This is a genomic window from Hominimerdicola alba 8 (assembly GCF_000178155.2).
Lineage (GTDB): Bacteria > Bacillota > Clostridia > Oscillospirales > Ruminococcaceae > Hominimerdicola > Hominimerdicola alba_C.
Window position 1 is genome coordinate 115,343 of record NZ_ADKM02000062.1, and the last position, 57,671, is coordinate 173,013.

At 49.0% G+C, this 57,671-nt stretch carries 51 protein-coding genes and 1 riboswitch (2 of these 52 running past the window's edge); of the genes, 27 read left to right on the forward strand and 24 right to left on the reverse strand.

Annotation, left to right across the window (positions count from 1 at the left end; genetic code table 11):
• The 3 genes from CUS_RS05900 to CUS_RS05910 all read left to right on the forward strand — a co-directional run.
• Nucleotides 1-76: the 3' portion of a hypothetical protein gene (locus tag CUS_RS05900; RefSeq protein ID WP_002848518.1), read on the forward strand. Its footprint begins 356 nt before the window's first position; only the last 76 of its 432 coding nucleotides appear in the window; the start codon falls outside the window, past its left edge; it ends in the stop codon at nucleotides 74-76.
• 491 nt (nucleotides 77-567) lie between these two features.
• The gene (ileS, locus tag CUS_RS05905) at nucleotides 568-3,693 is read left to right on the forward strand and encodes an isoleucine--tRNA ligase (protein WP_227945243.1); all 3,126 of its coding nucleotides are present in this window, start codon (nucleotides 568-570) and stop codon (nucleotides 3,691-3,693) included.
• A gap of 69 nt (nucleotides 3,694-3,762) precedes the next feature.
• Nucleotides 3,763-6,456 (forward strand): valine--tRNA ligase, encoded by a 2,694-nt coding sequence (locus CUS_RS05910; protein ID WP_002848373.1) that lies wholly within the window; start codon nucleotides 3,763-3,765, stop codon nucleotides 6,454-6,456.
• 182 nt (nucleotides 6,457-6,638) lie between these two features.
• On the opposite strand, the gene CUS_RS05915 is transcribed toward CUS_RS05910, so the two are convergent.
• The 5 genes from CUS_RS05915 to CUS_RS05935 form a co-directional block, all read right to left on the reverse strand.
• Nucleotides 6,639-7,193, reverse strand: coding sequence for a DUF6935 domain-containing protein (locus CUS_RS05915; protein WP_002848606.1), 555 nt, complete (start codon nucleotides 7,191-7,193; stop codon nucleotides 6,639-6,641).
• Between the two features lie 42 nt (nucleotides 7,194-7,235).
• Nucleotides 7,236-8,579 (reverse strand): M48 family metallopeptidase, encoded by a 1,344-nt coding sequence (locus tag CUS_RS05920; protein WP_002848406.1) that lies wholly within the window; start codon nucleotides 8,577-8,579, stop codon nucleotides 7,236-7,238.
• 227 nt (nucleotides 8,580-8,806) lie between these two features.
• Nucleotides 8,807-10,153, reverse strand: coding sequence for a citrate/2-methylcitrate synthase (locus CUS_RS05925; protein ID WP_002848657.1), 1,347 nt, complete (start codon nucleotides 10,151-10,153; stop codon nucleotides 8,807-8,809).
• A 371-nt stretch (nucleotides 10,154-10,524) separates the two neighbouring features.
• Nucleotides 10,525-11,940: a WG repeat-containing protein gene (locus CUS_RS05930; protein WP_002848242.1), complete on the reverse strand. Its 1,416-nt coding sequence runs from the start codon at nucleotides 11,938-11,940 to the stop codon at nucleotides 10,525-10,527.
• A 270-nt stretch (nucleotides 11,941-12,210) separates the two neighbouring features.
• Nucleotides 12,211-12,756, reverse strand: a complete 546-nt coding sequence (locus CUS_RS05935) for a helix-turn-helix domain-containing protein (RefSeq protein ID WP_002848528.1) — start codon at nucleotides 12,754-12,756, stop codon at nucleotides 12,211-12,213.
• A 283-nt stretch (nucleotides 12,757-13,039) separates the two neighbouring features.
• Between CUS_RS05935 and CUS_RS05940 the strand changes: the two genes are divergently transcribed.
• Nucleotides 13,040-13,426, forward strand: a complete 387-nt coding sequence (locus CUS_RS05940) for an Hpt domain-containing protein (RefSeq protein ID WP_002848593.1) — start codon at nucleotides 13,040-13,042, stop codon at nucleotides 13,424-13,426.
• A 103-nt stretch (nucleotides 13,427-13,529) separates the two neighbouring features.
• Here CUS_RS05940 and CUS_RS05945 read toward each other — a convergent pair whose 3' ends face one another.
• Nucleotides 13,530-14,294, reverse strand: a complete 765-nt coding sequence (locus CUS_RS05945) for a type III pantothenate kinase (RefSeq protein WP_002848602.1) — start codon at nucleotides 14,292-14,294, stop codon at nucleotides 13,530-13,532.
• Between the two features lie 15 nt (nucleotides 14,295-14,309).
• Nucleotides 14,310-15,632 carry a glycoside hydrolase family 3 N-terminal domain-containing protein gene (locus tag CUS_RS05950; RefSeq protein ID WP_002848328.1) on the reverse strand — a complete coding sequence of 441 codons (1,323 nt, stop codon included), beginning with the start codon at nucleotides 15,630-15,632 and terminating at the stop codon, nucleotides 14,310-14,312.
• A gap of 497 nt (nucleotides 15,633-16,129) precedes the next feature.
• On the opposite strand from CUS_RS05950, the gene CUS_RS05955 reads away from it, so the two are divergent.
• The 7 genes from CUS_RS05955 to CUS_RS05985 all read left to right on the forward strand — a co-directional run bounded on the left by CUS_RS05955 (nucleotide 16,130) and on the right by CUS_RS05985 (nucleotide 21,487).
• Nucleotides 16,130-16,531, forward strand: a complete 402-nt coding sequence (locus tag CUS_RS05955) for an alpha/beta hydrolase (RefSeq protein WP_415753083.1) — start codon at nucleotides 16,130-16,132, stop codon at nucleotides 16,529-16,531.
• Nucleotides 16,532-17,994: 1,463 nt separating this feature from the next.
• Nucleotides 17,995-18,225 carry a GntR family transcriptional regulator gene (locus CUS_RS05960; RefSeq protein WP_002848471.1) on the forward strand — a complete coding sequence of 77 codons (231 nt, stop codon included), beginning with the start codon at nucleotides 17,995-17,997 and terminating at the stop codon, nucleotides 18,223-18,225.
• A 46-nt stretch (nucleotides 18,226-18,271) separates the two neighbouring features.
• Nucleotides 18,272-18,646: a GntR family transcriptional regulator gene (locus CUS_RS05965; protein WP_002848182.1), complete on the forward strand. Its 375-nt coding sequence runs from the start codon at nucleotides 18,272-18,274 to the stop codon at nucleotides 18,644-18,646.
• A 4-nt stretch (nucleotides 18,647-18,650) separates the two neighbouring features.
• Entirely contained in the window at nucleotides 18,651-19,496 is an 846-nt protein-coding gene (locus CUS_RS05970; protein WP_002848172.1) for an ABC transporter ATP-binding protein, read from the forward strand.
• 21 nt (nucleotides 19,497-19,517) lie between these two features.
• Nucleotides 19,518-20,054 carry an ABC-2 transporter permease gene (locus tag CUS_RS05975; RefSeq protein WP_002848397.1) on the forward strand — a complete coding sequence of 179 codons (537 nt, stop codon included), beginning with the start codon at nucleotides 19,518-19,520 and terminating at the stop codon, nucleotides 20,052-20,054.
• 129 nt (nucleotides 20,055-20,183) lie between these two features.
• Nucleotides 20,184-20,813 carry an ABC-2 transporter permease gene (locus CUS_RS05980; RefSeq protein ID WP_002848371.1) on the forward strand — a complete coding sequence of 210 codons (630 nt, stop codon included), beginning with the start codon at nucleotides 20,184-20,186 and terminating at the stop codon, nucleotides 20,811-20,813.
• On the forward strand, nucleotides 20,813-21,487 hold the full coding sequence (locus CUS_RS05985) for an ABC-2 transporter permease (protein WP_002848583.1): 675 nt from the start codon (nucleotides 20,813-20,815) through the stop codon (nucleotides 21,485-21,487). The genes CUS_RS05980 and CUS_RS05985 overlap by 1 nt, the downstream gene beginning before the upstream one ends.
• A 402-nt stretch (nucleotides 21,488-21,889) precedes the next feature.
• Here CUS_RS05985 and CUS_RS05990 read toward each other — a convergent pair whose 3' ends face one another.
• Genes CUS_RS05990 through CUS_RS06000 form a run of 3 tightly spaced genes read right to left on the reverse strand, consistent with a single transcriptional unit; the run spans nucleotide 21,890 to nucleotide 23,347 of the window.
• Entirely contained in the window at nucleotides 21,890-22,543 is a 654-nt protein-coding gene (locus CUS_RS05990; protein ID WP_002848420.1) for a sigma-70 family RNA polymerase sigma factor, read from the reverse strand.
• Entirely contained in the window at nucleotides 22,540-22,962 is a 423-nt protein-coding gene (spoIIAB, locus tag CUS_RS05995; RefSeq protein ID WP_037276765.1) for an anti-sigma F factor, read from the reverse strand. Before spoIIAB ends, CUS_RS05990 begins: the two co-directional genes overlap by 4 nt.
• A 4-nt stretch (nucleotides 22,963-22,966) precedes the next feature.
• A complete protein-coding gene (locus CUS_RS06000; protein ID WP_037276723.1) occupies nucleotides 22,967-23,347 on the reverse strand; it encodes an STAS domain-containing protein in 381 nt (126 codons plus the stop codon).
• Nucleotides 23,348-23,586: 239 nt separating this feature from the next.
• Here CUS_RS06000 and murD point away from each other — a divergent pair, with 239 nt between their 5' ends.
• The 12 genes from murD to CUS_RS06060 all read left to right on the forward strand — a co-directional run bounded on the left by murD (nucleotide 23,587) and on the right by CUS_RS06060 (nucleotide 37,606).
• The gene (gene murD / locus CUS_RS06005; protein WP_002848642.1) at nucleotides 23,587-24,984 is read left to right on the forward strand and encodes a UDP-N-acetylmuramoyl-L-alanine--D-glutamate ligase; all 1,398 of its coding nucleotides are present in this window, start codon (nucleotides 23,587-23,589) and stop codon (nucleotides 24,982-24,984) included.
• Nucleotides 24,985-25,057: 73 nt separating this feature from the next.
• Nucleotides 25,058-25,846: a hypothetical protein gene (locus CUS_RS06010; RefSeq protein ID WP_002848174.1), complete on the forward strand. Its 789-nt coding sequence runs from the start codon at nucleotides 25,058-25,060 to the stop codon at nucleotides 25,844-25,846.
• A 49-nt stretch (nucleotides 25,847-25,895) separates the two neighbouring features.
• Complete coding sequence (locus CUS_RS06015) at nucleotides 25,896-26,342, forward strand: DUF3592 domain-containing protein (RefSeq protein ID WP_002848628.1); 447 nt, start codon at nucleotides 25,896-25,898, stop codon at nucleotides 26,340-26,342.
• Nucleotides 26,343-26,581: 239 nt separating this feature from the next.
• The gene (locus tag CUS_RS06020) at nucleotides 26,582-27,850 is read left to right on the forward strand and encodes an aminotransferase class I/II-fold pyridoxal phosphate-dependent enzyme (protein WP_002848363.1); all 1,269 of its coding nucleotides are present in this window, start codon (nucleotides 26,582-26,584) and stop codon (nucleotides 27,848-27,850) included.
• Nucleotides 27,851-28,231: 381 nt separating this feature from the next.
• A complete protein-coding gene (gene hprK, locus CUS_RS06025; protein WP_002848516.1) occupies nucleotides 28,232-29,191 on the forward strand; it encodes an HPr(Ser) kinase/phosphatase in 960 nt (319 codons plus the stop codon).
• A gap of 167 nt (nucleotides 29,192-29,358) precedes the next feature.
• A complete protein-coding gene (gene murB, locus CUS_RS06030) occupies nucleotides 29,359-30,288 on the forward strand; it encodes a UDP-N-acetylmuramate dehydrogenase (RefSeq protein ID WP_002848370.1) in 930 nt (309 codons plus the stop codon).
• Nucleotides 30,289-30,358: 70 nt separating this feature from the next.
• Nucleotides 30,359-31,219 (forward strand): RNase adapter RapZ, encoded by an 861-nt coding sequence (gene rapZ, locus CUS_RS06035; protein WP_002848537.1) that lies wholly within the window; start codon nucleotides 30,359-30,361, stop codon nucleotides 31,217-31,219.
• Nucleotides 31,220-31,237: 18 nt separating this feature from the next.
• On the forward strand, nucleotides 31,238-32,197 hold the full coding sequence (gene whiA / locus CUS_RS06040) for a DNA-binding protein WhiA (RefSeq protein WP_227945245.1): 960 nt from the start codon (nucleotides 31,238-31,240) through the stop codon (nucleotides 32,195-32,197).
• 108 nt (nucleotides 32,198-32,305) lie between these two features.
• A riboswitch (SAM riboswitch) is annotated at nucleotides 32,306-32,407 on the forward strand.
• Between the two features lie 103 nt (nucleotides 32,408-32,510).
• On the forward strand, nucleotides 32,511-33,683 hold the full coding sequence (metK, locus tag CUS_RS06045; RefSeq protein ID WP_002848617.1) for a methionine adenosyltransferase: 1,173 nt from the start codon (nucleotides 32,511-32,513) through the stop codon (nucleotides 33,681-33,683).
• 188 nt (nucleotides 33,684-33,871) lie between these two features.
• Complete coding sequence (locus CUS_RS06050) at nucleotides 33,872-34,945, forward strand: acyltransferase family protein (RefSeq protein ID WP_002848226.1); 1,074 nt, start codon at nucleotides 33,872-33,874, stop codon at nucleotides 34,943-34,945.
• Nucleotides 34,946-35,104: 159 nt separating this feature from the next.
• Entirely contained in the window at nucleotides 35,105-36,118 is a 1,014-nt protein-coding gene (locus CUS_RS06055; RefSeq protein ID WP_002848402.1) for a GGDEF domain-containing protein, read from the forward strand.
• A 588-nt stretch (nucleotides 36,119-36,706) separates the two neighbouring features.
• Nucleotides 36,707-37,606 (forward strand): CHAP domain-containing protein, encoded by a 900-nt coding sequence (locus tag CUS_RS06060; RefSeq protein WP_002848434.1) that lies wholly within the window; start codon nucleotides 36,707-36,709, stop codon nucleotides 37,604-37,606.
• A 381-nt stretch (nucleotides 37,607-37,987) separates the two neighbouring features.
• Here the strand turns inward: CUS_RS06060 and CUS_RS06065 are convergent, their stop codons facing one another.
• From CUS_RS06065 to CUS_RS06100, 8 genes are all read right to left on the reverse strand, one after another.
• Complete coding sequence (locus CUS_RS06065) at nucleotides 37,988-38,551, reverse strand: TIGR04002 family protein (RefSeq protein WP_002848282.1); 564 nt, start codon at nucleotides 38,549-38,551, stop codon at nucleotides 37,988-37,990.
• Nucleotides 38,552-38,806: 255 nt separating this feature from the next.
• Complete coding sequence (locus CUS_RS06070; RefSeq protein ID WP_002848195.1) at nucleotides 38,807-39,628, reverse strand: purine-nucleoside phosphorylase; 822 nt, start codon at nucleotides 39,626-39,628, stop codon at nucleotides 38,807-38,809.
• Entirely contained in the window at nucleotides 39,621-39,923 is a 303-nt protein-coding gene (locus tag CUS_RS06075; protein WP_002848294.1) for a GlsB/YeaQ/YmgE family stress response membrane protein, read from the reverse strand. Before CUS_RS06075 ends, CUS_RS06070 begins: the two co-directional genes overlap by 8 nt.
• A gap of 18 nt (nucleotides 39,924-39,941) precedes the next feature.
• A complete protein-coding gene (locus CUS_RS06080; RefSeq protein ID WP_002848615.1) occupies nucleotides 39,942-40,649 on the reverse strand; it encodes an acyl-[acyl-carrier-protein] thioesterase in 708 nt (235 codons plus the stop codon).
• Between the two features lie 55 nt (nucleotides 40,650-40,704).
• Entirely contained in the window at nucleotides 40,705-41,508 is an 804-nt protein-coding gene (locus tag CUS_RS06085) for a CpsD/CapB family tyrosine-protein kinase (protein ID WP_002848416.1), read from the reverse strand.
• Nucleotides 41,495-42,289 (reverse strand): YveK family protein, encoded by a 795-nt coding sequence (locus CUS_RS06090; protein ID WP_002848533.1) that lies wholly within the window; start codon nucleotides 42,287-42,289, stop codon nucleotides 41,495-41,497. Before CUS_RS06090 ends, CUS_RS06085 begins: the two co-directional genes overlap by 14 nt.
• Nucleotides 42,290-42,467: 178 nt before the next feature.
• On the reverse strand, nucleotides 42,468-43,217 hold the full coding sequence (locus CUS_RS06095) for an SH3 domain-containing protein (protein WP_002848354.1): 750 nt from the start codon (nucleotides 43,215-43,217) through the stop codon (nucleotides 42,468-42,470).
• A 168-nt stretch (nucleotides 43,218-43,385) separates the two neighbouring features.
• Entirely contained in the window at nucleotides 43,386-44,180 is a 795-nt protein-coding gene (locus tag CUS_RS06100) for an amidohydrolase family protein (protein WP_002848469.1), read from the reverse strand.
• 424 nt (nucleotides 44,181-44,604) lie between these two features.
• On the opposite strand from CUS_RS06100, the gene CUS_RS06105 reads away from it, so the two are divergent.
• The 4 genes from CUS_RS06105 (at nucleotide 44,605) to CUS_RS06120 (ending at nucleotide 48,010) form a co-directional block, all read left to right on the forward strand.
• On the forward strand, nucleotides 44,605-45,150 hold the full coding sequence (locus CUS_RS06105; RefSeq protein ID WP_002848499.1) for a DUF6106 family protein: 546 nt from the start codon (nucleotides 44,605-44,607) through the stop codon (nucleotides 45,148-45,150).
• Nucleotides 45,150-45,521, forward strand: a complete 372-nt coding sequence (gene acpS, locus CUS_RS06110) for a holo-ACP synthase (RefSeq protein ID WP_002848253.1) — start codon at nucleotides 45,150-45,152, stop codon at nucleotides 45,519-45,521. The genes CUS_RS06105 and acpS overlap by 1 nt, the downstream gene beginning before the upstream one ends.
• 351 nt (nucleotides 45,522-45,872) lie before the next feature.
• A complete protein-coding gene (locus tag CUS_RS06115; protein ID WP_002848585.1) occupies nucleotides 45,873-47,462 on the forward strand; it encodes a bifunctional ADP-dependent NAD(P)H-hydrate dehydratase/NAD(P)H-hydrate epimerase in 1,590 nt (529 codons plus the stop codon).
• A gap of 65 nt (nucleotides 47,463-47,527) precedes the next feature.
• A complete protein-coding gene (locus CUS_RS06120; RefSeq protein WP_002848502.1) occupies nucleotides 47,528-48,010 on the forward strand; it encodes a hypothetical protein in 483 nt (160 codons plus the stop codon).
• 117 nt (nucleotides 48,011-48,127) lie between these two features.
• Here the strand turns inward: CUS_RS06120 and CUS_RS06125 are convergent, their stop codons facing one another.
• The 6 genes from CUS_RS06125 to CUS_RS06150 all read right to left on the reverse strand — a co-directional run.
• Entirely contained in the window at nucleotides 48,128-49,147 is a 1,020-nt protein-coding gene (locus tag CUS_RS06125) for a hypothetical protein (protein WP_002848296.1), read from the reverse strand.
• 213 nt (nucleotides 49,148-49,360) lie between these two features.
• A complete protein-coding gene (locus tag CUS_RS19760; protein ID WP_002848359.1) occupies nucleotides 49,361-50,281 on the reverse strand; it encodes an NPXTG-anchored protein in 921 nt (306 codons plus the stop codon).
• A gap of 320 nt (nucleotides 50,282-50,601) precedes the next feature.
• Complete coding sequence (locus tag CUS_RS06135) at nucleotides 50,602-52,950, reverse strand: vWA domain-containing protein (protein WP_002848581.1); 2,349 nt, start codon at nucleotides 52,948-52,950, stop codon at nucleotides 50,602-50,604.
• Between the two features lie 334 nt (nucleotides 52,951-53,284).
• Nucleotides 53,285-54,001 (reverse strand): CPBP family intramembrane glutamic endopeptidase, encoded by a 717-nt coding sequence (locus CUS_RS18545; RefSeq protein ID WP_002848650.1) that lies wholly within the window; start codon nucleotides 53,999-54,001, stop codon nucleotides 53,285-53,287.
• 113 nt (nucleotides 54,002-54,114) lie between these two features.
• Nucleotides 54,115-55,638: an AAA family ATPase gene (locus tag CUS_RS06145; RefSeq protein WP_002848220.1), complete on the reverse strand. Its 1,524-nt coding sequence runs from the start codon at nucleotides 55,636-55,638 to the stop codon at nucleotides 54,115-54,117.
• Nucleotides 55,639-55,919: 281 nt separating this feature from the next.
• Nucleotides 55,920-57,671, reverse strand: partial view of a hypothetical protein gene (locus CUS_RS06150; protein WP_100084544.1) — the end only. 1,902 nt of this gene lie beyond the right edge of the window; 1,752 of the gene's 3,654 nt are visible here — the last part of the coding sequence; the start codon falls outside the window, past its right edge — the gene reads right to left on this strand; its stop codon occupies nucleotides 55,920-55,922.

The window sequence follows — 57,671 nt, forward strand, 5'->3', positions numbered from 1 at the left end:
CTGTGTGGCGGCGGGCATTTTTATGGATATACTCGCGTTATATCTGATAATAGATGCTGTAAAGAACGGGAAATAGGCGTGAGGTCTGCTTTTCACGATAATGTGAGAGGCAGACTTTTTTCATGCGGTGCGGGAATGATGCAGTCACCGCATAGCAAGAACGCGCTTAGACGGCGTCCGGCGGGCGCATCAGCGGAAGGCGGTGTTATTTACGGCGGGTATCTTCGCGATATATCTTGAAAGAACAGGAAATAGGCGCAAAGTCTGCTTTTCACGATAATGTGAGGGGCAGACCTTTTTTCATGCGGCGCGGGAATGATGCAGTCACCGCGCAGCGAGAACGCGCTTAGACGGCGTTCGGCGGGGAATATCAGCGGAAGGCGGTGTTGTTTACGGCGGGTATGGGCATACGGCGGGAAAGATGCCCCCGACCGATGCGGCGTATCAGCGCAAAAAGCCACAAATTTTAATAAATAATGCTTGACAATGATATTATACGGTGGTATAATTGATTTTGTATATTTTAGGCGCGGGTTAAATAGAACAGCCCCCGCTAAGAAAAGGTGTGTGAAAAATTTGAAGTACGAAGAACTGGCAGGAAAGCCGAACATTCCCGAAATACAGGAAGATGTCCTGAAATTCTGGAAAGATGAGAACGTATTTGAAAAATCAGTCAACAAGGAAGCCCCTGAGGTAGTTTTCTATGACGGACCTCCCTTCCCCACAGGCAAGCCCCATCACGGCACTATACTGGTATCCTTCATCAAGGATATGATCGCCCGCTACTGGACGATGAAGGGCTACAAAGTCCCCAGAGTATGGGGCTGGGACTGTCACGGTCTTCCCATCGAAAATCAGGTGGAGAAAGATCTCGGCATCGACGACAAGAACTATATCGAAAATACACTTGGCATAGACAAGTTCAACGACAAGTGCTTTGAGCTGGTGAGCGGCAACAACGAAGCATGGAAAGAGTACGTTGAGCAGATGGCGCGCTGGGTAGACTACGACGGCGCTTACAAGACCATGAACCCGACTTTCATGGAGAGCGTTATGTGGGCGTTCAAGCAGTGCTATGACAAGGGACTCATCTACCGCGATTACAGAGTTACCCCTTACTGCACCCACTGCGAAACTTCGCTGTCCATCTCCGATACAAGAGAGTCTGACTCTACAAGACCACGTCAGGACAGATGGATAATCGCTAAGTTCAAGACCGAAGAGGTCATCGACGGCAAGCCTGTGTTCTTCCTGGCATGGACGACCACTCCCTGGACACTGCCGTCTAACCTGTGTCTGGCTGTGGGCAAAGACCTTGACTACGCTTTCTGCGATGTGGGCGAGGAGATATTCATAGCTTGTACCGCAGTGCTGGGCAGATATGACAAGATATTCGGCAAAGAGCCTAAGATAGTAAAGACCGCTAAGGGCGAAGAACTGGTGGGCAGGACTTACGAGCCGCTGTTCCCATACTTTGCAGACCTGAAGGACAAGGCATTCAGAGTAGTTACTGCTGACTATGTAGGCGCTGACGAAGGTGTGGGCATCGTACACACCGCTCCCGCTTTCGGTGAGGACGACTACTGGACATGCAAGAACAACGGCATACCGCTGGTCAACCCCGTTGACGCTAAGGGCAGATTTACTGAGGAAGTCACCGACTTCTATGAGCCTGACGGCGAAAAGAACGTTATTGAGATGAACCCGACTGTTATACGCTTCCTGTACGAGCAGGGCAAGGCTGTGGCTGACGGTACTATCGAGCATAACTATCCCCACTGCTGGAGATGCAAGCGCCCGCTCATCTACAAGGCTATGGACGCTTGGTACTTCGACGTTACCAAGATCAAGGACAAGCTGATAGCCCAGAACGAACTGATAAACTGGGTGCCTGAAACTGTTAAGCACGGCAGATTCGGCAAGTGGCTGGAAAATGCCCGTGACTGGAACATCTCCAGAAACAGATACTGGTCTACTCCTATACCGATATGGGAGTGCGACAAGTGCGGCAAGAGAGTCGTGCTGGGTTCTATCGACGAGATAGAGGAAAAGAGCGGCGTAAGGCTTACGAACCTGCACAGACAGTACATGGACAAGATAAAGTTCAAATGCGACTGCCCCGACTGTGACGGCACTATGGTAAGAGTACCCGAAGTTCTCGACTGCTGGTTCGAGAGCGGCTCGGTGCCTTTTGCACAGAAGCACTATCCTTTCGAGAACAAGGAGTGGTTCGATTCACACTTCCCTTCCGATTTCATAGTTGAGTATACAGGTCAGATAAGATGCTGGTTCTACTACCTGCATGTACTGAGCGTGGCACTGTTCGACAAGCCATGTTTCTCAAACTGCGTGGTACACGGTACTATCCTTGCTAAGGACGGCAAGAAGCTGTCAAAATCTTCAAGGAACTACACCGACCCGATGCAGCTGATGAAGAAGTTCGGCACTGACGCATTCAGGCTGTATCTCTATCAGACAAACGCTATGCTGATAGGCGACTTGCAGTTTGATGACAACGGCATTTCCGATGCACTCCAGCAGATAATCTTCCCGCTGTGGAACGCATGCAACTTCTACATCAGCTACGCTAATATAGATGATTTCAAGCCTGAGAGCCTGACACCTCCGACTTCCGACAACCAGCTTGACCGCTGGATGCTGGCTAAGCTGTGGGAGGCTTCAAACGCTATCAGCAAGAATATGGACGCTTACTTCGTAAACAAGTATGTCGAGAACCTCATCGAGCTGGTAGACGGTCTGACCAACTGGTTCATCAGACGTTCGAGAAGACGTTTCTGGGAGAAGGGTCTGAGCGAGGACAAGAAGAACGCTTACGAAACACTGTACTATGTACTGGTGAACATGTGCAAGCTGTTCGCTCCTGCCGCGCCTATCATAGCTGAAAAGCTGTACAAGACACTGACAGGCGGCTACTCGGTACATCTGGAGAGCTGGGCTGATATACCCGACAGCTTCCGTGATGACAAACTGCTGGACGAAGTTAAGCTGGTCAGAAATGTCATCTATCTGGCAAGGTCTATCAGAAGCAAGAACAATGTCAAGAACCGTCAGCCGCTGAGCGAACTGTGCGTTGCGCTGAGCGAGAGCGAGGGCAATGCGGTAGTTGAGAGTTTCAAGGATATCATCGCGGAAGAACTGAATGTCAAGAGCGTGAAGATACTCGAAAGCGCAGAGAGCGTGGCTGAGATAAAGTATGCGCCTAACTTCAATGAGATAAGGAACAGATATCCCGACAGGATACCGGACATCATCAAGGCTGTCAAGAGCGGCAAGTTCGCACTTAAGGGCGACAAGGCAGTACTGAACATTGGCGGCACTGAGGAAGAGTTCGACGGCGAAGTTATACTGGTGACCTATCAGGCTAAGGCAGGTCAGCATGTGGCTTCCGACAAGGGCATAGTAGTTTCACTTGACCTGACCATCACAGACGAGCTGCGCGATGAAGGCTTCGCAAGAGATATCGTGAGAAGCATTCAGGACGCACGCCGCAAGCTGGGCTGTGCCATCACCGATAAGATAACCATGAAGCTGGAGGGCGATGTGCCTTCTGCATGGGTGGATTATATCTGCGGTGAAACTCTGTCAGACAGCGGTGATATCGCTGAGGCTGATACTTCCTACGAAGTTGAATACGAAGACGGCAGAAAGGTGACCGTTTCGCTGAAAAAGTAAAATAACGCTTTCACACCCCGTTTCCGCCAGGCGGAGGCGGGGAGTGATGTTTGAAAGGAAAGCTCATAAATGAAAGAATTACCAAAGACTTATGACCCCCGCGAAGTAGAAAAGCGTACCTACGAAGCGTGGGAGAAGAACGGGTGTTTTCGCGGGGTAGCCGACCCCAAGAAGAAGCCCTATTCGATAGCTATGCCGCCCCCGAACGTTACAGGTCAGCTGCACATGGGTCACGCTGTTGACAACACCATGCAGGATATACTGACACGTTTCAAGAGAATGCAGGGCTATGCCGCACTGTGGATACCCGGTACCGACCACGCCGCTATCGCAACAGAAGCAAAGATCGTTGAGGCTATGCGTCAGGAGGGGCTGACTAAGGCTGATCTGGGCAGAGAAAAGTTCATGGAGAGAGCATGGGCGTGGAAAGAAAAGTTCGGCGGCAGGATAGTTGAACAGCTGAGAACACTTGGTACTTCCTGCGACTGGGAGCGCGAGCATTTCACTATGGACGAGCAGTGCTCTAAGGCTGTGCTGGAAGTATTCGTAAAACTCTATGAAGAGGGTCTTATCTATCGCGGCAACAGAATGGTAAACTGGTGCCCGAAATGCCAGACTTCAATATCCGATGCGGAAGTTGAGTATGAGAACAAGGACGGCAATTTCTGGCATATCCTCTACAAGGTCAAGGAAACAGGCGAGTTTCTTGAGATAGCAACCACACGTCCAGAAACGATGCTGGGCGATACTGCCGTTGCTATCAATGCGGAAGACCCGAGATACAAGCATCTGCATGGCTGCCATGTCATACTCCCCCTGCTTGACAAGGAGATACCCATAGTATGCGATGAACACGCTGATATGGAAAAGGGTACAGGTGTCGTTAAGATAACCCCTGCCCACGACCCCAACGACTTTGAAGTTGGTCAGAGACATTCTCTGCCGAGCGTAAGATGCTTCACCTACGACGGTCACATGACGGGCGCTGAGGACAAGGCGGCTTATGAAGAACTGAAAGCCAGCGGTCTGATGACTGAGGGCGAGCCTGAAGTCCTTGACTGCGGCAAGTATGCGGGCATGACCACCGCTGAGGCGAGAAAAGTCATTGTTGCCGATCTGGAGGCGCTGGGTCTGCTGAAAGAGGTAGAGCCGCTGAAACACGATGTCGGCACATGCTACCGCTGTCACTCGACTATCGAGCCGATGATTTCAAAGCAGTGGTTCGTTAAGATGAAGCCGCTGGCTGAACCTGCTATACAGGCTGTTGAAGAGGGCAAGATAAAGTTCGTGCCCGAAAGATTCACCAAAACTTACCTCAACTGGATGAGGGGCACACGCGACTGGTGCATCTCCCGTCAGCTGTGGTGGGGTCACAGGATACCTGCGTGGTACTGCGATGACTGCGGCGAGATAAACGTTGCAAAATCTGCACCATGCAAGTGCAAGAAGTGCGGCAGCACAAACCTGACACAGGACGAAGACTCGCTGGATACATGGTTCTCATCGGCACTGTGGCCTTTCAGCATACTGGGCTGGCCTGACAAGCAGTCTGATGACTTCAACTACTTCTACCCCACAAGCACACTGGTAACGGGCTATGATATAATCGGTTTCTGGGTAAGCAGAATGATCTTCTCGGGTCTGGCTTACACGGGCAAGGCACCTTTTGACACTGTGCTGATACACGGTATCGTAAGAGATTCTCAGGGCAGAAAAATGTCGAAGTCGCTGGGCAACGGTATCGACCCGCTGGTAGTTATCGACCAGTACGGCGCTGATGCACTGAGATTTATGCTGGTACAGGGTTCTTCACCCGGAAACGACATGCGTTACAGCGAAGAAAAGATAGTTGCGATGAGAAACTTCACCAACAAGATATGGAACGCTTCACGCTTCCTGCTGATGAACATGACCATCGACAAGATAGAACTGCCTAAAGAACTGACTCTGGAAGACAAGTGGATACTCTCAAGCCTTAACAAGGTGGCTAAGGAAGTTACTTACAACCTCGAACACTTCGAGATGGGCGTTGCCGCACAGAAGGTCTACGACTTTATCTGGAACAGCTTCTGCGACTGGTATATCGAACTGGCAAAGAACCGTTTCAACGGCGATGACGCACAGGCTAAGAAGAATGTTGAGAACGTGCTGGCTTACGTGCTGACAGATATACTCAAACTTCTGCACCCGTTCATGCCTTTTATCACTGAGGAAATTTATCAGGCGCTCCCCCACGAGGAAGGCTTCCTGATGATGCAGAGCTGGGTAGACTACAAGCCCGAACTGGATTTCCCCGAAGATGAAGCAAGAATGGAGAAGATAATGGAAGCTGTACGCGCTGTACGCGAGTGCCGCTCGGGTCATAATGTGCCCAACTCCAGAAAGGCTCACATAACCATCGTGACTGCGAACACTGCTGATTACGCTGAGGCAGGCGACTTCCTGAAGAGGCTGGCAAGCGCATCGGAAGTTACACTGACCACTGACGAACCTGCTGATGCAAGCGGCATGGTCACTGTTGCCACTGCTGATGCGAAACTCCTTCTGCCGCTGAGAGAACTGGTGGATATAGAAGCTGAAAAGGCGCGTATCACTAAGGAACTCGAAAAGGCTAACAAGGAACTGGATTTCGTAAACAGCAAGCTGAACAACGAAAAGTTCATGTCAAAAGCCCCCGAAAAGGTGGTAAACGAGATACGCGAGAAGGAAGTCAAGGCAAAAGCGCTGGTAGCTAACCTGACCGAGATGCTCAATAATCTCTGAACATAACAGCGAACCCCCTGAGAATATATCTCAGGGGGTTTTTCTTTCATATAAAGTTGGTCGCCCGACCGCTTTGACTCGCGCATAGCTTTGTGTTCTTACTCAGCTTTATCTGGCGGCAAAGTTTCAGCTAAAACGGCTCGCTTTCGTTCATGCCAATAATTATGAATTATGAATTAAATTTAAGCCCACGGGTTGGAGGATTCGGGCTGACGTATGCCCGCAAGGAGAAATTGCTCCCACAGATACCACTTGCCGTCTTTGGCAAGACGAAGCGTCACTGCGCGGGGGCTGTCAGCACCGCCCGACTGCAAATACAGCTTGGCATAGCCCTGTTCCTGATATGAATAGGGGTTCTCGCTGACTTTTACAGTGTAAGGCTCGGCGGGCTTGTAGTCGTTATTGGGGGTCGCACCGACAAAGTAACTGCGCGGCACATAGTCTGCCGCCGAAAAACGGTCGCGCAAAAACTGCTGTTCGTAGGCTGAAAGCGGCTGAGGACCTTTCAGCAGGCCGAGCATCTGAATGCTCGCGTCCTTGTCCTGCGGATAGAAGCACAGCGCCAGCACTGTCAGCGCGGCAGTGTCAAAAGGGTTTGCAAGCGCCGCCTGCGGAAGTGCCGCAAACTCGGCAAAATTTTCGGGAAGCCGCGCGAAAGTAACATCAACCGTTCTGTTGCCCGACTGCTGAGGTGCGTTTGTCGAAACAGGTGTGCCAATATTGTCAAAAAGTCCCATTAAAATTCTCCTTTCAGTCGTTGAGTGATATTCTTACAGAGTTTAACTCTGTGCCATTACGTGGTATCTTATGGAAACAGGCGCATTCTGCCTGAACCATGTATTGCGTTCAAACCTGTCAGTGTGGTCGATGGAAATGTGCGCCACGCTGTATTCCTTGATCAGGAACTTCACCCTGATGTCAGCCTGTTCGCAGACGGATATGTTAGTGAAGCCCAGCGCCCTCAGTTCATCGACTACTGTGCGGTAATCCCTGCCGCAGTAGCCCGCATCGGAATACGGCACGCAGATCTGACCGGGATGCGCCGCACGCTGTTCCTGCTCGCTGAGCGGAACATAAGCCGATATCAGCCATGCGATGTCAGCAGGAAGCCATTCGCCCACCTTTATATCAGTCCTGCCGCCTGCTGTTATGGCGACTGCGCTGTTGACTGCCGCGCCGTCCGCCTGGGTGGTGCGGGTGATGTTCACGTTGGTGAAGCCCGCTTCACGGAGTTCTGCCGCAACGGTGTTTGCGTCCTTTTTCAGGAAACTGCTCAGCGGCACGTTCATCGGCACATGGGTGCTCTGCTGACCGTTGTCGAGGTCATCGAGGTATTCCACCATGCGTTTGAAATCAGATGTGCTCGTCCACTTGTTGCACTGGTAAGCCCTAAGCGCGTTCAGCGGGTGGGTGGCGTGGTTGAACATCATGAACTCCATCACCTTGTTCCATGCCGACTCGTCCACCATCTTGTAATATTCCTCAGCCTGTTTCAGGAAAGCCGCTTTGTTCGCCGCTATGGGGATATTCTTATCAAAGCCTGCCAGACGCATACAGAGTTCGATGGTGTTTTCGCCCGAACCGTCGCAGACAGCCGCCGCCCTGTCAGCGGAATATTCACTGCACCGCATCCAGTAATAGAAAGCCATGCTGACAGGCTGGGTTATCAGCGGCGAGAGTTCCAGCATACTCAGCGCACCGCTCAGTATCAGTCTGCCCATAGTCAGGTATAGTACATGGTGGCAGGCGATATGTCCGCATTCATGGGCGAGAACAGTGGGCAGAAGTTCTTCGGGCACAGTGTTTATCAGCCCCGAAGTCATAACGATGAAAGGTTCATTATCGCCCGAAGTATAGGCGTTAGGATAGGGGTTCAGCGCCACGTAAAGTTCGGGGACGGGAATATCGAGCCGCTCGCAGATAGGCACAAGCATATCGTGATACTTAGCCATCTGTGTTTCATCAGCCCTTACGTATGTTGAAAGGTTGAGCAGTTTGAACTGCCTTTCGTTCCATATCTTCATAAAGCCGCGAAGAAGCTGGGTAAAGCCCGGTATCGCTTTAAGTGCGTTGAGCGCAGTGCGGTCAGATTCATGGATAAATAGGTCGTGATTTAATGCCATTTTTTGTCACCTCAGTTGTTTTACTATCATCGGTCAGAAGCCGATCTCTTTTTTCTTGACGGAAAGTCCGTCCGCAATCATTATATCACATACCGCCAAAACATGCAATAGTTATTAACTAATTTCGTGCAAATTGTTTCCTTTTCAACACCAAAGTTTCACCCTACGCACACCGACCCGATAACAGACAGCAAAAAAGCCGACGCATCACTGCATCGGCTCTGATATCATCTGTTGTTTATCGGCACATATTCCCTTTCTTTGGAAACTGCCTTGTATGCGGGTCTGATTATGCGCTTGCCTGTGACAAGTTCTTCAAACCTGTGTGCGCACCAGCCGGGCATTCTCGATACTGCGAACATGGGAGTAAACAGATCCTGCGGGATACCGAGCATTCTGTAGACGAAGCCCGAATACATATCCACGTTAGCGCACATAGCCTTGTCACTGCCCTTTACCTTCAGGAACAGTTCGGGTGTAAGGCGCTCGATAGTATCCAGCAGGCGGAACTCCTTCTCGAACTCCGTACCCTCAGCCATACGCTTTGCGTTAGCCTTAAGTATGACAGCGCGGGGGTCTGACAGGGTATATACTGCGTGACCCATGCCGTATATAAGACCCGATTTGTCGAATGCTTCCTTATTGAGCATCTTTATCAGGAAATCAGCGACCTCTCCCTCATCGTCCCAGTTGGCAACATTCGCCTTGATGCACTCGTGCATCGCTGACACCTTGATATTCGCGCCGCCGTGTTTAGGACCTTTCAGCGAGCCGATAGCTGCCGAATAAGCCGAATAGGGGTCAGTACCCGAAGAAGTCAGCACACGGCAGGCAAAAGTGGAGTTGTTGCCGCCGCCATGCTCAGCGTGGAGCATCATCAGCAGGTCGAGCAGTTTAGCTTCGTCATCGGTAAACTGCCTGTCGGGTCTGATGGCAGCCAGTATCATCTCGGCGGTGTTATGGTTGGGGTCAAGAGGGTGCAGGAACATCGTCTGATTGTCGAAAGTCCTCCGCTTGACCTGATATGCCAGCGTCATGATATAAGGCAGTTTGGAGATTATCGAGATAGCCGTCGCCATTTCGTATTCGGGGGCGCGGTTCTCAGGGTTATCATCGTAGGAATAAAGCGCCAGTATCGCGCGGGACATCTTGTTCATGATATCCTTAGAAGGCGCTTTGAGTATCATATCCGAGAAGAAATCCTGCGGCAGCGGACGGTTCTCCGCTATCATCATCTTGAACGCCGCAAGTTCGTCCTTATTTGGCAGTTCACCCAGCAGCAGCAGATAAACTATCTCTTCAAAGCCGAAACGGTTCTCTTTCACCGCATTGCCTACAAGATCGTTGATATTGTAGCCGCGATAGATCAGCTGACCTTCTATGGGCATTCTTTCGCCCTCATTGACAACATAGCCGTGAACGTTACAGATGTTGGTAAGACCTGCTGTAACGCCTGTACCGTCGGCGTTTCGCAGACCTCTCTTAACGCTGTATCTGTCGTAGAACTTAGGGTCTATGGTGTTGTTTGTAACAAACTGCTGGCAGAGCAGCTTTCTCGCTGTATCGTTTACCATTATGCTTCATCTCACTTTCATCACGTATTTAAATATTATACCACAGTTCGCCCTTTTTGTCAACTACCGCACAACGTTTAGAATTCATAATTCAGGGGAGAGTATCGTGCGTTTATTTTAAGGGCGTTCGCATACGCCCACGCCCTACAGTTTGAAATGCGTTTCCCACAGGTGAGCGATAAATTCCCGCCGCGAAAGTTTGTTGTTCTTATCCGTTGGAGATGGTGGCAAACCCACACCCTCCCCTAAAATTTGGCACGACCTTGCGACGAAACGGCAAACTATCGGTCATGCCAATGATCATGAATTACGGATCGTGAATAAAAAAAGCCCCCGATGCGCATAATAATACGCATCGGGGCTTTTAGTCATCAGTATTCAAAGAAGCCTGTCTGCGCATCGGGTGCGGCAGGTTCAGCGTTGCCGCCCTGATCGGGGACAACAGGCTGGTCGGTTACTGCGGGAGCATCTGTGTATACAGGCTCGGTCGCGGCGGTATCAGACCATGCCGATGTATCGGTGTTTATGTCGGTATCAGTATATACGCCCGTATCAGTCCACACATCGGAAGCTGAGGTGACGGGGTTGCCGTTAGCATCGGTGGCAGCAGTCCATACATCGGTATATTCAGGCTGGCTCTCGGTCGAGTCGGAAGTCTGAGTCCAGTAATATGTGCTTGAACTTGTCGTGGTGGTTTCGGTCTGTGAAGAGGACGAACTGTCGTTCTTCGGCTTTTCTTCCTCGATTATATCGCCCAGCTGGATAACGCCCCAGTATTCGCCCTGCTTTACCCATGCCCTGCCGTTATTGACAGGTCTTGCCTGTGCGAACTCGCCCGAACGCACTACCTGCTCGCCCGAAAAGTCGTAATAGCTGTAGAAGCCGTCTTTATAAACGGGGATATAGTCATCACAGAACAGGAACGGGTGAGTTATCATCTGGTCATCGTTGAGCATGCCGTTGTAGGCATTCGGGTCACCGTCACAGATAAAGTCGATGATCTGGCTGCCATCAGCATCGAAATAGCCCCACTTGCCCGAAGCGTTCATAAAAGCGACGGCAGTTGAGCCAACGCCCTTGTAGGTGGGGGCATAGTAAGCATCATACATGCAGTCTATTATAAGCTGACCCTCTTTAGCCATGCCGCACAGCGCACCTTCGGGTACAGTGACATCGAGTGTACCGTAGTCATCCATTTCTACCTGCGCTTCAGTGACAGCCACAGCCCTTTTGCCTGTATATTCAGTCACAGTGTTTTCGCCGCGCACGCCCTCAAAGACCTTCTGCGTAGCAGTATCCCAGTAGTAAACGTTGGTATCATCTTCGGTATGTTCGGGATAAGATGTGAGTTTTTTATCAGCACCGACAGTGCAGTACTCATATTCTTCCTTACGCTCATCGATAGCGTTGAACAGCACGATCTCACCGCAGCTGCACAGGTAGTAGTTATCATATTCGGGCTTTATCACAATGTTGCCCGAATAGTCGATAAGACCGTACTTGCCTGTCTGCCTGATGACTGAGTAATTCAGATACATCTTGCTGTCGGCATTATCAGGGTCGATGCGGCTGGCATCGAACGATATTATGTTGTCGGCTGTGATGGAAGGTCTTATCAGCCAGTCATATATCTGTTCTGCTTCAGCAGCTTCGGTGGGGCTGTAGTTATATGAACCTGTCATCTTGTCACTGCCGCCGCCTTTTGAGTTTATACCGGGCACCGAGCAGCCTGCCAGCATTACGGCTGCCGCAGCTGCCGCAGCTGCACCGCGCAATAGCTTATCCATTATTATTCCTCCTTACTAATGGTCACGTTCTGACGGTCATATATCTTTCTTTCAAGCACCGAAAGAACTCCCCCGCCCTGCCGTCACCACATTACGACCGCATCTGACAGGAGATAGCCATATAGTCTATTATATACCATCATTGCCCCTGTGTCAATATCGCTGCGGGCAAGATAGCAGTGAAAATTTTATCACAAATGCCGCAAAAAATCGGATTTTTTGCACAAAAACAGTCGGGCAGGAACGCCTCACCCGACTCTGAAACTCTTATCATGTCATCTTTCTTCTTATCTCGCAGACACGCCCGATGATGCGCAGCCCCAGTTCATTAGCCTCTCTTCTCGGCTCTGAGAACTCACGGAAATACACACGCTCCACGCCCTCTTTGACCACCGCATACAGACCTGTGGGACCTATCTCGTCAACACTGACCAGCAGGTAGTCACCGAACATCACGAATGGTCTGTTCTTGTCATCGCGGCAGATATAGAAACGGTAGTTGCCATGCTCAGCCCCCGCATACTCTTCGCCCCAAGCATTGTGGGGGTCATCAGCACTGTATACAGGCACCTTGATGATGCCGCTTGCCACATTCTCAACACCGTCAGCCGAGCGGCTCTCATACCCCAGCAGAGCGCCTTTTGTGGTGCCGAGCGCTTGTGCCAGCGCGGACAGCTTATCATCACGCGGCTTGAATTTGCCCGAAAGATACTGGCTTATGAACGACTTTGAAATACCTGTGCGCTTGCTCAGTTCAGCCTGTGTAAGGCTGCGTTCTGCCATAGCTGCACGCAGATTTTCTGCAAATGAACTCATATTTCTGTACTCCCCCATAAAGTCTGTGTTCAGAAATTCTTATCACTAATATTATACCACAATTCCCACAAAAGTCAAGTAACAATTTCTATATTTTTGCAGAATAGTTTTCCACAAACAGGAATATATGGCATTATCTTCTTTTTTGACGGTATACACATCAAAAAAGATATATAAATACAACAAATTTAACCTGCCTGACTTTGTGTATTTTACAGAAATATTAAAAATATATTGAAATTTGTGAATTATTATCGTATAATATATTTAGGAGGTGATCTCAGTGAACGAAAAAGATATACTTGAACTTGAAAACTGCGGTGTAGATTACCGTGAGGGTCTTGAAAAATTCATGGATGAGGCAGAGCTTTACGAGGGGCTGCTGGTGGATTTCCTCACCGAGAACACTTTTGATGAAGCAAAAAAATGCCTTGAAAGCGGCGACCGTGACGGCTTTATCAAAGCCTTTCACGCCATGAAATCGGTGACAGGCACGTTGTCGATGAACAGGCTTTACAGGCTTTGTTTTGACACTGTTGAAGCTGTGCGCAGCGGCGACGAGGTCAGGGCGCGCGAGAATTTTGGCAAGGCATATTCGGCTTACCGCCGCATCGCGGAATGTATCAGCCGCCTGCTGGCGGGCAGAGAAGATCTCCCAAAAGATAAGTGACAATACAAAAAAGGACGCTCCTGCCGATCTTAAGCAAGGGTGTCCTTTTTATCATATCAGAAAAGATCCCCCGATGATACACAGGGGACTTATGCTGTACAGTTCAGATATTCTTATTATAGATAAGATTAAGACCTTTAAGGAGCAGATCGTCATCTAAAATCATATCGCGCTTGCAGAGCGGCACGACCGTCTGTGCAAGACCACCTGTAGCGATGACTGTGCAGGTCTGACCCAGTTCTTCCTCAATGCGTTCCACCATGCCGTCAAGTGCGCAGGCTGTTGAGTACATCAGACCGCTTTTCAGACAGTCAACAGTGTTGGTGCCGATGACATGTCTGGGCTTCTCAAAAGCGAATTTCGGAAGCTGTGCTGTGCGCTGTATCAGCGCATCTGATGATACTGCCATACCTGTGACTATCATGCCGCCGAGATAGCGCTTCTTATCGTCCACCACCGAAAGGGTGGTCGCTGTGCCCATATCGATTATTATCATCGGTGCGGGGTATTCGTTTATGCCCGCCACTGCGTCCACCACAAGGTCACTGCCCAGCTGTGCGGGGTTGTCTATCACGATCGAAAGCCCTGTTTTCAGTCCCGGACCTACCACCTTAGGCTTTACGCCTATCAGTTTGCGCACCGCCGCCGAGAAAGTCGCCGTCATGGTGGGCACCACCGATGATATGATAGCGCCGCTTATGCTCTCGGGTTTGATGTCGTGCATATCCATAGCAGTCTTGAGATTGGCGGCGTATTCAAGGTCGGTCGCCAGTTGGTTTGTGTATATCCTCTCGCGGAAGATTATATCGTTCTCCTCGATACAGCCGAGTACGATGTTGGTGTTGCCTATATCCACAGCAAGCAGCATTATGGTTTACCTCCGTTATTTAAGTATCCCGCGCTTTTCCTTAAGCGCCAGTATCCTCAGCACGCTCTCATCTATTCGTTCTTCGGTAAGCGTGCCGTTGGCTACAGCATTCTCAACGCCCTTTACTGCGGCAGACAGATCTGCGGGCATAAGCAGTATATCATCGCCCGCCAGCAGGCACTTCACCGCAAGGTCACCGCTGTTGTAAAGATTCGCCACAGCGCCCATGCCCAGCGCATCAGTGACCACCACGCCTTTATATCCCAGTTTGCCGCGCAGTTCGCCGTTTATCATGGTCGAAGATATCGTAGCGGGCAGACCGTCTATATTTGACATGGTTATATGACCTGCCATCACCATATCCGCGCCTGCGGCTATACCGCTCTTAAATGCGAGATATTCCTGCTTTTCAAGCTGGCTGACAGTCTTATATGAACAAGCCATGCCCACATGCGAATCGGTGGCAGTATCGCCGTGACCCGGAAAATGCTTCAGCGTACAAGCCACGCCGCCGTCACCAAAGCCCTTTACCGCAGATGCCACAAGGGTGGCAGTTTCGCTGAAACTGTCGCTGTATGCGCGTCTGCCGATGACGGTGTTATTCGGGTTCGACCAGGTGTCAGCAACAGGTGCGAAGTCAAGATTGAAGCCCAGCGCCGCTATGTCATTCGCGATGGTATAGGCATTGCTGTAAGCCTTGTCAGTGCCCTGATAGCGGTATTCGTACATATTGTAGAAAGAAGTCGTGCCCAGCTTTTGTGCGCACCTTGCCACAGTGCCGCCCTCTTCATCAACAGAAACGAAAAGCGGCACAGCCGAATGACCGCTGTTATACTTCTGCGCCCAGCTTATGAGCCCCTTAGTCTGGGTGACATTATCGAGATTTGCGGCAAAAAGTATGATGCCGCCCACAGGGTGTTTTTTCAGCCCGCTGTCGAGGTTATCATCGGCATATATCACCTTATCATATCCCGTCAGCGATTCGGGCGTGACTATGAAAAGCTGGCAGACTTTCTCATGCAGTGTCATTTTATCAAGTGCCTTTTCAGCTTCCGACCTGTTGGCGTTAGGGTCGATGCCCTTGACTTTTGCAGCCAGAAGCGAGATATCCGACACGTTTACCTTTCCGTCGCCGTTCATGTCAGCCGCAGTGAGAGATGCCCCTTTCAGCGACTTTACACCCTTGACATGTGCCGCAGTTTTTGACACATCAGTGACATTGATGACACCGTCACCGCTGACATCGCCTGTCTTGTAACTGTCGGCGGCGTAAGCGTTTACGCTGAGCATTGCCGCCGCAGATGCCGCGCAGATGAATGCTGTTATTTTTTTACGCATTTTTTACTCCCCATATCCATATATATTTGCAGTCATGCCGACAGCTTTATGGTAAACGGCATAAAATTTCATACTTATCCCGCTCACAGATACACGCATTCGACACAGTCAATGCTGATCGCAGTATCTGCGAGAGGTCTATGTGAAATTTTTAATGTCGTTTACTATATATATTACCCCTTTAACTGCGGCAGTACTACTTTTCATTTTAGCACATCTGCCCCCCAAAGTCAATACAGGCAGACGGGTCATCTGCGCTATGCCTTTTGAGCATACACACTGTTTCAGAATAAGTATTTGCTATTTTACAGATATTGTGCTATACTCTCAGCAAGTTGAAAATGGCTCTTAACTTACGATAAACGAACGGAGGAATTCTATATGACCGAAGAAAAGCCGGAATTATAGCGATCCAACTTTTTAAATTCACAAAATCCAGTCGCAAAAGCTGGGATTTATGGGTTTTGTGACCGGATTTTGTCTGAATTTTAAGGCGGATCGCTATAGTGCAGGAATGGGACAAGACTTTCCCTAAATCAGACAAAGTATCGCACAGGAAAGTGACTTTCCACAACCGCTGCGGCATCACCCTTGCCGCAGACATGTACACCCCGCTGAACGCTGAGGGCAGACTGCCAGCGATAGCAATGTGCGGACCTTTCGGCGCGGTAAATGAGACACGCTCGGCAGTTATGGTAATGCACGGCGACAAGGCGCACAGCTTCTACTTCGGCAAGGACGCTTATGAGAACATGACCCGCGACAGCAAGTACGCCGACAACAAGGAACTGCCGGTCATCGAGGGTGCGGTACACACCGACCTTTATGACGGCGGCGACAGAAGTGCGATACCTTTTGACAAGCCGGCTGATTTCTACAATAGATATATGGGTAAATAGATTTTGGTGTAAACTTGTTTTCTTTAAGGTAAAATTAAGCGGTGCGGGATATAATATAGTCTGACTCAGAGAAAGAGTCGTATAGAAACACCCTCACCTATAACTGATTTTACCGCAGGACAGCCTTCCGACATGGTCGGGGGCTGTTTTGTTTTCGAGTTATCCTTATCTTCCCCAAAATTCGGGCGGCAGAAATAAAAAATGTTTTAACTGAAATTCTTTAAAGTAAATTTAAGCAAAGCGGGGTATACTGTAAACAGGTTCAGAAAAAGAACACGATAATACAGCATTCACCGTCTCCTATAAATAATTTTACCGCAGAATAGCTCTCCGACATGGTCGGGGGGCTGTTTTGTTTGCGGGGATTTTTTTGCGAGAATACAACTTTTTTAAGGTCGGTTTAAGTGAGCGGGAGTATACTATAGTCAGGCTCAAAAAAGAGCGAAGCAAGATAGAATTCACCCTCTCCTATAGATAATTTTACCGCAGAATAGCTCTCCGACATGGTCGGGGGGCTGTTTTGTTTGCGGGGATTTTTTTGCGAGAATACAACTTTTTTAAGGTCGGTTTAAGTGAGCGGGAGTATACTATAGTCAGGCTCAAAAAAGAGCGAAGCAAGATAGAATTCACCCTCTCCTATAAATATTTTTACCGCAGAATAGCTCTCCGACATGGTCGGGGGGCTGTTTTGTTTGCGTATGTTTTTTGCGAGAATACAACTTTTTTAAGGTCGGTTTAAGTGAGCGGGAGTATACTATAGTCAGGCTCAAAAAAGAGCGTAACAACATAGACTTAACCCTCTCCTATAAATAATTTTACCGCAGGATGGCTCTCCGACATGGTCGGGGGGCTGTTTTGTTTGCGTATACAGCTGTGTATATACAGTCGAGGTTTTTATTTTGTGCATATAGTACATTCGGAACGTGATTTATGCCAGCTGTATTGTGCTTTATCCTCAAACTTTTGCTGACCGTATTGACAAAACTGTGTAAACTGTGTATACTGTATACATACAGTTCGGACGAGATAAACAGTGAACACAGTTCGGGCTGAGAAATAACAAAAGTGTAAGACAAAACAGAGGAGGCAATACTATGAAAAAGAAAAACTACAGGCAGATACGCACTGACGGTATCGCGCAGTATTCGCGGCGGTCGTTCTGAGCAAGACAGCAAAAGCAGAAAAGATAAAAAGGAAACGTGGTTATCCCGCTGACACACCACAAAAACGGCGGTTTTACAGAACTTAAGGTGGTTGGCGTATGGGCGCTCAATTATCCTTTTGTTTACAGCATTTTCAGCTATAGCAATCCAACTGTTTAAATTCACAAAATCCAGTCGCAAAAGCTAGGATTTATGGGTTTTGTGACTGGATTTTGTCTGAATTTTAAGGCGGATTGCTATAGTGTGCTAAATGGATAGTCATAAAAAGAAACGGAACTATAAAGAAAGACAGGCGACAAAATGGAAATAAAGATAGACACAAATTGCCATCAGCCGATGATAGAGCAGGTGGCGGGGCAGATACGTGCGCTGATAGAGGACGGCAGTCTGGCGCGGGGGGAAGTTCTTCCCGCTGTAAGGGTGCTGGCAGATAAACTGAACATCAGCAGGCTGACCACAGGCAGGGCTTATGAAGCGCTTTGCAGAGAGGGTATACTGCGCCGCACCGATGATGGCTTCACGGTGGTATGACAGAACAGAGAAAACGAGATAAAACACAGGGAAATGAGGTGGATAGATGAATATATTTATAGATAACAAAAGCGGTGCGCCGATATACGACCAGATATACAGTCAGATAAAAAGCCAGATAATCAGCGGGGCGCTGAAAGAGGACGAAGCACTGCCCTCCATAAGGAACCTCGCAAAAGACCTCAAGATAAGTGTTGTGACCACCAAACGTGCTTATGACGAACTTGAGCGCGAGGGTTTTATCTACACCATAGCGGCTAAAGGCTGTTTCGTGGCACCGAAGAACGTTGAACTTATAAGAGAAGCAAATCTCAGAAAAATAGAAGAACTCATGACAGAGATAGGCAAGCTGGCGGCAGCCTGCGGACTGTCAAAGCAGGAACTTATCGAGATGTTCGAGTACATCTCGGAGGAGGAATAACAAAATGACAAATGCGATAGAGATAAGAGGACTGGTAAAGGAATACAAGGATTTCAGGCTGAACAGCGTTGACCTGACGCTTCCGGGCGGCTGTATACTGGGTCTGATAGGTGAGAACGGCGCGGGCAAATCCACGCTGATAAAGTGTCTGCTGGGCGTGATACTCAAAAATGAGGGAAGCATTAAAATCCTCGGCAGAGATGCAGACACCGAACTTGCGGACATCAAAGAGGATATCGGCGTGGTGATGGACGAAGTCGGCATACCCGACAGCTTCAGATACAAGCACATAAATGCGGTGATGAAGAACACTTTCCGAAACTGGGACGAGAAGCTGTTTGAAAGCTATATGGACAAATTCAAACTCCCGCGTGACAAGAAGTTCAAGGAATTCTCGCGAGGCATGAAAATGAAGATGGGCATAGCCATAGCGCTCTCACACAATGCAAAACTGCTGGTGCTGGACGAAGCCACAAACGGTCTTGACCCTGTGATAAGGGACGAAGTTACCGATATCTTCTACGAATTCACCCGCGATGAAGAACATTCGATACTGATATCTTCGCACATAGTCAGCGACCTTGAAAAGCTGTGCGATTATGTTTCGTTCATACACAAGGGGCAGGTGCTCCTTAATGAGGAGAAAGATGTTCTGCTGGAAGAATATGCCATAGCACACACCACCGAAGAAGAGCTGAAAGAACTTGACCCGTCAGCGATACGCGGCAGGAAATCGGGCAAATACGGCGTTCAGGTGCTTGTCAGGAGAGATGCTGTCCCCGCAGGCATGAAACTTTCGCCTGTGACCATAGAAGAGTTGTTCATATTTATGATAAAAGAGATAGACTGACATCGCTGAGGAGTTGACCACATGAAAGGCATACTGACTAAGGATATCATATCACTGAAAATAAACTACAAGACAGTTTTATTCTGTGAGTTGTTCATTTCTGTACTGTCAGCGCTGTCATCGTTCAAAAAGGGTGCTGTTTCGGCAGTAATACCCATCGGTTCAGCGATATTGGCAGAGATGCTCACTATGGCACTGTTCTTTGAAGACGAAAAAACAGGTTTTGACAAGACCATAGCGCTGTTCCCCATAAGCCGCCGACAGGAAGTGCTGGGGAGATATATTTCGGCACTGCTGACTGCTGCTGCCCAGACGGTGATATTTTTCATACCTGTAACAGCAGGCGCGTTCATGGGCGGGCACAGTGATATCACACCGATCATCTCGGCAGCATTGCTGTTATTCACGATATGCCTTGTTTTTGCCGCGATCATATACCTGAGCATTTACGGACCGGGTGCAAAAAAAGGCAAAAAAGGTTTTTATAGCGGCAGGAGGGTGCATCATCTCCGTTATTGGTCCCCGGTCTGTGATACCCGAACGACCTTTCTTCGATAAATTTTCGCCGCCCACAGACAAGATGATGCTGTTTACAGTCATCGGCATCGCATTTACCGCGATATCCTGCCTGTTATCTGCGGCATTCTACGAAAAGAAAGATATATAACAAGATAAGGAGCAAACAATATGAAAGGCATACTTACAAAAGAAAAATATGTTATATGGCATACATGCAGTCTGTATCTGATAATACCGCTGTTCTTCTATGTCATAATGATAGTCACGCTGTTTATCAGGAAAACCACTCTGGACGGTTTCCCGATAGGCATGGTATACATGTTTATGGGCATAACCCCCATCGCGACCACAAACGCTGATATACAGAGCAGGTGGAACACAAGCTGTCTGACGATGCCCTACAGCCGCAGTCAAATAGTATCTGCAAAGTATATATGCGCACTTATACTTACGGCGGGCGTTACAGTATCGTGGCTGATGATGATATTTATATGCCGTATGCTGGGCGCTGACATCACAGTAAACACCATACTCAGCCTGACATTTACGGGTATAGCATTCGGGCTGATGCCTGCGTCGATATTTCTGCCGCTCAGCTTCAAGTGGTACAACACCACAGGCGGCAAGCGAGTTGTTCTGGGCGGTATCATGGGCGGCGTTATAGGCGCTGCGGACTCTTATATTTTGAGCAATGTACCCGGTGCAAAAGGTTCAGCGATATTCATGGGCATGATGACAGCAGTGTTCTTCATCTCGTGGCTCATCTCCGTGAAAATATTTGAGAGGAAAGATGTCTGATGAACAACAGATTAAAGGCACTGCTGCTGACCGACTGGTACAGCATGAAGCTGATGTACATATCGACTTTTATCATGATATTGGCGTGCAGCGGCACAGCGCTCGCCTCAGCTATGGACACAGGAAAGGCAGTTTTAAATCCTGCATGTATGATGGGGCTTTACGGCATAATGCTAAATGCTTCGGCGTTCGGCTATGACAAGCTAAACAATGTTGGCACTGCCCGCCGCGCCATGCCATACACTGACCGTGAACTGGTGCTGTTCAGGTATCTGCCGATATATGCGGCGGCGCTGTTTTATGTCATAGTGACGGTACTTGTGCTGGTCATCGGCGGTGCGGCACACGGTTTTGCTGAGGGTTTCGGCAAACAGCTGATGTTCAGCATAGCGACAGGGCTTGATGTTATGCTTATTCTGCCGATGCTGTTTTACCCGTTCATATTCAGGTACGGTTACGGGAAAGTACAGAATGTTTACGGTGTCATCTCAGCACTTCTGGCATTGGCAGGATTTTCAGCATTCATGTACCTGACTGTCGGCAGTTCAGACGACAGCATAAGTACAGCATTCACAGTCCCCTATTGGGTGAGTTTTGCAAACATACTGCTGATATGTGCATTCTCAGCGATATCGTTAAAGGTATCGGTAAGGCATATCGGAGAAGCAGAGTGATATGATGCAGTGAAAATGGCGGAAATTTCGGTTTCCGCCATTTTTTGCGTGGTAAGATATGGAGTGCCGTACCTTATGGTAGGGCAGGGGGCGCACGCGGCTGTGTCGGCATGTACGACCGCCGAAGACGCTCCGCTGTTCTTATCCAACTTGTGGGCTTTTGTTTTGCTTTGCTCTTTTTGTTTGATTTGTATTTTGGTTTTGCACTTCGGTGATCGAGGGCGCTGCCCTCAAACTCCTGCCGCCCTGTATACCAAATCTTTGATTTGGTATATGCGAAGAGGGTGGACGGAAAGCTCGACTCGCGCATAGCTTTGTGTTCTTTCCTTACTTTGTCCGCGTCATGGTTTGCTGTTTTTCCGCTAAAACGGTTCACTTCCGCCCCTGCCAACAATTATGGATCTATAACAGTTTAGATCGCATATATAAAAGGAGTTTCTTCTCCTTTCTCGATACCTGTACTTGTGTCATGCCCAGTACTGCGGCGGCGGCTGATTGTGTCATTCCCTGAAAATAGCGGAGTTCTATCAGCTGTCTGTCTTTATCATCAAGTTCGGTAAGTACCTGCCGTAAAGCCAGACGGTCGGTTATGTCTTCATCGGGTGCAGGCGCAGGAAGGTCAGCCTGTGTTTCATTTTCATCATCGCCAACTGTCAGGCTGATGACAGGCTGTGCCGCATTCAGCGCTTCAATGACATCTTCAACAGGTGTGCCGACAATTTTGGCAAGTTCTTCAACGGTGGGTTCTCTGCCGTTTTTATGGGCGAAGACCTGAGCTTCTCCTGTCAGCCTGAGTGAAAGTTCTTTCAAACTCCTGCTGACTTTTACAGTGCCGCCGTCACGGAAAAGCCGTTTTATCTCCCCCAGAATGACAGGCACAGCGTATGTGGAGAATTTTACCCCGCGTCCGCTGTCAAACGCTTTTGACGCTTTCAGCAGACCGATGCACCCCGCCCCGTAGAGGTCATCGTACTCTATCCCACGCCCGCGAAAACGGTTGGCGCACAGATGCACAAGTCCGAGATTGTCTTCGGGAAGATGGCTCTCAGCACTCATAGACGGCGTTTCCCCTGAACGGTGCGTTCAAGTATCACGGTCGTACCCTTGTCGGGCTTGCTTTTGACGCGCACTTTCTCCATGAAAGTTTCCATTATGGTGAAGCCCAGCCCTGCCCTTTCCTCTTCGGGGGAAGATGTATACAGCGGTGTCATAGCCTGTTCCACATCAGCCATACCGCAACCCTTATCCTGTATTTTTATGCAGATGCGGCTGTCCTCAAAGATGCGCACCTGCATCATCACTTCGCCCGAACGCTCGCGGTAGCCGTGAACTATCGCGTTGGTGACAGCTTCCGAAACGGCGGTCTTTATGTCGGAAAGTTCGCTGATATTCGGGTCAAGCTGTGAGAGAAATCCGCTGACCGCAAGCCTTGCAAAGCGTTCGTTTTCGGACAGTGCATGGAAAGTCAGCGTCATCTCGTTAAGTGGTCTGAGGGGTCGTCTGCTCAATTTTTTCGTCCTCCTTTTCATTTTCATCGGGTATCAGTCCGCTGATGTCATCGGTCAAACGCGCGAGCCTGTCCACACCTGCAAGGCGCAGGACTTTTTTTATGTAGGCAGGCGGGCGGGCAACTATGACTTCCCCGCCCTGTTCGCACATCAGCTTGTATCTGCCCATGATAAGCCCTATACCCGAACTGTCCATAAATGTCACGCGGGAGAAATCTATCACAAGGCGGCGGGGATGTTTTTCGGTTATCTCGCGGTCGATGTCGGTGCGCATCATGCCTGCCGAATGGTGGTCGAGGTCGCCAGACAGCATCACCGCTGTCACTCCGCCGACCGTTTTCAACTCTGTCAAATAAACCAGTCCTTTCTTTTTGGCGGAACAGCGAGTGTACCGCCTGCGTTACATATATCATAGCATGTCCGCAGTGCGCAAAATGTCGAAACGGTTATATAATTCATAATTATGAATTATGAATTAAAATCCCTTCTCCCTCTTGCCTTTTCGGGGAAAATAGTGTATAATATAATAGATAATCTATGTGCGCAGACAGACTGTAACATAGTAAAGTGATATTTAGGAGATATGTGACAATGATGACTAAAGCTCAAAAGTATTTTAATTCGATCAAGGATAAAAGAGTCGCTTTTATAGGCGTTGGTGTCAGCCATACCGACCTGATAAAAGTGTTCCTGTCTAAAGGTATCAACTGCGTTATCTGCGATAAGCGCGATGAGAGCGAGTTCGATGCACTGCTTATCGAGGACTTCCGCGCTAAAGGCTGTGAGTTCGCGCTGGGCGAGAATTACCTCGATGAGATATTCAACTGCGATATAGTTTTCCGTACACCCGGTATGTACTATAATGACCCTACACTAACAAAAGCACGCAAACAGGGAATTGTGATAACTTCCGAGATGGAAACTTTCTTCGATCTCTGCCCCTGCAAGACTTATGCGCTGACAGGTTCTGACGGCAAGACCACCACTACCACGCTGGTGAGCGAGTTCCTCAAAGCTGAGGGCAAGCGCGTTCATCTGGGCGGCAATATCGGCAAGGCACTGCTCCCGCTGGTGGAAACTATCTCCGAAACAGATGTGGCAGTCTGCGAACTTTCCAGCTTCCAGCTGATATCCATGCGCGAAAGCCCCGATGTTGCGGGTATAACCAATATCCGTCCCAACCACCTGAACGTTCACGGCACTATGGAGGAGTATACTCAGGCTAAGTGCAATATACTATACCATCAGAACGCTTATTCAAAAGCTATACTCAGCCTTGATGACGAGGTGACACACGGTCTGGCTGACCTTGTGCGCGGTGAACTTGCATGGTTCAGCATCAAAGAGAAGCCCGATAACGGCGCATTCCTGCGTGAGGACGGCATGCTGTGCTACAATGAGTGCGGCAAGGTCACTGAGTATGTACACATGAATGATATAAAGATACCCGGCATGCACAATGTCGAGGACTACCTCACTGCTATAGCCATGACTTACGGCGAGGTAAAGCCCGAAACTGTCGCTAAGATAGCTAAGGAGTTCGGCGGCGTTGAACACCGCATCGAGTTCGTGCGTGAACTGGACGGCGTAAAGTACTATAACAACTCCATCGCATCAAGCCCCACAAGAGTTCTGGCTTGTCTGGCGGCATTCGACAAGAAGCAGATAATGATACAGGGCGGCTCCGACAAGGGCGTTTCATTTGAACCGATGGCGGCACCCATCTGCGAAAAGGTCAAGGTGCTGATACTTATGGGTCAGACCAAAGACAAGATACGCGCTGCTGTTGAGGCTGCACCTAATTTCAAGACCAGCGGCATAAAGATAATCACTGTAAAAGACATGGCTGAGGCTGTGCTGACTGCCCGCGAGTATGCAGAAGAGGGCGATATAGTTTCGCTGACACCTGCCTGCGCATCTTTTGACATGTACCGCATGTTCGAGGACAGGGGCAGACATTTCAAACAGCTGGTGAACGAACTCAGCTGACAGATCTTTCGACCCGCATGACGGGTAAACAATATGCTTTCACCGAGCCGTTTTCGGCGGAAGGGAGAAAATAATGATATATCAGACAAAAGATATAGACCTTGCGCTGATAGCAAAGCTCAAGGACAACAACTATACAAGGAGGATAAAGTCCCATTTTCTGGCATACGGCACACAGTATGACTTCCTGCGGTTCTTCTTCATGGAGTATAAGGGCGAACGGCTGGGCATGTTCTCGGAGTTCAACAGTGCGCTTATGATATCCACATTTGAGGGTAAGGAACTTCCCGATGAGATGATAGAAGAACTGGCAGGCTTTGTGAGAATGCTCAAACCGTTCTCGGTGGAGCTGGAAAGGAAGTACGGCGAAGCCTTAGCACAATACCTTGAAGATGATTACCGCGTACAGCGCAGGACGGAATTCACATACAACGCCACAGGCAAACTTCCCCCGCTGGAAGTCGATGAAACGCCTAAGCTGGACGATGTGTATTCGATACTGGCAAAGTGCTTCCCGCGACTGGCTGAGGACTATGAGATGTGGCTGACAGATACCTCACACCGCGTAAGGCGGGGGCTGTCGCAGTCGTTCCTGATGGGCGACTACACCACCGCTACCATACAATATATAATAGACAAGGTGGCACTGGTGGGGCAGGTAGGCACTGTCCCCGAAGAGCGCGGCAAGATGCACGCGAGGACTCTGCTTTACTGGATAGGTGAGCGCCTTGCACAGCAGGGCATAGCGGTAAAGCTGTTCGCAAGACCACACAGGGTAAGCTACTACGAAGAGATAGGCTTCAAAGCCATCGGTATAGACGTGGTATTAGAGATGAAAAACGCCACACACAACGATACATAACAGATAACAGTCAAAATGAACAAATGAACAAAACGAAAGGAAGACAGATATGCGTGGAGATGTTCAGTTAAAGGTATTTCTGGCGGTGCTGACAGGCATCGGCATCATCATGTTCGCGATAGGCATACCGATGTCGGTAAAAGAGGCAAAAAGAGCGTCAAAGTGTACTGTAAGCGTCACGGCAGAACTCACTGACAGTGAACGGCAGTTGGTTACAAGCGGTCGCGGAGGGCATACAATTTCATATCTCACCTATACCTACACCTACGACGGCGATAAATACTCTTTTGTGGAAACAAATTCCTACCCCGATGTGATAAGTTCACGCAGAACGCACAAAATGCTGATAGACCCGAATAACCCGTTTGAATATGTCTATAAAGGCAAAAAATATGACGATGTATTCAACACCTGCGACCTTGTGGGCGTACTGCTTTTCGCGCTGGCGATATTCTTCTACAGGCTGACAAGAGTGCGTTTTAAATCGTATATATGACAGACAGAGAAAGAAAAACTAAATATGGTTATCCCGCTGACACACCACAAAAAACAACGATCTAGCAGAACTTAAGGTGGTTGGCGTATGGTGCTCAATTATCCTTTTGTTTACAGCATTTTCAGCTGATGTGCTAAAGGGATAGTCATAAAACTAAATATAGCAAAAGGCGGCAGTATACGGCATTATGCAAACTTTGCACAACAAGCACACGGCAAATACTTAATGAGGTGAATGATTTGGAAAACATTTTCGGACTTGACGAAAAACTTATCACACTGGCTTCGCAGGCTGAAAGCGAGTGTACAGCGGCTTTTGCGGAGATAGACCGCATCGCTGAGATAAACGGTCAGAAAGTACTGAAAGCATTTATAGATAACCGCGTCAGCGAGGGCTGTCTTAAAGGCACGACAGGCTACGGCTACGGCGACATCGGCAGAGATACAGCCGACAAGGTGTTCGCGCAGGCGCTGGGCGGTGAAGATGCCATAGTAAGGCACACTTTCGTTAACGGCACACATGCCCTCAGCACAGCGCTTTTCGGCATTTTAAGACCGCAGGACAAGCTGTGTTTCCTGACAGGTGCGCCCTACGACACCCTTGAAGGCGTTGTGGGCAAAGAGGGTGACAGCGGCAGTGGTTCGCTGAGAGATTTCGGCGTGCAGAATGAGATAGTTCCCCTGAAAGAGGACGGCACACCCGACTTAGAGGCTGTGGCAAAAGCGGCAAAGTCCGCAAAAGTCGGCTATATACAGCGTTCGAGGGGATACTCGCTCAGACCGTCTTTCACGGTAGATGTGATAGCTGAGGTGATAAAGGCGGCAAAAGGCGCAAACCCCGATATCATCATACTGACAGATAACTGCTACGGCGAATTTGTGGAAGAAAAAGAACCGCTGGCTGTAGGCGCTGACCTGATAGTGGGTTCGCTGATAAAAAATCCCGGCGGCGGCATAGCAAGCACAGGCGGCTACATCTGCGGACGCGCCGACCTGGTCGAAAAATGCGCCGACAGGCTGACATGCGTTGGCATGGGCAAGGAAGTCGGCTGTTCGCTTAACATGAACCGTGAGATACTGCTGGGCTTCTTCCTCTGTCCGCAGACGGTGGCAAGTGCGCTGAAAACTTCGGTTTTTGCGTGCAGGCTGTTCGAGAAGCTGGGCTTCAAAACTCTGCCTGAAAGCGGCGAGAAGCGCACAGACATCATAGCATCTATACTGCTTGAAAACGAAAAGAACCTCACAGCATTCTGCAAGGGCATACAGAAAGGCAGTCCTGTTGACAGCTACGTTACCCCCGAAGCATGGGATATGCCCGGCTACGAGAGCAAGGTCATAATGGCGGCAGGCGCGTTCACGATGGGTGCTTCCATCGAACTTTCTGCCGATGCACCCATACGCGAGCCTTTTGCAGTGTGGTTACAGGGCGGCATTACCTATCCCAGCGGCAAGGCGGGGATACTCCTTGCGGCACAGGAAATGCTCAGTGCGGGGAACATAACTCTCTGATACGGAAGATGTACGTATATGCTTTCAAAAATCATTAACTATACAGTGTTGCTTCTCTGTTCTTCTTTTATATTAGCTTTGCTTGCTTTTGCATGGCTTATCCTGTACTTTATGTGCGGCGGCTTTGCACTTTTCAGTGAACCGTATATACCGCCTTTAGCTAAATTATTCCTGTTCGTCTGCGCCATCAGCGTGTTTGTTCTTCATGGGAAATTCTGTATACGCTATTTTAAGAAACATGGTGTCAGTGATAAAAAAAGTCTGATAACTAAAACTGCGATCCTTATGACAGGTTCGGCGGCGTGCATAGCAATAACATTATGGCTGATACAGCGAACGACATTAATATAAGATCAAATAATAAATAAGGAGTTGATAGATATGGCTGAAATATTCAGCGTTTCAGTAAACGAGATAATCAAACAGCTGGGTCTGGAAGTACTTTATGCACCCGACAACATTGACGAACTTATAGTTACCGACAACGACTGCAACCGTCCCGGTCTTCAGCTGATGGGCTTTTATGAATACTTCAATGCCGAGCGCGTGCAGATATGCGGCAATATGGAGTTCGCTTATCTGGCTTCGATAGATGAAGAGGTAAGGCGGCAAAGACTCGATGCGCTGTTCGCCACAAAAATACCCATGTTCATAGTGGCAAGAAGCCATGAACTTTATCCCGAAATGATAGAGATAGCATCAAAATACGGCGTGCCGATAGCCCGCACCGCCGACAGCACCACTGCGTTCATAGCCTCGCTGATAGGCTACCTGAATGTTGAACTTGCGCCCCGCATCACCCGTCACGGCGTACTTATCGAAGTTTACGGCGAGGGCATACTCATCGTGGGCGAGAGCGGTGTAGGTAAGAGCGAAACGGCTATCGAGCTGGTAAAGAGAGGTCACCGTCTGGTGGCTGATGACGCTGTTGAGATAAGAAAGACCTCCAGCAGGACACTGGTGGGTCAGTCGCCCGACAATATCAGGCATTTTCTTGAACTGCGCGGAATAGGTATTATTAATACCCGCCGTCTGTTCGGTATGGGTGCTGTAAAGATATCAGAGAAGATAGACCTTGTAGTTCAGCTTGAACCGTGGGACAGCAAGAAGATATATGACAGAATGGGCGTTGACAACGAGTACACCTCAATTCTCGGCATAAAGATACCCTCGCTGACCATACCGATAAAGCCGGGCAGAAATCTGGCTGTTATCCTCGAAGTTGCGGCTATGAACAACCGTCACAAGAAGATGGGCTACAACGCCGCCGCCGAACTTCTGCAAAATCTCGGTCTTGAAATGGACACTAAAGAGTCTGTAAAGAACTGGGACGCTTTTTGATAATTCATAATTCATAATTCATAATTATTGGCATGAACGATAATTGGCTGTTCTGCTGCGGCAAAGCGGGGCGCAGTTGTGCCATTCAGCGGCAGTATATCGCTGAGAAATAATAACAGGCGGGTCGTAAGAATACTGCTGTAATAAAACAATAAGGAGTACTACAAGTGAAAGAACTTGACATGAATACACGGTCGCTGATAGCGATGGCTGATGATCTGGAATGCAGAGTCATGCTCGATGAGCCGCTGGATAAACATTCCACTTTCCGTATCGGCGGCAGCTGTACGGCGATGATAGATATAAATTCACCCGACAATCTTTCAGCACTGTGGGAAGAAGCAAACCGACTGGGCATAAGAACGATGGCACTGGGCAACGGCTCAAACGTGCTGTTTGATGACAGGGGCTTTGACGGCATCATCTTCCTGATAGGCAGTTCGATGGATAAGATATACATGAAGGACGAAAACACCATCGTGGCACAGGCGGGCTGTCCCCTGCTGAAACTCTGCCGCTTTGCACTTGAACACTCGCTCAGCGGTCTGGAATTTGCCTACGGCATACCCGGAAGTGTCGGCGGTGCTGTCTTTATGAACGCGGGCGCTTACAAAGGCGAGATAAAGGACGTTATCAAGCTGGGCAGAGCTGTTGACCGCGAGGGCAGACAGTTCGAGTTCTCGAAAGAGCAGATGGCTTTTACCTATCGCGGGAGCCGCTTCGTAAAGAGCGGTGAACTGATAGTCGAGGGTGAATTTGAACTGAACAGCGGCAATTACGATGATATACAGGACAAAATGGTGGAACTTATGAGCCTGCGCCGCGAGAAACAGCCGCTCAATCTGCCGAGTGCGGGCAGTGCATTCAAAAGACCAAAAGATAATTTCGCGGGCAAGCTGATAGAAGACAGCGGTCTGCGCGGTTATTCGGTGGGCGGCGCACAGGTCAGCGAAAAGCACTGCGGGTTCATCGTAAACAAGGGCGGAGCCACCTGTGCAGATGTCCTTGAACTGGTAAAACAGATACAGGCAAAAGTCAAGGCTGACTCAGGTGTTGACCTTGAGTGCGAAGTCAGATATATACCCTATCAGGGTTAGGGCGATGATCTCTCCTCGTAATAATATTTATCCGATAAATAAGCATTTCTTAAATGAGAGGAGAATAATAATGCAATTTGTTATAGTTACAGGAATTTCAGGTTCGGGCAAATCAACGGCGGTAAACGTGCTGGAGGATATCGGCTACTACTGCATCGATAACATGCCCCCCGAACTTATGAGCAAATTTGCCGACATCTGTGCGCAGTCAGACGGCAAGATAGATAAGGTGGCGTTCGTTGCTGATGTACGCGGCGGCAACCTGTTCCTTAAACTGAAAGATGCCATACATGATATGCGCAATATGGGCATAAAGGTCAAGGTCATGTTCCTTGACTGTTCAGATGACACGATAATACGCAGATACAAGGAAACACGCCGCAAACACCCGCTGGACGAGTATTCACACGGCAATATAAGACAGGCGATAGAGACCGAGCGCCACTTCCTTGAAACTGTCAGGGACAAGGTGGACTACTATATCGACACTTCCTCGACCACTACAGCGGAGTTCAAAGAAAGATTGTATTCTATCTTCTTGGGCGAGGGGCAGTCTGCCATGAAGATAGATGTTCGCTCATTCGGTTTCAAGTACGGTGTCATGAACGATGCTGACCTCACTTTTGATGTGAGATGCCTGCCAAACCCTTTCTATATAGCCGAGCTTAAGCATAAGACAGGTCTTAACCCCGAAGTTTCGGGCTATGTGATGAGTTTTAAGGAAGCGCAGGAACTTCTTGCAAAACTCAATGACCTTATCGACTACCTGATACCGCTCTATGAAAAAGAGGGCAAGGCACAGCTGGTGATAGCTTTCGGCTGTACGGGCGGAAAACACCGCTCGGTGACTTTTGCCGAAGCTGTGGCAAAGCACCTGACAGATCAGGGCAAGACTATAAGATTATCGCACAGGGATATCGAGAAGCGTTAAAAAAGAATAGAATGGTGAATGATGAATAATACTTCGGCAGAAGAACAGTCCTTTTCATACAGGGTCAAGGAAGAGATAATCGAAAAGATAAACAGTTCCCAAAAGGCAGACGCCTGCCTGATGGGGCTTTTGTGCTGCTGTAATGAACTGGGCGATAACGAGATACTCTTCCTGACAGAGAACCCGCTTGTCAAGGATTTCTTCATACGCAATGTATGCCGCATTTTGCAGGACGAAAACGCAGTACATGTAGCTGAAGCCGAGCGCAGGAGCGGTGTGACGCTTTTCAGCCTCAGCCTGCCCGATAAGGAACAGCGCATTTATCTGCTTGATTACTTCGGCATGGACGAGAGCCGTCGGCTGACTGAGGACTTTCTGCCGAAAGACAAGTTCTTCCCCAATCTGGCGGCAGGCATATTTCTCGCATGCGGGTCGGTAAATGACCCCAGCAAAAAGTATCACATGGAATTTGTAATGCCCAAACTGGAACTCTGCAACGACTTCGGGCTGCTGCTGATAGAGCGCTACGGCATTGTGCCAAAGCATGTTGAACGCAAAAATTCCCAGATAATGTATATCAAGGAGTCGGAAAATATCATTGACATGCTGACCCTGATGAGCGCTACCATGTGCTCGCTGGAACTTATGAATGTCAAGATGGAAAAGGATATGCGCAACAAGATAAACCGCGCCCTCAACTGCGATAACGCCAATATCGACAAGACCCTCAAAGCCGCCGAAAGGCAGATAGCGGATATTGAACTTATCGACAAAAAGCTGGGGCTGTCATCTCTGCCCGACCAGCTGCGCGAGATAGCAGAACTTCGCCTTGAAAATCCCGATTACAATCTTAAAGAACTGGGTGCTGAAATGACACCGCCCATCTCACGTTCGGGCGCTAATCACCGTCTGCAAAAGCTGGCAGAGATAGCCGCAGACCTCCGCAGAAAAGAGGGCATAAAAACGAGTGATATATAAGTTCACGAGCGGCAACAAGTGTAAAAATTATTGCGCAGATGTAAATAATGGATTTTACTGTTGACAAGTGTCGAAAAAAGTAGTATAATAGCTTTGTTAAATTAAATAGCCTTATCAAGAGCGGTGGAGGGATCAGGCCCTGTGAAACCCGGCAACCTGGCGTCAGCGTCAAGGTGCTAAATCCTGCGGTTATTTTCCGGAAGATGGGGAATTGTTTGAAACATATCGACTCTCATTCTTCGGGGTGAGGGTCTTTTTTACGGCTTTTTTGTTTAACGCATCATACAACACACTTTTAAAGGAGGAACACCAAATGTCAAGATTTCTTTTTACTTCTGAGTCTGTAACAGAAGGTCACCCCGACAAGATCTGCGACCAGATCTCCGACGCGATCCTCGATGCAATGCTCGAACAGGATCCATATTCAAGAGTTGCCTGCGAAACTGTAACTACTACAGGCATGATAATGTGCATGGGCGAGATAACTACCAAAGCGCAGGTAGATATCCCCCAGATAGTCCGCGATACCGTTGTAGGCATCGGCTATGACAGGGCAAAGTACGGCTTTGACGGTCATACCTGCGCTGTTATGACAACCATAGACAAGCAGTCCCCCGATATCGCTATGGGCGTTGACAATGCCCTTGAGGGTCGTGAAGAGAACGCTTTCGATACAGGTGCGGGCGATCAGGGCATCATGTTCGGCTATGCCTGCGATGAAACCCCCGAACTCATGCCGCTGCCTATATCACTGGCGCACAAGCTGGCGCTGAGGCTGACAGAAGTACGCAAGAACGGCGCTCTTCCTTACCTCAGACCTGATGGCAAAACTCAGGTGACTGTTGAGTACATAGATGGCAAGCCCGCAAGAGTTGACGCAGTTGTCGTTTCATCTCAGCATGATGCAAAAGTGTCCCTCGAACAGATAAGGGCTGATGTCATCGAGAAGGTCATCAAGCACGTTATACCCGCAGGTCTGCTGGACGAGAATACCACTTACTTTGTGAACCCCACAGGCAGATTTGTCATCGGCGGTCCTCAGGGCGACAGCGGTCTGACAGGCAGAAAGATAATCGTTGATACCTACGGCGGCTACGCAAGACATGGCGGCGGATGCTTCTCAGGCAAGGATCCGACAAAGGTTGACCGTTCTGCCGCTTATGCCGCAAGATATGTGGCTAAAAACATCGTTGCCGCAGGTCTTGCAAGCAAGTGCGAAGTCGAACTGGCTTACGCTATCGGTGTGGCTAACCCCGTTTCGATACTGGTAGATACTTTCGGCACAGGCAAGGTAACTGATGAAAAACTCAGCGAAGCAGTTACAAAGCTGTTCGATCTGCGTCCCGCAAGCATCATAGAGATGCTCGACCTGAGAAAGCCGCAGTATAAGCAGCTGGCTGCATACGGTCACATGGGCAGAGAAGATCTGGGCGTTGCGTGGGAGCGCACAGACAAGGTACAGGCTCTTCTCGATGCTGTAAAATGATCTATAGCAATCCAACTATTTAAATTCACAAGATCCGGTCGCAAAAGCACGGATCTATGGATTTTGTGACCGGATCTTGTCTGAATTTTAAGGCGGATCGCTATAAAAAACACACTGCCATTATCACCAGCTGGTAATGGCAGACATTTTGTATACAAAAGTTCTATCGGACGGAGGTACTATCTGACATGGCAGAAAGCCAAAAGCGCCTTGATTTCATAGACTATGTTAAAGCACTGGGCATACTTATCGTCATACTTGGACATACAAGTTTAGCAATCGAAAAGGATAACCACACAGCGGCGTATTTTATCAAAGTGATATACTCTTTCCACATGCCGCTGTTCTTTGTGGTGACAGGTCTGCTGATGGGCTATAAAGATGCACACAGAAAAACAGACAATGCCCCGCCGCTGAGGGCAGGCAAGCTGTTTTTGCGGCTGATGGTGCCCTATTACATCTATTCGGCGCTGTATATGCTGGTGGAATACTTCTTCTACGGACATGATGCCAAACGCATACAGGATATGTTCAATTCCACGCTGACCACCTGCGGCAACGCTCCGCTGTGGTTTCTGGCGACCATGTTCTTTGTGCGTCTGCTGTTCCATCTGCTGAAATATACCCTCAAAGCTGATATAAAGACGATCATGGTCGGCTCTATGTTCGCATCTGTGTTCGCATTCCACCTGCATGCCCACCTTAAGCAGACAGGCTTCCTTGATGACCAGATAACGCGCTTCATCACTATCTCAGCCCTGAGGATCGTTCCTGCACTGTTTTTCATAGCGGTGGGCTTCGCCTACAGCCGACTGCTCGACCTGTCAAAAAAACGCAGAAATCTTTTCAGCGGCATCGTGATCGGAGTGATGATAATGATGCTGGTCTACATTGACCCGCCATCTGTGAACATGCACATATTCCGCTTTAAGAACATGCTGTATTTCCTGTTCACAGGCACATTCGGTTCGGCGGCACTGATAAACTTCTGCACCGCACTGCCCGATGGAATAAGGCTGCTGCGCACCATCGGCAAAGACTCGATGGATATAATGATGCTTCATTACAAACCGATGCCTTTCATGTTTATCGCGGGCGATGTGGTCTTCGCGGTAACAGGCGGCAGGAATTTCCTGCTGATATGGCTCACCGCCTGCGTGATGGTCATTCCGCTGAGCATCGTATACTGTCAGCTGAAAAAACTGCCCACAATGATCTTCAAAAAGAAAGAAGACTCAACGTCACAGGCAGATAAAAAGTAGATCTCAAAGACACTTTTGCAAAAAAGCAAATGTGTCTTTCCTTTTTGGAAATAATAGTTAAAAATAGGTATTTTTACTTCAAAAAGCGTTGCATTTTCATATAAAATGTGCTATACTTTTATAAAACCAAACAATTGACCGCCGGAGGGGGGACGGACAATGGAACTTAAAAAAGTCAAAAAGATATCATTCGTGGCAAATGCTGTAATATTGGCTATAGTGTTCGGACTTATGGCATTCTTTTACATAAGTGATGTAATGTTCCTGACATATTTCAGCATACCAACAATAATTGTTTACCTGATAGGCTTTGTGCTGATAAGCAATGGAAAACTGCTGTGGTATGTGCGCATGGTCTTCACATGGATGACGCTTTACATGTGCGTGACAACAGTCTGTCTTGGGTATAACTACGGCTTCCACATGTACTGCTTTTCGGTGATACCCATATCATTCATATCCGAATACATCAGCTACAAGATAAATTCAAGGCAGTTAAAGGCATTTAAATTCAGTGTCAGCATGGCTCTTCTCTCGCTGATAAGCACAGGCTATGTCGCATATTTCGGACCTGTCTATGAAAGAGAACAGAAATATGCCGCCATCTTCTGGCTGATAAATGCTTCAAGTGTCATGGGCTTTCTGATATTCTATACCAACTTCCTTATACAGACCATAATCAGTTCGGAAGAAAAACTCAACGAGATAGCACTTGTTGACAGGCTGACAGGTCTGTACAACCGCCATTACATGATAAACTGCCTGGACAAAATGGACGAGGATTACAGTTCGGCTTACCTTGCGATGGCTGATATCGATGACTTCAAGAAGATAAACGACACATACGGTCACAACGCGGGCGATGTGGTGCTTGAAAAGGTATCTGAAAAAATGAAGTCTGAATGCAGGGGATGCACCGTATCACGCTGGGGCGGCGAAGAATTTCTGATACTTATACCGCCTGCGGTGGAACAGCCTGTGGAACTGATAGAGAACCTGCGAAAGAACATCGCATCAGAAAAAGTACACTATGAAGACAAGGAGATATCTGTTACAATAACAGCGGGCATCTCTCCACGAACCGATGAACATTCCATCGACCAGTGGATACAGACCGTTGACGGCAAGCTGTATGACGGCAAGCACAGCGGTAAAAATAAAGTGGTATCATAACAAAAAAATGCTGTACGGGATAAACTTCCGTACAGCTTTTTATTATATGACTATCCCTTTAGCACACCAACTAAAAAAGCGGTGAACAAAAGGATAATTGAGCGCCCCATATCTTTCCCCCGCCTGCGGCGGGGGAAAAATATACGCCAAGAACCTTAAGTTCTGTATAGCCGCTGTTTTTGTGGTGTGTCAGCGGGATAACCACAAAATTTTATGCTGTTTACCATATCTTTCAAGGGTACTTTTTCACACTTTTGAACATTCAGGATATGTTTGATTTGATAGAAATTTGTGCATTTTGTGATAACTCGAATTTCCAGTTTTTAGGAGAAATTTTCTGCCTATTGTCTAATAATTCCATTTGATTGTTCGTTATTTTTGTAACAGAACGAGAACTGTAACCGAAAAACCTTGACATGAGGGACTGTTTACGGTATAATTGTAACTGCTTTGTAATAAATGATTACAGATTGACATAATTAAGAGTCGATCAGATCCCAAGCCGCAAATGATGCAGGACTTCACACGATACAAAATTATTGAAGTCACTTCACTGCGGCAGAAGAATTGTAAGGAGCGTAATTTGAAATGAAAAGAGTAATGGCAGTCACTGCGGCAACGATAATGGCGATAGGCGCATCAGCATACCTCTCCTGCACAGACATACGTGCAGCAGCCGACACCGAATCCTTTGAGTACAGCGAGATAGTTTCAGAAAATGAAGACTTCCCCGCTGACGAACTTACCACTGATGAAGAGGAAAACACAGGCATCAAGGGCGATGTCAACAATGATGGCAAGATAAATGTCACCGATGTAGTAAAGACAGCCGCTGAGATAAAAGGTGTTGCAAAGCTGGATACCTACTGTATGTGGCGTGCAGATGTCAACAACGATGGCAGAGTCGATGTTACCGACCTTTCAAAGCTGGTATGGGCGGTTAGCGGCAAGGACGAGAGCCGCAAGCCCGCTGTTCCTGAGAAAAATGAAAAGCATGAGATAAATTCACCTGTCAGTTCCCAGACGAATATCTACGAAAACGCTGTAGGCACAAGGCTTGCCGACTTCTACAGCAGCAATTATAACCTCTACGGCTGGCCGACAGGTCAGTGTACATGGTACTGCATCGGCAGAGCCAAAGAAAAGCTGGGCGCTGACATGCCTGCGAAAGGTCTTACAGGCAACGCGATAAACTGGTACTACAACGCTCAACGTATAAACCCCGCAAGCGTCGGCACTGAGATAAAGTCTGACTGCGTGTGCGTATGCAGTTCGTGGACACACGGCTACGGTCATGTGGTATACATCGAGTATGTTGACCCCGACACAGGCGCTATATATTTCAGTCAGGCAAACAGGCTGGGCTGGGCGACCAACTACGCCGACAACGGCAAGATAGAAAAAGCTGACAGCTATGCCGATTTCGTCGCACAGATGAACTGGCTGTACCTCACACCTGTGGGCTTTGTCTACCCCGACCGTATGTGATACCGCATATCGCATACCTTTACCACATCGCCAAAAAGTACCTGTTCAGTGAGGAAGTACACATATTTTGCGGTGTGTCGGCGGAAAGCCATATCTTATAATATGGTTATCCCGCTGACACACCACAAAAAAGCGATTTAGCAGAACTTAAAGTGGTTGGCGGATATCTTTCCCCCGCCGCAGGCGGGGGAAAGATATCCTGCGATCAATTATCCTTTTGTTTACCGCATTTTCAGCCGATGTGCTAAATGGATAGTCATATCTTATAATATCATTTTGCCATGATGATAAATACAATAGCGATACAGCTTTTAATTCACAGATTTGGCTGTAAGATCTTTGATATATGGGTTTTAAGTCGTATCGCTAAAAGCACCTGCGTCAGCGCGGGTGCTTTTTATCATGTGGAAGAAATTTCTGCCTGAACTTCATTCTGTCAAGCGCCGCCCCCATAAACAGGAAAAGCACAGCGCTCGCGGCTGTTTGTATGCAGTATGCGGGTGTCTGCCCGAAAGCTGCTGCTATGCCGGCGGAAGATATGCTGTCGGTCATGACTATGCCCTGATAAAGGCTGTAGCCGCAAACGCACAGCACCAGCGACGGCAGCAGCGCTATGATGTTTCGCGGAACGAGTATCTTATCGCCCTTTGAGGTGAAAAACAGCGTGGTCACCGCCTTGATGACCACCGTTGCAGGCAGCCATATCAGAAAACCGCTAAGACCGTCAGCCAAAGCACCGCCCACAGCGCCCGCAGCAGCCGCGTAAGGCGTTGGCAGCAGGCACGCCGTCATAAACACCAGACCGTCCCCTGCGTGGGTGTAGCCCGCCCCTGTCGGCACATGTACGTATGCCGTCAGCAGGTAGATAAGCGCCGCTGATATCCCCGAAAAGGTCAGGTATCTCAGGCGCAGTGTGGTATTTGTTCTTGCTATCGTAGTTGTCATGGGTACTCCTCTTTTCATATTGTTTTGGTATGAATACATTTTAGCAGAAGACCCGCAAAAAATCAAATCGGCAAAATCGTTCAGAAAAAATGGCAAAGCTGTGCATATCAGACAGCTTTGCCATTTAATTTTATCATAGTTAAGTTATATTTGTACCAAGCATGAAGCAAGCTGTTCTGCTTCGGATATACGACCTGTCAGACTGCACAGCGCATTTGTTCAAAAATGCTTTGTACCTGTGCATTAGGTAGAAACTCACATATCTGCAATGACTTTCTCCAGCAGGTCACCGAACTTTTTACCTGCCGCATCTGCCGCCTGCTTTACTTCTTCGTGCGATAACTGAGTCTGCGATATGCCCGCCGCCATGTTGGTGACCAGTGAAATGCCGCAAACTTTCAGTCCCATGTGTCTTGCGGCTATGGCTTCAACTGCGGTAGACATGCCCACTGCATCAGCACCCAGCTTTCCGAGCATACGCACCTCAGCGGGAGTTTCATAAGAGGGTCCCGTCAGCTGGCAGTATACGCCCTGTTTAAGGTCTATGCCCAGTTCTTCCGCCGCCTTGATAACGGCATTTCTCAGCACGCTGTCGTATACCTCAGACATATCGGGGAAACGTGTGCCGAGCCTGTCTATATTCCTGCCAAGCAGAGGATTAGGCACAAGTGCGGCGATATGGTCGGTGATAAGCATTATATCTCCGCCTTTGAACGACCTGTTTATACCGCCCGATGCGTTGGTCAGCAGAAGAGTTTCAGCCCCAAGCAGACCCATCAGTCTTGCAGGCATGACCACATCTTCCATCGGATAACCCTCGTAGTAATGAACTCTGCCCTGCATGATGACCACAGGTGTGCTGCCAAGATACCCGAACACGAACTGCCCCTTGTGACCCTCAACAGTAGACTGCGGGAACTCAGGGATATCAGCATACGGCACCTCAGAAACTATCTTCGCACGCGATGCGAAGTCGCCCAGCCCCGAACCGAGAACTATGCCGACCTTCGGGGTCAGCCCTGCCCTTTCAGCAACATACGCCCGCGCTTTTTCAAGTCTTTCTGTAATATCAGCCATTTTCATTATCCTCCTTATCTTTAGTGTTATCGTCCTTCATTGCCATTATCTCGGCAAGTATATCAGCCGAACTTGCTTCCCTGCGGTGACGTTCATGCTTTTTGAAAAGCCTTATGACTGCTACCACAACTGCCAGAATTATCGCCGTCACAAGCCCGATCACTGTGCCTGCCAGCAGATGCGGGTCTATCTTGCCCGCCTTTACGCCCCGTGTCAGTGCGCCAACGATGCCAAGTATCAGCGTCAGCAGCAGCATGACTATCATCATCATACCGATTCCGCGAAAACTATTCATATCCCGACCTCCCGCCTATCAAAAGCTGTATTCAACACTACAATATACCTTGCCTGTTTCATCGCGCAGGCAGACCACACAGCTGCCGTCACTGTCATACCTGTCAGCAATGACGATATCGCCACGCCTGACGGGATGCTTGTACTCGACCCTCAGCCGCTTTGCCGCGCGGCAGTCATCGACCAGTTCATCGGTTATATCAAGATATCTTGCGTTGTTGACATGGTCGTACATATCGATATCGCAGCGTCTTACAAGCACCTGACAGGTTATGGCAGGCGACTTGTCGGGCAGTTCTATCTTTCTGGGAAGATATTCCATATCCAGTTTTTCATAAGTTCTCACCTGCGCGATAAGGTCGGCAGAAACGCGCATGGGTCTGCCGTTTTTGAGGTCCATAAAAGCACCGCCTGCGATGGACTTCACGCAAATATCGCCCTTTTCGCCCAGTATCACAGTGTTTCTGAAACCGTACATACGGTTTAACTCGTATGTCCATGTTTTGGTATGTACATTCTCACCATAAGCAGGTCGCCTTACAATATCCACCTGCCTGTTTGTCAGGAACATCACGCTGCCTGTTTCCCTGAAGAAAGGTGCAAGTACAGGGTGATTCATCAAGTGCAGGTCGGAAGTGTCCTGCAAAAGGTCGATAAGTCCGCTGTTGCCTACCACACCGCCCTCACGCATCTGCGAGCAGTATATTTTTCTGTCTGTTTCGTACATATGATTCTCCTGTCTATATCGCAAAAGAGCAGCCTGCGGGGGCTGCTCTTTAAAACTATTCGTCGTTATCGTTGCTTTTGCCGCTGCCCACAGACGCATTGTTGCCGTAGCTGTAGCCGTAACCGTAGCCATAACCGTACTTATAGCCATATTTGTACTTGTAGCTGTACTTTCCGCCGTATTTGCCGCCTGTAACCGAAACGTTGTTGATAACAACGCCCAGCAGAGAGCCATCAGCCATTCTGACTGCTTCGATAGCCTCTTCCAGCGCATCGTAGGTGGACTGACCATGTTTTGCTACCAGCAGAACGCCTGCGATGGTATCCAGCAGTGTCAGCGCATCTGTAACGATATTTATAGGCGGAGTATCTATGATGATGTAATCATAGTGAGCCGCCAGCTGTTCCAGCAGCATCTTCATGTTGTCAGAACCCATCAGCTCAGATGGGTTAGGCGGTATAGGACCGCAGGTGACCACATCAAGATTTTCGATGACATCTGCGTGTACGACTTCCTTGAAAGAGTTCAGACCGCCTATCAGCGACGAGATGCCAACCTCGTTCTTGATATTGAACACCTTATGCTGAACAGGCTTTCTCAGGTCGCCGTCTATCAGCAGCACACTGTTGTTGTTCTGTGCCAGCGTGATAGCGATGTTGGCAGCAACAGTAGATTTACCTTCTGCCGCCAGCGCACTGGATATGGCGATTATATGGTTCTTCTTGGTCGAAAGTGCGAAAGAAAGGTTGGTTCTCAGGTTCTTGTAAGCCTCAGTAACAGGGAAAGCAACGCTTTTGTCCATCAGCGTCCTTCTTCTGGTACGTGTGTTTGATGACTGATTTTTCTTAATACTTGCCATACTTACTCGAACCTCCCTTCTCGTCCATGAAAATATCAGGTATCTCAGCAAGGACAGGCACGCCGAAACGTTCCTTTATCTCCTCACCGCTCTTGACAGTATTGTCAAAGAAGTTTGTAACAAGTATGATGCTGATCGAGATGACCAGACCTGCTACCAGACCGAGCAGCAGATATCTCATGATATTCGGACCGCTGGGCGATGTGGGGACCCTGGGCGGCGAAACAGTTTCAACGTAACCCGCCTTAGTGGTACGTATGATCATATCAGGTGCTATCTCGGAAATGTAAGAGCATATATCTGCCGAGAAATTCGGTACTTCACTGGTAACAGTGACCTGCAATACCTCAGTATTGTTAACTGCGGCGATCGTTATCAGACGCTTTATCTGACCCGTCGGGATATACTCCTTGCCCTTTTCGTCAGTAGCGACAGTGAAATAGTTGCGCAGATCCTCGATCTTATAGTCTTCCAGCAGTCTGTCAGATATCGCCTCGTATACCGAAGCATCATCGAGTATTACGATATATGTGGCAGCCAGACTTCGCGCAGTGTTGATATCCGCACCGTTTATCAGTTCGTTTTCATCATCGTCATCATGGGAGTTCCTGACACCGTTTGTAACATATATCTTTATGCTTGATGTGTACTGCAGCGGCAGTACGAACTTAGCGTAGCTGTAACCCGCCACACCTGCAACAACTGTAACAATGACGATCAATCTGATATGGGCAAGCAGTATGCCCAATATTTCCTGAACGCTTATCTCTTTCTCTTCCATGTTCCTGCAACACCTACCTGATCATATTTTTCCGCCGCTTTACCTGCGGCACAACATACTAACATTCTTTAATATTATACACTATACATCGTTTTTTGTCAACCGCATTAACGACAAATTTAGTCATGATCACGCATTTTTATTTTATGTTACCGATATATTGCTCAATTAAAAGCGCCTATTCTTCCAGCAGATCTTTCATCACCCACCCGACAGTGCCGTTATAGCTGGTGTAGACCCAGTCATTCCCGTCAGTGCCGACCGTTTCGCCCCAGCCCGATATCTCAGCGCCGTTGGGTATCTGTAATCTGATATCATACTGTTTTGACGGACCATAGCGCAGATTGAGGTATGTGGTATCGGAAACGACCGTAAATGACTTCTGCGACTTATAGCGCATGCTGTCTTCCATTTTGAACAGCGTGCTGCCCGCCGCAGCTGTGGTGGTGGTCTTAGTGGTCGTCGCTTTTGTGGTGGTAGTAACGGTCGCGGGCGAAGTGCTGCCGCCATCAAGATTTATGGTACCGTTTTTGGTGGTAGTGGTCTTCTCCTCGCTTACAGTCACCGCTGCTGCGGTGGTGCCGTTATGTTCGGGTATTGTGTAGAAAGTTTTTGCATCGGTGCGCTGTGTCGAGCGAATCTCTTCATCGACCTCATCGTCATCTGAACTATACAGTTCACTGTTTTTCAGCGAACCTGTCACTGTGGTGGTAGTCGTATATCCGCCGTCAAGCCCCTCATCGTCCACATCGACCTCGCCGCCTATATACACAGCTGTTTTGGTGGTATGGACAGTGCGCTTTGTAATTGTAGTTGTGGTAGTGAAGAGCGGTTCGGTATCCGATGAACTGCCGTCACCCACCTGACCGCAGCCTGCCAGCGCTGCCGCAGCCGCGATAAAAAATGCTATCCTGAAATTTTTACACATGATAGTCCTCCATAATAGATGTCCGAGTGCATAGCCGCACCCGCGATTTCTCTCTGTTTATCCTTTTATCTGAGCCGTCCGCCGCGCTTTTTTCTTTCTTATGCGGCAGAACATCTTTCTGTCCGGTATGCAGTTTTCCCCTAAAGTCCCGCTGTGATGCTGTGTCGGTCATACGCCCAGCAGTCTGCGGGCGTTGCCTGAAAATATCATCTCCCTGTCATCATCGGATAAATCCATACGCAGTATCTTATCTCTTATGACCGCAGGACTGTCCCACGGACAGTCGCTTGCGAAAAGTATCCTGTCAGCGCCGTGTTTCTTTATTATCTTCTCCATCAGTCCGTCTGCCACATAGCGCCCCGTGAACGCCGTGTCAAGGTAGACCTCACCGCCATGCCCTGCCAGCAGGTCAAGCACCTGCTGATGGCTGTCGTTGCCGCCCAGATGTGCCAGTATTACCTTCATGTGCGGGTGCTTTTCAAGCATGTTCAGCGCACCCGTCACAGTGCAGTGTATCAGCGCGGGCGACACCACATCGAACCCTGCGTGGAATATCACAGGCAGTCCCCGCTTCTCTATCTCGTCATACATAAAGTCTGCCCGCTCTTCATCGACCATATACCCCTGATAATCGGGGTGCAGTTTGATGCCGTGAAGCCCCAGCGCCTTGATGCGGTCTAACTCTTCGCACATGTCCTCAGCATCGGGGTGTACCGACCCGAAACTTATGAACCGCCCGCCGTCCTGTTCTGCGCACCAGTCGTTGAGTATCTTCTGCTGGGTGGGCTTTGTGGCGATGGGCAGCAGCACTCCCCTGTCAACGCCCCATTCATCGAACTTTTTCACCGTGTCCTCAATAAGACCGTTGGTCAGCGGTTCGATATCCGCCCGCTCTTTCAGCTGTGAAACAGCACGCTCGGCTATCTTGGGATTAAAGCAGTGTACGTGAAAATCTATCAACAAAAGAAATTACCTCCGCTAACAAAATCAGTCATATTATATCACAAATTCCCCGCCCGTTCAAGTGAAGTCACAGAACTTTCCCGAATTTCATACATATATCACACAAATCTGCTTGCATAAACTGAAAAAATGTGGTATAATTTGATAGAATGATAATTTGATGTGTATATCATGTGATCTGAAAGAAAATGCCGCAGTTAAAGTCCTCCCTGTTTCGATATTTCGTTATGATGCGAAAGTCAGCAGAACAGGTGCAGAAACTATAGCAATCCAACTGTTTAAATTCACAAAATCCAGTCGCAAAAGCTAGGATTTATGGGTTTTGTGACCGGATTTTGTCTGAATTTTAAGGCGGATTGCTATATGGCAGAGATTTTTTCATCAATGACATTCCATTTTTTATGTAACATCGGAGGAAAGTAAAATGGACAGTTTTAAGGAACAGATAATCAAAAAGGAAAATACGAGCCACGACAATATGCTGAGGTTTCTCATATCCTTCGCGGCAGTGGCACTGGGCTTCGGGGTGATAATGTTCACCATTTCAGCTATGGCGTACCTGCCTTTAGCAATTTTCATTGCAGGTGCCATCATCTACGGCGCAGTGCATCTTATGCAAAATCTGAACCTTGAATACGAGTATATCTTCACAAACGGCGACCTCGATATCGACAAGGTCATCGCCGCAAGAAGCAGAAAGCACCTCATCACCCTCAAAGTAAACGACGCCACCGATATTGGTGAGTATAAAGAGGGTGTAAGCGGCGGCGACAAAAGCGTTGTTCTGGCATCTGCGATGAACAGCGAACTGACCGACTGGTACATGGATTTCAAACATGCCGAATACGGCGAAACAAGGCTGGTCTTCACACCAAATGACGACATGCTGCGCGTTATAAAAACTCACCTGCCGCGAAATATCCGCAATAAGGTGAACATTCCCGACAAGCCCGAAGAGGACTTTGAGTAATGGCTGCCATTTCGGTAGGCACTGATATCGTTGAGGTCGGACGCATACGCAAAAGCTGTCAGCGCGACAGCTTTGTAAGAAGAGTATATGCCGCTGAAGAACTGGAATACTTTTCCGCAATGCGTGACCCGGCAGAGAGTATGGCAGGCAGCTGGGCTGCAAAAGAGGCTTTCAGCAAAAGTCTTGGCACAGGCGTGCGCGGCTTTGAACTGACTGAGGTCGCGGTGGTAAGGGATAAGCTGGGCTGCCCTCACCTGAAACTAAGAGGCAAGGCGAAAGCCATAGCCGAAGAACGCAGACTGGATTTTTCTCTTTCCATCTCCCACACCAAAGAGTATGCGACCGCAACGGTCATCGCTTTTGCAAAATAATAACGTACCCTATAGCAATCCAACTATTTAAATTCACAAAATCCAGTCGCAAAAGCTCGGCTCTATGGATTTTGTGACCGGATTTTGTCTGAATTTTAAGGCGGATTGCTATAAGTCCGCCCGAAATGCAAGGCGGCAAATATAAAAATATGACTATCCCTTTAGCACACCAACTAAAAATGCGGTAAACAAAAGGATAATTGAGCGCATCTGTATAGCCGCTGTTTTTGTGGTGTGTCAGCGGGATAACCACATGTAAAAATTCTGCCCATTCAGCCGACTATTCCGACATTAAGTGCGGTCTTCGGCGGGGCATGGGGCAGCACCCCATCACAGACAGGAGGAATGAATATGATAAAAGACAGGATACTCACCGTTGACCAGATGATAGCCTGCGAGCGCCGTTCGGAAGAACTGGGCGTACCCGCAAGTGAACTAATGGCGGCTGCGGGCGAAAAGCTGGCGGGGCACATTCTCAGCGAAACTATGGCTGACGGTCAGCCCGACACCCCTGAGGTCGTTATCCTCGCAGGCAAGGGCAACAACGGCGGCGACGGCATGGTCGCCGCAAACCACCTTTTCCGCAGCGGCATCAGCGTCAGGGTAGTGTTGTGCTGCGGCAATCCCGCCACAGAAACAGCACATGGCGCATTTGAAAAACTCAATAAAAGCATCGAGGTCATGTTCTATGACGGCGATACCACTCACGCATGGGCTAAGGCGATAAGCGAGAGCACCATAGTGGTAGACTGCATCTTCGGCACTGGCTTTTCGGGCGAGATAGGGCGCGAGTTACAGCCGCTTTTCATTCACCTGAACACATACGCAAGGCGCGTCATCGCCTGCGACATACCATCAGGCGTAGATGCAAGAAGCGGTCAGGCAGGCGTGCTGGCAGTGACCGCCGACATCACCGTGACGATGCACGCTAAAAAGCTGGGCATGCTGCTTTCGCCCGCAAAGTATTTCTGCGGCAAAGTTATCGTTGATGACATCGGCATACCCGCCGCCGCCAATACAGGCGACCCGCTGATGGAGAATGAGATATACGCTAAGGCAAGCATGCTCAGCGATGAACAGCTTGGCAAGAAGTTTTTGACCTCACGCAAACCTTGGGCGCACAAGGGCACTTTCGGCAAGCTGGTATGCGTCTGCGGCAGTGACAGATATGTGGGCGCGGCAGGCATATCTGCAACGGCGGCACTGCGCATGGGCGTGGGTCTGGTCGAGGTATGCAGCACCGAGAACGTTGTGCGTTCACTTTCCGCGAACCTTTATGAGTGCATTTTCAGCACCATGAAGTCTGACGACAGCGGCTGTATGACTTCTGACAATGCAGAAGAGATACTTTCAAGGCTGGAGGACGCTAAGGCACTGCTGGTGGGCTGTGGTCTTGGTCACACCCCCGAAACCGAAAAGCTGGTAGCTGAACTTGTTGAGAAGTCCCCTGTGCCTGTGATACTCGATGCGGACGGCATAAATTCGCTGGTGCCGAATATAGATGTACTGTTGAAGAAAAAGTCAACGGTGATACTCACACCTCATCCCGGCGAACTGGCGAAACTCTGCGGCGTATCGCAGGAGGAAGTCCTGTCAGACAGGCTGAGATACGCCTACGGACTATCCAAAAAGTACGGCATCACCATAGTTTCCAAGTCATCTGAAACAATAGTGTGCTGTGCTGACCGCACAGAGGTCATAACAGCGGGCAACACCGCGCTGTCAAAGGGTGGTTCGGGCGATATGCTGGCAGGCATGATAGCCTCGCTTACAGCCCAGACCAAGCGTTCTTCGCTGATAAACTGCATACTCGCCTGCATGGTAATGGGCAGGTGTGCAGAGGTACTCAGCACAAAGCGTTCCGAGCGGGGCATTCTCACAAGAGATATCCTCGCATACATGCCGTTCTTCCTGAAACACCTTGAAAGCGGCGAGGAGTAAGTTATCACCGAAATACAAACGGCTCTTCTTCATCGGAAGAGCCGTTTTCTTTTTGGAGGATAAGCATGAAAGGAAAAATTTTGCTGTTCACAGCCATTCTGACCGCCGCAGCTGTTGCAGGCTGCGCCGCCGAAACGAAGTCGGTCAAGCCCGAAAAAGTCAGCGATAAATTTGACAAGACTGCCGAAATGACCCTGAACGGCAGGGACTACACCGCCCATCTGCGGCGCGGCGGCGAAGATATCTGGGAGTGCGAGTTCACTCAGCCGGACTGCATCGCAGGACTTAAGCTGACCACCGACCTTACGGGCTGTATGATGACCTACAACGGGCTTGAATACCTAGCCGACCGTTCAGACCTGCCCGAATACGCCCTCATGCCACAGCTGACCGCCGCACTTGACGATGTCATAGCAGGCAGGAATGTCAGCTGTACCGAAGGCAAGGACTGCCTCACCGAAGTCGGGCAGAATTTCACAGCAAGCGTCAGAAAGGGCGAGATAACCTCGCTGGAGATAGCAGGTCAGCTGACAGCGAAATTCAAATAACAGCCTGCGCTGACCTCTATCCCCACCAACAAGGCAAGCCCCACCCGCCCGCCCACGACTTTCCCACCCCCATAAAAAAAGACCTGCGGCACACGCCACAGGTCTTTATATCATCTATTACTTTTCAAGAACTACAGTGCCGTCCTCAGCATACTCAATGATGCCGTCAGAGTCAGCGTCAACCAGTTCTTCTTGCTCGTAAGAAGCACCGCCCGGTATAGCACCCTCAGGGACAGCGATAACGTTGCCTGCATCGTCCTCAAATACGATGTCAGCAATGTACAGGTCGATATCGCTCTTAACTATCCAGCTCATGATGGTGGTGTAGTTGGTTTCATACTCGTGGTTGAACTTAGCCTTGTCCTTAAGACCGATCCTTGCGGAAGTTACGCAGTGAGCCCACTGGTTGCACCAGCCCTCGCCCTGATCGGAAGCCATATCGTATGTGCCCATGTTGCCGTTCCATGCGCCGTTGTTGTTGGTACCCATAGCGCCGCCGTACCAGCCTACAGTTATCGGGCCAAGACCGTCATCATAAACAGCCTGCTCGTTAGCGATAGCTACCAGTTCTACCTTTATGTTGAAGATGTTGTCCATCAACTCAGGCTGAGCCGCAAACAGCTTGTTCATATCTACCTTGATCTTGAGGGTCTTGTGACCGTTGTTCTCTTCGTCAGCGGTATCATAGATCTCCTCATCGCACTTGAGCATCGGAACGCCTGCAACTTCCTGTACCGAGAAGTTTATCTTAGCTTCGTCGCCGTCGTAGCCCTCTTCACCGGGCTTAACATCTTCCGAATCCTCATAGAAGCAGGAGATTATGCCTGTAACATCGCTGTCAGGCGCAAACTTTACAGATGCGTTGTCGATATCCTCCAGCGAATCAGCTATAGCTGACAGGGGCTTCCAGTTGGAATTGTCAACTGCGGGAGCCTCATCTTCCTCAGCTGTTGTTTCAGCGGGAGCCTCACTCTCAGCAGGTGCTTCACTCTCAGCAGGTGCCTCAGTTTCAGCGGCAGTGGTGGTGGTAGTAGTAGCCTCAGCCTTAGACTCACTGCTGTCAGTTTCATCACCGCATGAAGCGAACATCAGAGCCGACATGGTGAGTGCCAGTGTCATAGCAAGTACTTTCTTCATTTTCAGTATCCTCCATTAAAATATTTCACGGAGCATCGCCCCGACCTTATTTACCTAAGTATTATAACACTTTTGCGCTTTCATTTCAATGTCAGTTTTGCACAATAATACGCCGATTTGCCGCACTTTTTGTACGGAAAACGTTTACAGCAAGGGTATAAAAAGACCTCCGCATAAAGCAGAGGTCTTTGAAGTTTCAGTTTTTAAAAGAAATTACTTTCTCTTGGAAACAACTGCTACAGCGCCAGCCAGTGCCAGACCTGCCAGTGCCAGACCTGTGGTAGCACCTGTAGCCTGGTTGGTGTTGTCAGAAGCAGCTGCGGAAGAAGCTGCTGCGGAAGTGGTGGTGGTAGTTGTAGTAGTCTTGGTTGTGGTAGTAGAAGCCTTGCTGCTATCTGCTGCCTTGCTGCTGTCAGCCTTGCTGCTGTCTGACTTGCTGTCATCAGCCTTGCTGCTGTCTGCTGCCTTGCTGTCGTCAGCCTTGCTTTCACCTGCGGACTCAGTCTTGCTCTCAGTGTTTGCAGCTGCCTCAGCCTGCTGCTCGGAGAACCACTTAACATCCTGATCGAAGTCAAGAGAATTGATGGTCAGACCGTTGTTGCCGACCTGAACGATGATTCCGTCAAAGCCTTCCTCAGCGCTGGCATTGTCATAGATAGTGTTAACAATGCTTGCAGGGATCTTAACAGTAACGCTGCTCAGCTCGGTGTTGTATACCTGCAGCCAGCCGTCGTTCTGCCAAGCATAATCGCAAGTATTGCCGTCAGCGTCAAGACGGTTGCCGTCCTCATCTGTATCCTTGCTGCTCTCTGTCCAGCCCTCAGGTGCTTCGTCAGCAAACAGTGGCTCCCAGCCGTTAGCGTAGCCGACCTTGAACGAGCAGAACTTCTCTTCCTTAGCCTTATCAGTCCAGTCGAAGTTGATGGTCATAGACAGGTCGCTGTCCTTAGTCAGAGAACCGCCCCAGACGATATCATTATCTTCCTTGCCCTCAGCGTTTGTGTACTTAGCAAAGCCGTCCCACTCCTTAGCGGAAGGGTTAGCAACTGTCAGTGTATTCGCACTTGCGGAAATTACCATAGCAGATGCAATAGCCATAGCGGACATGCCTGCAAAGATCTTAGAAATTTTCATTATGATCTCCTCCAAAATTTCAGTTATATTCCGGAACCCGAACCTCTTCAAATTCCTAATTTAAAGTATATCAGCATTTCAGCCGATTGTCAAGTATTTTGCACGCGGAAATTTCACCCAGCCCCCAAAATTTATCACAAACTTTTCACACCTAATTTGTGCAACAGCCACAGAAAACGATTTCATATCTCTATGGATATGATAATACTTATAACTATATAAGATAATTATATAAAAAGAACAGGCAGTTTATCCGTGAAGTTCCTGCCTGTTCTTTAATGATGATCTTATGCTGTTGATGCCAATTTACAACACACCTATCAGTGTGCCGCCACATTCGAGAACGCCAGTCCGACCTTTTTGCCCTCATAAGTCGCCTCATAAGTAAAAGTCTGCCCCAGCACCTCAGTATTGCCCTGAGTGTCGATGGCAAGTGTTGCCACAGGCTTCTTTTCAAGATAAAGTTCTTTTATCCTGCCGGGATAGTTGTTGTCATAGATGCGCAGTATGTATTTTCTGTGACAGCTTGAATCCCTTATCAGCCCGATGGTGTTGACCGTGTGGGTATCGTCTATGGTAGTTATCACAGGCACGCCAAGACTCAACAGCTGCTGCAGCATATTGAAGCCGTCATCGCCGTTGTTCAGGTTGAACTCTGCATCAGCATCGTCCCACTGAAGTGCATTGAGCCTGTACAGCGCCGCACACAGCTGAGCATCGCTATCGCCGTAACTGCGGGATATCTTGTCAGTGCTCTCCGCAATGTCCAGATCGAGCAGTTCGACCTTAGACCACAGCAGATTGCCGCCTTCGATGTTCCTCTCAACTATCTTCCAGCCCATATTCTCGCAGTCCATGCGGTAATTCTTCCTCACCTGCAGCGTATCGCCCTCAGAAGTGTAATCAAGGTACTTTGTGACATCTGCATACTTGTGTATGAATATCTCAGGCTGGAGCGTGTTCAGCACGCTGCGCTCTTCATAAGCACTTCCCGTATCTGTACCGCTCAGGTCATAGCCTGCGGCAGCCACTTTCTGTTTCGATGGGTCAGCGGGTTCGATATCGCCCAGCGACATCTGCATACTGCCGAGATACCAATCTCTTGCCATCACAGCCATGCCGAAGTCAACGCTCGCCGCTTTTGTAGTCCTGAAATTCTTGAAAGAAAAGCCGTGTCTTGATGGCTCGAAACCTGTATTGTACAGCGAATATCCTGTTATATCATCACTCGAATCCGAATAGGAAACTATATCGTAATTCAGCGTAGTGACTATCTGCTTATAAACATCGTCCAGCGAAGTAGCATCTGATGCCGAGTAATACTTGCCGCCCGTAGAATAAGCGACCTCCTGAAGCCATGCTCTGTCTATCTCTCTGCCCAGTCCGACAGTCAGCACTATGACCGACTTTTCGTTGGCAAGATTTGACAGGCTCTCTATCGTTTCAGCGTCCACCTCATCAGACTCACCGTCAGACAGCATGACTATGATGTTGACATACTTGCCGTCACCCGCAGCACTGAACTCGTTTATGCACTTTTTCAGCGCAGTCTGGTTATATGTACCGTCAAATATCTCGTCCTCAGTGCGTATGCGGTTGAGAACCTTGCGCAGCTCAGTCCTGTCATCGGTGAAATCACACATCTTGGTATATGTACCCGTGAACTTGCTTATGCCTATACGGAAGTCATCATCGAACTTGTCTATGAGCGACTGTGTGAAATCCAGCCTTTTGAAATCCACATCGTTCTCGGAAGATGTCGGGCAGAGTTCTTTCGGGTACATCGATCCTGAGTTGTCTATCAGGAAAGCCACCCGCGTCACAGCAGGCTCATTCACCGACTTGTCAGCGCCCACCACATAAGTGCCCGACTCGGTGATGCTTGCCTGAACATAGCCTTTTTTGCTGTCAGCCTTTGATTCCAGCGGAACATATTCACGCTTGTCAGCATCAAAGCGCAGCACTTTGAGTTCATCGTACCCGCAGCCCAGCTTTTTGAGCCTTGCCGCGTCCACATTTATCCTTACAGTTGCCTGCATGCAGGGGTATTCCGAATAATAGTCATACGCCCCCGAAACAACGCTCGGATTTGAAGCTATGCCGAACAGATCCAGCTTTTCCAGTGATGCGCCCGCGATATTCGGGTTGCCGCTCAGTTCCAAAAGACAGCCGTCCAGCTGCTTATCCACCACTACCACCCTGCTGTTGTCGGGTGTTACGCCGTCTGTGCAGTCAAGGCGCGGACTGGTGCCTGCCATCAGTTCGTATCCGTCCAGCATGCCGTCGCCGTCGGTATCGGGGCTCAGCGGATCGGTACCCAGCACGCTCTCATCGCCGTCACTTACGCCGTCACCGTCGGTATCAGCGTTTTGCACACCTGTGCCGACAGTCCCCTCACGCATATTTATCAGACCGTCATTGTCCCAGTCCTCGTTATCGGGAAATTCCGGCTCTTTGAAAGTCGTTTGTATATCAAGCAGAGTTATGGCATTTTTTGCCATGCTGATCCTGTTATTGCGCCTTATGCCCATACCCACAGTTACCACCACAGATATGACGACAGCCAGCACCACCAACAGCACCACAAGTGTTATCTTCTTTTTGCGCATACTGCGGTCGATACTTTTCACAAAATCATTTGCTGTCGGCGTAGCCTGAGTTTTTTTCATTCCGTCTGCCCCACCTTTTACATTATCCTGAAACTGACCGTTTTTCGTCTTGGTTTTTCGCAGTCAGCATAATATCATATGTATATTCTAACATATAACACCCTAATTTTCAAGCACATTCTTATTGAAATATTACACAAATTATTTACTCTGATTTTTACTGACTGCACAGCAAACGTTTTCGGAGTTTATATTTATTAAAATCCTTATGTGGACTTTAAGACAGCAGTGACAAAACGGCATCTTAAAATTTGTTTAACTTGAATAGTTTTGTTTGATTTTTCTCAAATCTGGCTTTTGCCGACCTATTGTGATTTTTGCCATATCAACTTTTTCATGCGGCAGTTTCAATTATACCTGTTTCCTTTCGGTATTTCACATAGTAAACTGTTCCGAACGCGATCAGCACCACACAAGCACAGCTGTCAAAAATAACATCAAATTTTTTATTTTCATCCGCCATACCGATGATATCAACGAGCGCATGCACTATCACAGGGAAAAGGATACTTCCCGTCCTCGCCCTTACGACCGCAAAAGCAAACCCGATGGCGCAGGCATAAAACACCTGCAATATCGTCAGGTAAACAATATCTTTTCCGCTCCCGCTAAGATTTATAAGGTGAAACAGCCCGAAAGCAATGCTTGAAAAAACGATCGCTTTGTGCTCGCCCCACCTGTCATCGACCAGCTTGTATACACACCCTCTGAATATCAGTTCTTCCATGATACCCACATATATCGCAGACGCTGTCACCATCGGTGTGACATTTGCACCCATAAACAAAGATGGTACATTCATGATAGGCAAAATAAAGAGCGGAAGTATCAGCTTCATCTTCCCCGCATTATCTCCAGCACACACACCGTAACCTTTGAAATCCTTGACATCGTGTATCCTTACAAGTGAGAACACTATCATCAATGCCATGACCGCCAAATTTATTATAGTACTCGCTGTCTTGAAATCTGCGAAAAATGAACGGATCATCGGGCATACCACCAAATACAAAAAGGTCATTATGACCGTTGAAATAATATTACTCTTCATTTTTACTCTCCTTTTACACATAATTTCTTGTCTTACCGGCTGTATATACCATATTTTTCCGGAATTTAAAGAACATAAAAATCCCCCGAACTGATATCGGGGGATCAATGATCTTATTCAAACTTCAGGCAGTCTTCCAGATTAAGCTCATACATGTCGTTATATGTAGGCTCAACAGCGGGCTTGCCGATAAGTCTGTAGAACTCATCAGAACCGTACTTCTTGATGAAGTCCATAGTGTGGCAGTTGATGGTCAGTTCTTCCAGCAGCTTTCTCATAACAGGGCTGTCAGCACCGTATGCAGCTTCCATGAAGATGAACATGTTCTTAAGACCTGTCATCGACTGGCTGGTAACGTTCTTCGCACCATTCAGCAGGTTGGTGAAAGCGTTCTGGATAATGATGGTACATCTCTGCTTGTTGTCACGACCCTCGTTGGTACACTTATCCATGTATGCCTCGAGGTTGTGGATTATCCAGTGCTGTATCTTCTTGTTGGAAGGCGATATGATACGCGCCTTTACAGCCATATCCAGATTTTTCCTTGTAGTCATGATATGCTCTGCGATTATCTGACGGCAGGAAAGACCCTCGTTTATCTTGATAAGTATATCTTCCAGCTTGGGGTGTATCTGACGGATCATCTTCTCCATCTGGATAGTCGTTCTCATGGTGTAGGTAACACCGTCCATCAGCAGGTTCAGCAGTGCGATAGCCTCTTCGGTATCAGCCTTGCCTGCCCTGTCAACAGCTTCCTGAGTGATGTTGCCGTCAAGTATGCTGTCAGGATCGTAGATCTGGCGCAGTTCGTTGAACTTGCAGTAGAACTCATAGAACATCGGAGCGATGTCATGATCCTGTAAATACTGACCTATCAGTTCGAGTGTAACAGCCATGCCGTCGATCTCATACAGCTGTATCATCTCGGAAAGGTCTTCCCACGCACGCGCGGTGATGATCTTGTAGTTGTGTCTGTCGGTAGCATCTATCTCATAATAGTGACCGGGATGCAGTTCCAGATAAGCTATGATAGCGGGGTGAACACCGCCGTAGTAGCCGTATTCCTTCCAGCAAAGGAAGTCAGCCTCACACTCTACCTTCTTAAATCTGTCCCATGTAACTATATCGAATTCGTTAACAGACTTGTTGAACTGAGGCGGGTTACCTGCGGTAACTATGACCCATCCTGGAGGTATCTGGTGCAGACCGAAGATCTTGTACTGCAAGAACTGAAGCATGATAGGTGCCAGCGATTCAGATACGCAGTTGATCTCATCGAGGAACAGTATGCCCTCACGTATGTGAGTCTGCTCCATAGTGTAGTAGATGTTCGCGATGATCTCCGACATGGTATATTCCGAAACCTTAACGTCAGCGCCGACAAAGTTTCTCTCGACGATAACAGGCAGACCCATTGCAGACTCTCTGGTCTGGTGAGCCATCGAATAGGATATCAGGTTTACGCCTGTTTCCTGTGCGATCTGATCCATGATAGCAGTCTTTCCGATACCGGGAGGTCCCAGCAGGAAGCAAGGTCTTTGATGCTCAATGCTGATCTTATACTCGCCGAACTCGTCCTTTATCAGGTAAGCCCTTATCGAGTCGAGGATCTGCTGCTTAGCGTCTTTTATGGTCATAAGCAAAAACTCCTTCAACACAGAATAGACAAGATCTATCCCAAATTTTTTCAACTAATATTATACACTATATCCAAAACCATGTCAATAGAAAAAATAAATTTCGTAAATGTGACTTATTTTTATTAATTAAATATATGCAATTTGGCAACTGCACAGCTAAAAGCCCGAAATACAGCCATTTTTTTACTGTTCCGTATAGACAAAAAAGCACTCCGCGCCGACCGTAAATGCCTGCGCGGAGTGGATATCCGGGAATTATTAACAAAAGGAGTCAGCCGTTATTCGCTCTTCTTGTCAGCGGATATAGGTGCCGCCTCATAGATGAACTTGACCTCACCCTCAACGCCGTCAGCCTTACCTGAGAAGTTATCGTAAGCCCTGCTTGCGTCCTTTAGTGCGTCCAGTCTGTCAAGAAGAGGTGTTATATCGTCATTGTATGCGTTTATTATCTTGTCTATGCCCTCTCTGCGGAACTTCTTCATGCCTTCGCTCAGTTCCTTAGCGCCGTCCTCCAGCTTTTGTGTGCCGTCTTTGAGAGTTCCTGTGCCGTCATCAAGGGTCGTTATGCCCGCATAGAGAGTGCCGCTGCCTTCCGACAGTTTTGCCGCGCCCTCATACAGCTGTTCACTGCCTGCCGATACCGAGTATGTACCGTCCTTAAGGCTCTGACCGCCCTGCCAAAGCATGCCCAGACCGTCATCAAGACTGCCCGCGCCTGCCGAAAGCTGACCCAGACCGTCCTGCAAAGCGCCGATGCCGCTGTCAAGGTCGCCTGCGCCCTTGTGTGCCGCCGCTATGCCGTCCGAGAGGTCATGTGCGCCCGCCGCGAGTCTGCCTGCGCCGTCAGCCACCTGTCTGCCGCCGTCAGCCAGCTGACCCGCACCGCTGACCATATCGACTATGCTTGCCGCCAGCGTGCCTGTGCCTGCCTTAAGGCTCTCGCCGCCGCTCACCAGCTTTGCCAGACCTTCATCAAGTGTCACACTGCCGCCCGAAAGCTGAGTCAGTCCGCCCTGTAAACTGCCTACACCCGCATCGAGGTCAGCCGCGCCCTTGCTTGCCGCCGCTATGCCGATCGCAAGGTCATTTGCGCCCTTGTCAGCATCATTCGCACCTGCCGCCAGCGCATGCAGACCGTCCGCCAGACTGCCCGCACCCGTGTCGAGTGATACCACGCCGTTGAACAGTGTATCAGCGCCGCCCCTCAGCTGTGCCGCGCCTGCTGTCAGCTGACCAAGACCCTCATCGAGTGCCTTAGCGCCCGCATCTGCTTCCGTGATGCCCGCCTGCAAAGCGCCGGCGCCGTCATCAACGCCCTTAGCACCTGCGTTTGCAGTGGTAAGACCCTCCGCCAGACTGCCTGTGCCTGCGCTGAGTGCATTAGCACCCGTCAGCAGTTCACTGCTTCCCGCCTTAAGTCCTGCCGCACCTGTAGATACCTGTGCCGCGCCTGCCGCAAGAGTCTGCGCACTGCCCGCCAGTGTGCCCGCACCTGCCGAAAGTGCCTTGCCGCCCTCATCAAGAGCAGTCAGCCCGTCATCGAGTGACTGCGCACCTGTCACCAGTGCCGCCGCACCGCTCTGCAAGCCTGCTATGCCATCAGTCAGCGCCGAAGTATCAGCCGATACCTGTGATGCGCCGTTCGCCAGCCCCGCCGCTATTTGTTCCTGCGAAGCTATGGTGTTCTGCAAAGTGCCTATCATTGTCGCTATCTCATCGCTTGGAGTTACCGCGTACACCTGCTGTAAGCCTGCAAGCACCTGTCTGTTGTATTCTATGGTCTGATACAGACCGTTAGCCGCATTGTTCATGCTTCCCGAAAGGCTGTCCAGCTTGTTGGGTATCTCTGCCGCGCCTGCCGCAAGACTGTCTATGCCGCCTGAAAGTGTCTGCGCACCTGCCAGCACTTTAGCCGAACCTTCCTTTGAAGCCGTAATGCCCGCCGACAGCTTGCCTGCCGATGAAGACAGCGCCCCTGCGCCCTGTGAAAGCTGATAAGAACCGCTTGCCACATTTGCCGCGCCGCCCGA

Bases quoted from the DNA above. Each gene is read 5' to 3' on its own strand.
- CUS_RS05935 (WP_002848528.1), bottom strand. From the start codon at position 12,756: ATGAGTTCATTTGCAGAAAATCTGCGTGCAGCTATGGCAGAACGCAGC.
- CUS_RS05985 (WP_002848583.1), top strand. From the start codon at position 20,813: ATGAACAACAGATTAAAGGCACTGCTGCTGACCGACTGGTACAGCATG.
- CUS_RS06070 (WP_002848195.1), bottom strand. From the start codon at position 39,628: ATGGCTGATATTACAGAAAGACTTGAAAAAGCGCGGGCGTATGTTGCT.
- CUS_RS05965 (WP_002848182.1), top strand. From the start codon at position 18,272: ATGAATATATTTATAGATAACAAAAGCGGTGCGCCGATATACGACCAG.
- CUS_RS05945 (WP_002848602.1), bottom strand. From the start codon at position 14,294: ATGCTGCTTGCTGTGGATATAGGCAACACCAACATCGTACTCGGCTGT.
- CUS_RS05950 (WP_002848328.1), bottom strand. From the start codon at position 15,632: ATGCGTAAAAAAATAACAGCATTCATCTGCGCGGCATCTGCGGCGGCA.
- CUS_RS05980 (WP_002848371.1), top strand. From the start codon at position 20,184: ATGAAAGGCATACTTACAAAAGAAAAATATGTTATATGGCATACATGC.
- CUS_RS06125 (WP_002848296.1), bottom strand. From the start codon at position 49,147: ATGAAGAAAGTACTTGCTATGACACTGGCACTCACCATGTCGGCTCTG.
- CUS_RS06090 (WP_002848533.1), bottom strand. From the start codon at position 42,289: ATGGAAGAGAAAGAGATAAGCGTTCAGGAAATATTGGGCATACTGCTT.
- CUS_RS05930 (WP_002848242.1), bottom strand. From the start codon at position 11,940: ATGGATAAGCTATTGCGCGGTGCAGCTGCGGCAGCTGCGGCAGCCGTA.
- metK (WP_002848617.1), top strand. From the start codon at position 32,511: ATGTCAAGATTTCTTTTTACTTCTGAGTCTGTAACAGAAGGTCACCCC.
- CUS_RS06050 (WP_002848226.1), top strand. From the start codon at position 33,872: ATGGCAGAAAGCCAAAAGCGCCTTGATTTCATAGACTATGTTAAAGCA.
- rapZ (WP_002848537.1), top strand. From the start codon at position 30,359: ATGCAATTTGTTATAGTTACAGGAATTTCAGGTTCGGGCAAATCAACG.
- hprK (WP_002848516.1), top strand. From the start codon at position 28,232: ATGGCTGAAATATTCAGCGTTTCAGTAAACGAGATAATCAAACAGCTG.
- murD (WP_002848642.1), top strand. From the start codon at position 23,587: ATGATGACTAAAGCTCAAAAGTATTTTAATTCGATCAAGGATAAAAGA.
- CUS_RS06115 (WP_002848585.1), top strand. From the start codon at position 45,873: ATGATAAAAGACAGGATACTCACCGTTGACCAGATGATAGCCTGCGAG.
- CUS_RS06055 (WP_002848402.1), top strand. From the start codon at position 35,105: ATGGAACTTAAAAAAGTCAAAAAGATATCATTCGTGGCAAATGCTGTA.
- CUS_RS05990 (WP_002848420.1), bottom strand. From the start codon at position 22,543: ATGAGTGCTGAGAGCCATCTTCCCGAAGACAATCTCGGACTTGTGCAT.
- CUS_RS05975 (WP_002848397.1), top strand. From the start codon at position 19,518: ATGAAAGGCATACTGACTAAGGATATCATATCACTGAAAATAAACTAC.
- CUS_RS05970 (WP_002848172.1), top strand. From the start codon at position 18,651: ATGACAAATGCGATAGAGATAAGAGGACTGGTAAAGGAATACAAGGAT.
- CUS_RS06095 (WP_002848354.1), bottom strand. From the start codon at position 43,217: ATGTGTAAAAATTTCAGGATAGCATTTTTTATCGCGGCTGCGGCAGCG.
- CUS_RS06010 (WP_002848174.1), top strand. From the start codon at position 25,058: ATGATATATCAGACAAAAGATATAGACCTTGCGCTGATAGCAAAGCTC.
- spoIIAB (WP_037276765.1), bottom strand. From the start codon at position 22,962: ATGACGCTGACTTTCCATGCACTGTCCGAAAACGAACGCTTTGCAAGG.
- CUS_RS06075 (WP_002848294.1), bottom strand. From the start codon at position 39,923: ATGAATAGTTTTCGCGGAATCGGTATGATGATGATAGTCATGCTGCTG.
- CUS_RS06085 (WP_002848416.1), bottom strand. From the start codon at position 41,508: ATGGCAAGTATTAAGAAAAATCAGTCATCAAACACACGTACCAGAAGA.
- acpS (WP_002848253.1), top strand. From the start codon at position 45,150: ATGGCTGCCATTTCGGTAGGCACTGATATCGTTGAGGTCGGACGCATA.
- CUS_RS05910 (WP_002848373.1), top strand. From the start codon at position 3,763: ATGAAAGAATTACCAAAGACTTATGACCCCCGCGAAGTAGAAAAGCGT.
- CUS_RS05925 (WP_002848657.1), bottom strand. From the start codon at position 10,153: ATGGTAAACGATACAGCGAGAAAGCTGCTCTGCCAGCAGTTTGTTACA.
- CUS_RS19760 (WP_002848359.1), bottom strand. From the start codon at position 50,281: ATGAAAATTTCTAAGATCTTTGCAGGCATGTCCGCTATGGCTATTGCA.
- CUS_RS06120 (WP_002848502.1), top strand. From the start codon at position 47,528: ATGAAAGGAAAAATTTTGCTGTTCACAGCCATTCTGACCGCCGCAGCT.
- CUS_RS05920 (WP_002848406.1), bottom strand. From the start codon at position 8,579: ATGGCATTAAATCACGACCTATTTATCCATGAATCTGACCGCACTGCG.
- CUS_RS18545 (WP_002848650.1), bottom strand. From the start codon at position 54,001: ATGAAGAGTAATATTATTTCAACGGTCATAATGACCTTTTTGTATTTG.
- CUS_RS06015 (WP_002848628.1), top strand. From the start codon at position 25,896: ATGCGTGGAGATGTTCAGTTAAAGGTATTTCTGGCGGTGCTGACAGGC.
- CUS_RS06145 (WP_002848220.1), bottom strand. From the start codon at position 55,638: ATGACCATAAAAGACGCTAAGCAGCAGATCCTCGACTCGATAAGGGCT.
- CUS_RS06060 (WP_002848434.1), top strand. From the start codon at position 36,707: ATGAAAAGAGTAATGGCAGTCACTGCGGCAACGATAATGGCGATAGGC.
- CUS_RS06105 (WP_002848499.1), top strand. From the start codon at position 44,605: ATGGACAGTTTTAAGGAACAGATAATCAAAAAGGAAAATACGAGCCAC.
- CUS_RS06065 (WP_002848282.1), bottom strand. From the start codon at position 38,551: ATGACAACTACGATAGCAAGAACAAATACCACACTGCGCCTGAGATAC.
- CUS_RS05960 (WP_002848471.1), top strand. From the start codon at position 17,995: ATGGAAATAAAGATAGACACAAATTGCCATCAGCCGATGATAGAGCAG.
- whiA (WP_227945245.1), top strand. From the start codon at position 31,238: ATGATGAATAATACTTCGGCAGAAGAACAGTCCTTTTCATACAGGGTC.
- CUS_RS05915 (WP_002848606.1), bottom strand. From the start codon at position 7,193: ATGGGACTTTTTGACAATATTGGCACACCTGTTTCGACAAACGCACCT.
- CUS_RS06135 (WP_002848581.1), bottom strand. From the start codon at position 52,950: ATGAAAAAAACTCAGGCTACGCCGACAGCAAATGATTTTGTGAAAAGT.
- CUS_RS06080 (WP_002848615.1), bottom strand. From the start codon at position 40,649: ATGTACGAAACAGACAGAAAAATATACTGCTCGCAGATGCGTGAGGGC.